Here is a 57,671-nt window from a genome sequence, read left to right on the forward strand (position 1 = left end):
TAAGGATTTCTGCGAGCCTGTCGATTTCATCGGCACTGAGGTCAGGGATTTCACCGAGGTCGGCAGCGTCAGCCATACCTGCCTGAATCTCCTCGAGAATCTTTTCTTTGGTCAGGAAGACCCTTTTTCCGTCTCCCATTCTCAATAAATATTCAGTTGCCATTTTTTCCCTCGTTTTGTTTTTTCTTGTATTGGTTTTTCTCTTCCTGTTTTTTCTCATCCAGGTGTTTCTCTTTTTGTTTTTCCTCTGTTTTTCAGAATTTGGACACGAAAGTCCTGGCCTGCCAGAGGGCGATTACCGCCAGAATCAGGATCAGGACCATCCACATTATGTCTGCTCCGGGCACGAACGAGTTTGCCCAGTAAGCGTTGTAGGCTTCCATTGCAGCTACTGTCTGTACCATAATCAGCCTCCGTTAACGGTTACACAAATCTCAGGCACGCATCCGAGCTGCGGGCTTTTCCGAAGTCGGTAATCACGTATTTGTGCAGGAGGAAACCTTTTTTGTAGATCCCGGCTTCATCGACTTTCTGTTCCACGTCTTTTAGCATTCCTCCGGACGCCAGTTCGATGATGTCGAAGTTGATGCTGTCACGGTTGTAGTTTCCCTGCATATCGTACTCTTTCTGGATCCGGGAAACGATCTCATAGTTCCAGTGTTCTTTCCCATCCAGCAGGAGTTCCAGAATCCTGAATTTTATGGGGCGGTTTCCACTCACATCAATCACCTCTCAGGGTTTCAAGTTCGCTTGTGTCTTCGGTAAACATAACGAAACTGCCAATCATGCAAAGTGCCCCACCAACAAGAATGGTCCAGTCCGGCACGTCTCCGAAGAAGAGGAATATGAAGATAATAGCAAACAGCCCGTAGAGGTTTCCTATACCCTGGCCTCTTCCGACCCCGATAAGCGGGAAGGACTTGTACCAGCATACATAACAGAAACCAAAGGTAATCCCTGCAAAGATCAGGACCAGCAGGGTCAGAGGCTCAAAGGCCTGGAGCGCAAAGGAATACATCGGGTAGCCGACGAGTGCAAGTATCGGGACAATAATGATCCACCAGATGATGTTTTCTCCGACGAACCTGAGGGTCAGCCCCACATCGGGCTCGGAAATGTCAAGACCTTTTCCTGCGATTGCACCTTCAATGCCCCAGCCTGCAGCAGCCATCAAGCCTCCGAGGTATCCGATCCACTGGACGCTTCCTGAGGAAAGCTCGGTCAGAAGCCCGCCCCCAAAGATCGTAATGCCTCCTACAATAATGACTCCGATGCCGATTGCCGCCCTTTTTGATATCTTTTCCCCGTACCAGTAGTAGGCAAGAATCGAGCCTACTACAGGGTAAAGGAGAGCCGCAACAGCTGCAAATGCCCCGCCGATAAAGCCCATGGCAATGAATGAACCGAGAATTGCCATCGGACCTCCGAAAATCGAGGCAAGGAAGAACCACTTGGAACACGGGTGGAATTCCTTCATGGTCCGGACAAGTTCTCCGAATTTACCGAGCACACCGTTCCAGAGCATTAGCGCCAGCATGACCGTAAGTGCATTAAAGGCCGTAATCAGAACAGCAGTTATAATCAGAGCTGTGCCGTCTCCGCCAGCTTCGGCAATAGCGCCGTACATCTCATCAAACGGGTTCAGCACCCACACAACGGTTCCCGGAAGGTACCAGATACCCCAGAACACAGCACAGAAAAGGGCCCACATATACCCTTTACTGATTTTTCTTTTGCTTTCCTGTTTTTTCAAAGCTTTCAAATCCACAAAACTCCCTCCAGTGGAATTTTTTATTTTGGAGAACGGGATGCTCAAATTTCCGGAAGATGCGTGAAGGCTGAGACCCGGGGTCGGTGAAGACCCTGGGTCAATGAAGACCTGAGGTCAGTGAAGACCTGAGGTATGCGAAGCATCAATATCAGGCATTTTTGCATCCCTGCTTCTCCCTGGACCCGAAACGTTTATTTTAGCTGCTGGCATTCATGAACTTGCTCAGGGTTTGCAGGGGCTGTATCTTGCGATACGTCCCTGCGAATGCCTTTTACTGCTTTTTTGGGTTTTTTCGGGTTTGGATTCGTGTTAAGGTAATAATTTCCGGATAGTTTTCCGGATAGTTTGAGGAATTCCTGCAATTTCAGGCAAGAATTGCCTTTACCTTGTTTACGGCATCAGTTGCGTTTTCCCCGTAAATGTCGGCTCCGATCTTGTCAGCCCAGTCCTGGGTTACGGGAGCACCACCTACCATTGTTTTTACCTGGTCCCGGAGGCCTGCTTCCTTCAGCTGCTCTTCGACCTGGATCTGGGAAACCATGGTACTGGTCATGAGGGCGGAAGTTGCCACAACGTCGGGTTTGAGTTCCTTTGCCTTTTCAACAAAAGTCGTTATGGACACGTCCCTTCCGAGGTCCACGACTTCAAGGCCGGCAATCCCCAGCATGGAGGCTACAATGTCCTTCCCGATGGAGTGGATGTCCCCTTCGATGGTTCCTATAATGACTTTTCCCAGGCTCTTGCTTTTTGCCTGCTGCTTTTCCAGTTCCGGCTTGAGCACTTCCATGCCTGTGTTCATTGCCTCGGAAGCTGCAAGCACGTGGGGGAGGAAAAGGGTACCCTGTTCGAACTGGTCTCCTACTTCCTGCATCGCGGCTGTAAACCCGTGCTCAATGATTTCAAGGGGGCTGACTCCTGCTGCAAGGGATTCCTTTGCAGCTTCTTCGGCAAGTTCAGCGTCAAAGTCCAGGATTGCTGCCCTTGCTTTTCCGATAATTTCTTCTTTTGTTGCCATGTTTTTCACTTCTCTGAAAATTACATGCCTCTGAAGGCTTTGTCTGCTTTGTCCACAATTGCCTGCATGTCCCTGAGGATGTCGGAATCGATCTGGGGGACTTCGTGGTTTTTGAGGACGTCTACAACCTTTTCGTGTGCGGCTGCTGCAAGGTCCTTTGAGCCTGCTGCTGCCCAGTCCCCGAACATGCGCCTGTCGATGAGCATGGGGTCGGAGGGGTAGTTCACGAGCTGCCTGGTCTGTTTGAGGGCAAGGAAGTTGTTTCCGATCCCTACCTTCTGGATGGAGTCAACAGACAGGGTCTCTTCCGAGACGGGGATTCCCTGCATTGCTTTCTTGACCATGCTGAAGATGTCGTTGTCAATAACGAGCTGTTCCATGGAGAAGGTCATCCCGAGCTCAAGCATCCCGGCACCGTAGATTGTGTTGGCACCGGCAAGGGCAGGCAGGAGGGTTGTCATGGTTTTTTCGTGCCCTGCCTGGTTGTCCGGGACCTTGGCATCGGCCTAGGAACCTGCCACGTAAGACGGGAGGCCGTAGAACTGGGCAAGCTTTGCAACTGCAGCGCTGATCAGCCCGAGTTCGGGAGAACCGACAGGAGCTGTTCCTTTCTTCAGGTCAAAGGTTGTGGTTGAGCTTCCGTACCAGACTTTGGTTCCGGGCACTGTGAGCTGGGCAAGCACGATTCCTGAGAGGACTTCGGCGTTGTGGGTCACAAGGGTCCCTGCGAGGTAGACAGGAGAAGAGCCGCCGGACATTGCCATACTCAGGACGTTTACGGGGATTCCCAGGCGGGCGCCTTTAATGATGACCTGGCAGGCGTTGACGCTTAACTCAAGCGGGCTTGTCGGGCAGAGGAGCATGGAGAAGATCGGCTTCTTCCTGGCTTCTTCTTCGTCGCCGCCGTAGTAGGCTTTTACGATGTCCCAGTAGTACTCGACATTTCCGCCCACGGGGTCGATGTGGTGGTAGTGTTTTGCAGTGTTTGAAATCGGGGTCAGGGTCTCGTGGACGTCCTGGGCTCCCTGGCCTGCAATGTCCCTTGCGGATACCGGCAGGGAGAAGTAGTCGATGTTTTCTGCCCAGTCACAGAGCTTTGCGATGTCTGCGATGTCCTGTTCCACGGAGTCGACTGTTACGTACCTGCCGTCCTGGTACCTGCAGACCTTCACACCTGTCCCGAAGCATGTCCAGTGAACCTTGCCGCCGCATTCCTGCACGGTATTGTACTTCTTTTCGCGGCCCCAGAGGACAAACCTGGAGGGGGCGAGCTGGAGGGCTCTTCTAACAAGGTATTCGGGGATTTTTACTACCTTTGTTTTTTCGTCGACCTCACAGCCGTTTTCCTTGAAGATCTGCCGGGCTTCCGGATCAGATACCTGGACTCCGGGCTCCATCAGGACTTCCATTGTGGCCTGGTGGATTGCCTTGAGTTCGTCAGTCGTAAAAAGGTTTAACTCCACACCGTTCAGGGCGTTAAAGCCTGCAAATGCATTACATTTTGCCATTTTTCAACCTCTGAATAAAATGAATTTAAAACAGCAGTTTTTACACGATCTGTTTTTACAATAGCAGTTTTTACAAGAGTGGTCCTTACAGGAGCAGTTCTTTTGCCTTTGCAACAGCCTCACTTGCGTTTTCAGCGTAGCAGTCTGCGCCGATCTTGTCTGCCCAGGCCTGGGTAGCCGGAGCGCCTCCGATCATGACCTTCACCCTGTCCCTCATGCCTTCTTCCTTGAGGAGTTCGATAACTTCCCTCTGGCCCTGGAGAGTAGTGGTCATAAGAGCGGAAAGCCCGATCATGTTGGCGTTGACTTCCTTTGCCTTTTCGATGAAGTTCCGGACCGGAACATCGCGGCCAATGTCGTGCACTTCGAACCCGGAGGACTGGAGCATTGTGGAAACGATGGACTTGCCGATGTCGTGGACATCTCCTTCAACGGTCCCGTTTACGATGATTCCAGTTTTTGAGTCCGCAGCGCCTTCGGGCATGAGACCCTTTAAGGAGCTTACACCGGCAGTCATTGCGTCTGCAGCCATCATAACGTGGGGCAGGAAAAGTTTGCCTCTCTCGAAGAGGACACCTACCTCATTCATGCCTGCCGCGAGTCCTTTTTCAATTATCTCGGAGGGATCCAGTACTCCTTTTGCCTTCTCCATGGCAGCGAGCACCACATCCTTTTTGCAGGAAATAACTGCAGCTGAAAGTTCTTGCAGTAATTCTTCTTTTTCAGCCATCTGGTTGATCACTTCTCTATTTTTTAGTTGCATTCAATCGGCAACCGGTATCTTATTACCGGTTAATTATTTAAATAGTTTATGCTCCATCATTTGCAAAAAAGAAAAGTACAATATATATTTTTTGGTTGGCTACCCGATTTCACAAACAGTTTTTCAGAAGCAGAAGAACCCCGGAATCTTAATACATCCCCATAAACCCGGTCAAAGTTCACAGGTTACCGTACTTTCGCAGTAAAGCTCCCTCCTGTGTCCTGGGGCTCTTCCGGGCGGGTAAGCCGGGGGAAGCGGAGCCTTTTGCCTTCAAAAAATCTGCCTCAGTCCCGGAGAGGTGATTTCAGGGTGCAGGTCCCAATTATTTCTGAAATTTTTTATCCTATAAAAGTGAGCAATGTGCCGGAATATCCTTTATCCATAGCAGCTTTTTGAATTTAAGTTCCAATCATGATAAAAAGGGCATCCGGATACATAAAAAAACAAGATGAAAAGAGGAAGATAAGTGAAAAAAGGTTCATCTCCCAGGTTAATTTTCATGTTTCTTTCTGATTTCTCTGGACGACGTCCCATCATCCTCATATTCGTCCATCGGAACAATCTCACAAAACTCAAGGACCTCAGGGTTGACGGACATTTCAACGGATTTCCTGCGAAACACCATGAACCGCACATTCTTTTCCTTAAATTGCCTTAAAATGGCGGGTGTATCCACTGTACCGTCATAGTATTTTGCGTCAAATAACCTATTGAAGGTATCTGCCCCGATGATGAAGACACTGTCCGGGAAAAGGTCGGCTTTTTGCAGGAAGAGCGGCGCACTGGTCAGGCAAACCCCGCCCATGAAGGCTTCGTCCTTGTATTTCCTTAACGAGTCAAGCCTCTGGCTCAGCGAGATAAAATCTATGGGGGGCTTGTCGACGTTAGTCAGGGAAATTTCAAAGTGGACGGGAGCATTGTATTTCTTCGAAGCACACTCTGCCATGAAAACATGGTTCTTGTGGCAGGGGTCAAAAGAGCCGGAGAATACGAGCTTTATTTCTTCAGTTTTTCCGGGTTTCTCGGGTTTTTCGGACTTTATTTCTTCAGGCTTTATCTCTTCGGGAGCTATTGGTTCATTAAGATTGATCCTTGCTAGCCCAGCTGTTTTGCAGGGACTCTCCGAGCTGCAGCTCTGCTGTTTCAGGAGATCACCGACGGGTCCGGAAACCGAAGCATATTTTTCAATAACTTCTTCTTCTGTCCCCTCTTCTCTCTCTTCTCTTTCCCATTCTCCGGTCCCGGTACCTGCCCCGATCCCGCCCGGCAAATCGATTTCAGGAACACCGCAGCGACGGGCGAGCACATTGAAAATCAGGAGCGCAGCAATCTTTTCTTCCTCTTCCCTTGCCCTGTCCGCGGTCAGTTCAAGGGTGCAGACCCCTGTTTCGCAGGCTGCCTGTATGGCAACGTGGACCTCGTGTTTCCTGCCTTCCCGCTCGTTTGCAGCCCGGAGCTTGCAGGTCGCTCCGATCCCGATTACGTCCGGGTCTGCGGAGTCTTCGGAGCCTTCCGAGCTTTCGGAGCTTTTTGACAGTTCCAGGGCCCGCTGGTAGGCAACCATCGCCATCAGCCTTGCGGTTTTTTCCGAGCAGTACTTCTCAGGTTTTCTTCCGAGGAAGCGGTCCATCGCCTCCATACCGTAAGGGACAACTGCATCCAGCACCGTTGCAGAGCCACTGCCGTGGCGGAGAAGTTCCCCGATAATTTCAGCCCCGCCGCCGGTTATTGCAAGAACTACTTTGCAGGGGGATTTGTGGACCTGGAAAATACGCTCAAGTGGTATACTGTTTTCATCTGCAGCCAATTGTCTACCCTCAATAGGGGGATACACTTAATGGGGTTATAAATATTATTATTCGGGCAAAGTCGCTATTATTTCGGAAACAGTTGAGTTTTATGGAAAAACAGCTCAATGTAATCCATAAAGCCTATTATTTCCAGTATAACACGAAATCAATAATAAATTGATGTTTATACAGAAGAATCATAAGTTGATATTTACATAGCAGACTCACTTTATTTTGCCATGCTTCTCATTTTCCATGCTGTCCAGGTTTTGTTTCTCTATATGCAAGTCATTTAGAAAACAGGTGCATTTGAATGAAGTTCATTTCAAGATTGAATATTAACCGGCTAAGGGGCACGACCAATAAACAAGAAAAGTCAAAAAGAGGTATTAAATGGAGAAATTAGCGGAAAATATTTGAGAAATTCCTGCGAAAAATATCATAGGTAAATCGAATTCTCTACCTCAATTTTGCTTCGTCTTCTTCGATCCACTTTTCTATTTGCTCGATAGAATTTTCAATATCCTCAATTCTACGCTCTTCTTCCGAAAGCCACCCATAAACGCGGTCTCTGTAATCATCGCTCCATGCAGAATTTATCTTATCCCTCAAGTCATCCGCATGTGCACGTGCTTTCTCTAGTGCATTGGATGCCTTGCGCAAACGTTCTTCGTTTTTTCTTATGTTATCTCTCACTTTTTCCTGAAATTCGCTGCGCTTTTGTGCACGATGTGAATTATAATTATTCCACCAACAATCATGATCATGCTGCACTTCTTGGATTAGTTCAAAACACTCTTTTTTATGCTCACCAAGCATTTCATGCTTATGTTCAGATAATAAATGTCTTGAACCGCTTAAAACTTTACCAAGGTCCTTCATTTGATTTGCGGTTGTTGGGTCAAGTCCAAACAAATCACAAGGTCTCGCTGTTCTTGCATCTCTCATGATCATATCTCTATAATGCAATGACCAGCTGCGGAAATTTTCATTTTCATTATTCTGTTTTCTTTTTAAATCGTCACAAATTTCACTGAATTTCTCCCAGAGTTCCTGTCTGGTCTCTCCAGGAAGTTTCATTTCTTTAAACATTCCAGATATTGTTTTCGCGTGTTCCCAAAATCCTCTATAATCACGTTTACCAAAGTTGTAGTGTCCATGTTCCAGATTATACAATTCGCTATTCAACTTGTTGATATTACTATCGTATTCATTCGGACTCACGCGTGGCTTTAACGAATTTTTCCTATTATCTTGCATGTTATTCCTACCTTCATCAACAAATTTATGATTGAATATAGTGTCCTAATCGTTCTAATGAAACTTACATCTGTATAAATTAATTGTTTTTGATAAGTTCATATTCATATGTTCTAACTTATGTTCTAATTGTTTAATGAGACTTTATTTGTATTCGGTTAAGGTACTAAACGCCCAAAAGTGTTATTTCAGACAAATACCTGCAGCTTGCTGCGGGGGTGGGCGCTTACCGAGAACAGTTATTTTCGGATACAGGGGCTCTCACCAGCCACGGAGCGCAGAGATGTGGACGGCTTTTTCAGGTATGCTCACAGAGCTTAATATTGTAGCAAAAAAGAAGAAATGTGACTTTGTTTTAGCTTTTCCAGTAAAATACGAATAATTTAAACATTTTCTATTTTGCTGGAAATTACCGATTGAATAATGCAGGAATACTGCAGGAAGCCCCAAAATTTATATTTTCTGGAAAAAATAAACTTAACCTGTAGATATATGGCTGATATCAAAGAAACCAAAGAATTCAAAGAAACCATCGTTCGAAGCAAAAGAAAAAACCAGATCAAAGAACTTGAGCGCTGCAAAGCGATCTACGAGGAAGAAAACACCGTCAAAATCGACCGTACAACGAAGTGGGGAAGCCCTTTTGCAATAGGCAGGGACGGGAGCAGGGAAGAAGTAATGGAAAAGTACCGGGACTACCTGAGAAAGAGACCGGACCTCTTAAGGGCAATCCCCAAAGAATTGCCAGGCAAAGTTCTCGTCTGCTGGTGCTGGCCTGATCCATGCCATGGGGACATACTGGCATACCTGGCTAACAACCCGGACAGGATTGAAGAATTCAGGCAGGGGAAAAATCCTATAAAGGGGAAAGTTCAATCTACTTTGGGGAGTTTTGAGTGAGTGGGGAGAGGCAACCTGATCCTGAAGCTTGTATGTCACATTCGACAGGCGTTTCATATTTGCGGGATAATTTCCCCTGATGCCATTTCTCTGCTATATTTAAGAAATAACATCAAACATCTGTAATTCCATATGCATATTCTTACTGCATGTTCTTACTATACATGAACCGAGATTTCGAGTATATGTAAACATTATCAAAGGTCTTCAGTTAGATATTATTGTTTCAAAAACGGTATCATGAATAATTATTTGGAATATTCGAGATACCTGACGAAAGTGGGGATGAATGCTGGTGGAAAATTTCAGATAATAATTAACTTGACTTTTCAGAATAATGTAAATTTTCAGAAAAGCTATCTCAAAGTAGATAATTTCAGGAGATCTGTTATGCGAGTTCTCAATAGAATTTCTGAGATTAAATTTGCAGGATTATTAGCCGTTATTATTTTAGTTGCTTCGGTTTCGGGGTGTATGAGTTCAGGTTCGGATAAGAACAATTCAAGCTCCAGTCCGGATGCAGAGGTGACACTGAGTCCGGATTCAGGTAAGAACAATTCAAGTTCCAGTCCGGATGCAGAGGTGACACTGAGTCCGGATTCAGGTAAGAACAATTCAAGCTCCAGTCCGGATGCAGAGGTGATCTCTTCAGCACCTGATGGAAATATTACGTTTATTACTACCGGTTCGTCATTTTCGCCAATTATCACAGTTACAGGCAATCCTGAAATTCAATGGGTATTTGAGGACGGTTCAACATCCGATTCCGCGTCTCCTACTATAGATTTTGGTTCAAGGGGGACAAGAGTAAACACTCTGGTAGTAACACCATGGAGTGCAGTAACCGGGATCAATATAGGTTATGATGGTTCGGATGGAGGAGTAACTCCAGGTCCCGATACAATCGAAAATTTAGAACAACAGAATGTAATAGCTGTTACAGGTTTAGAAAATGTTGCACCGTACCTCCAGGTATGGGCTTCGAGTTATAACCCGATAACGGCGCTGGATTTCAGTAACTTCACGGCACTGCATACGATTGAATGTTTCCATTGTACATCATTGGCTACCATCAGTCTCCGTAACGTTCCGTCTCTGACCAGGCTTTGCCTCGAAAGATGCAACATTTCTTATCTTGATCTATCAGAGGCTCCTTCCCTGGCTGATCTTCGCGGAGCAGCCCAGAGAAGTTCAACATATACAATAAATTGGGGCACTACAGGAGCTCATACATGGCATATATGTGTTGGAGCCAACCCGGATATGACCGGCACATTACCATCCGGTCAGTTTCCGATTGTGAAAGATTTCTACGTTTGGAACGGTAATCAAAGCGGGACTTTACACCTGAGTTCTACAGATTTAATAAGAGTTCGAGCAAACGATAATCGTTATAGTGTTGCTGTTCTTTCCGGTTGTTTTCCTGCTGGTAGAGAAGGTTTTGTGGAAATTTATAATAATAACCTCACAAGTTTGGATATTTCCAATGACCCCGGTTTACTTCACTTAAATGCCAGCCGTAATTCACTAAGTCAAACAGCAATAGACGGGGTACTCCAAACACTGGATTCTTATGGTACTGATGCCGGGCGTTTAGATTTAACCGGAAATGCTGCACCATCAATTACAGGAATAGCACATGCAAATAATTTAACTGCCAGGGGATGGAAGGTTCAAACTTCGTGAACTACCCCCTTTGTAAATTTTACCGGTTTTATAGGGAACCCACAAAATACGGAAACAATTCTACTCAAAAACAATTCTACTTTTTTCATTGCCATTAGTTTGCCGCATGGAATCCATATATCATTAGGAGATACTGAGCCCTTTAACTCGGCATTTGAGTGGTGAGAATATGTTGAGGGGTGACTTGCGAATCAAAGGACGTTTTCTACAATAATTGTATTCAGGTAATTGTCTCACCAGTGGTGAGATTTTTTCATCTGCCATGTCAGCGACAAGAGCTCGATTTTTTTGGCAGATAGATTGTGCAGCAAGCCGCTGCACAATTTAGGGGGGACTTTCTAGCAGATGATCTGCTTAATTTTTCAGGCTCAATTGTCTATGCAGTACGGAGACAATCTGCTCATCGAATTGTCGTATCAGTGCAGCGACAATTTTCTGCCCATATTCCCCCTTTTCCCTTCGAGTTTCTTCTGCCAATTTTCATAAGCGGCTAATAAGCAGGAGATTGTGCAAGAGGCTCTTGCACAATTCTCTCTCAACAAGACCGAAAGTTCCCATAATTTGTGGAGTCCTTTCCTGGCAGATGATCTGCTTAATTTTTCAGGCTCAATTGTCTACGCAGTGCGGAGACAATCTGCTCATTGAATTGTCGTCTCACTGATACGACATTTCCTTTTATCTGGTATATGTTCACTGCTGCTGGGAGTAAGTCAGCGCGAAAATGGTATCTGTTAGGGTTCTGCGGAAAGATTCGTTGTCGCTGAACAGTTTGAAAAGCTGGGTGTCGTCTTTCAAAAGGGCAGTCATTACCCGCGCCAGGGCTTTGTCGTGTTCTATCCTGGCATTTTGGGTGGAGTGAGCGTATGCAATTTGATTTTCAGGGTCCATTGTTAAAAATCTATTAAACTGATTTTAGTTTCAGAAACCTTCTCTGAAGTTATAATTCGTTAATTATATAATCCGTGGCATATTTGTTGTTTTGTGATTGTTGTTTTAGGATCGTTGCTTTATTCCTGATTCTACTACTTTATGGGGATTTGTGTTCTGCTTTTTCATAAGAAGTGGGGGTTGCTAATTTATGAAAATAAATGCAGGGATCATTTTTTTGTTGATGTGTATTGTTTCTCTTACGGTTATTGCACCAAATGTAACGGTAGCCGATGCTATATCTGTTGAAAAGTTAACAGCGGTGACATCTAATACCGCAGATGAATGGGACCCTGTCTGGTCTCCCGATGGAAATGAAATCCTTTTCAGAAGGAACGGAGAAATATACAGGATGTTTTCCAACGGTTCGGGAGAAATGCAATTAACCGACACAGGTGGCGGTGCAGGGTACCACTCATGGTCGCCTGACGGAAGCAAAATTTTATACAGCTTTCTTATTGATGACCTGAATTGCAATATCTGGGTCATGAATGCGGATGGTTCGGCAGAAACCAGGTTGACAGGTTTTGAAGATTCGCCTCTTCAATTCGGAAGACACGAGTACGGGACCTGGTCTCCTACGGGTTCAAAAATAGCTTACGTAGCCAGTCTTGATGACATTGAAGCTTACGTTATAACGATGAATGCTGACGGGTCCGATAAGCAGGTAATTGCAGGCCCTGTAGAGATGTGTTACATTAATTATCCGGCCTGGTCACCTGATGCCTCGAAAATTGCCTTTGCAACAGATCCACTTGTTACAGAGCGGTACATCGGAATTGTAAATTCCGACGGAAGCGGTCTTATCACAATCCCGAATGGGTTTTTGACATCCTGTACCCAATCGTGGCAGTCTCAGGTGTGGTCTCCTGACGGTTCAAAAATATTGTATTCTTCTGATGAGTCTGGAAATGAAGATATCTACATCATAAATGCCGATGGGACCGGGAAAACCCGATTGACCACAGATGCGGGAGATGAACATGACCCGCGTTTTTCCCCGGATGGGAGCCGGATTTTATTCGTATCCGGCTGGGGTGGAAACTCTGACATCTGGGTCATGGATGCAGATGGAAGCAATAAAGTGCAGTTGACTACAGATACAGCATATGATAGTGATCCCATGTGGAGTCCTGACGGCACGAAGATTGCTTTTAGTTCTGATAGAAATGGGAATTTTGATATCTGGGTGATGGAGCTTTCTGAAGATTCCGTAGAACCTCCTGCTCCTGAAATCGTAAGCGTAAGCTTTGAGCCCCAGACCGGCGTTTATGCGGGCGAAACAGCTACCATCTCCGTGACCGTAAAAAATAACGGTGGAAAGTCTGGTGAAGGTTATGTCATCGTTTCGTTTCCTAATGATGAAGAAATAATGAGCCTTGGAGGAAGCAGTGACAATGTTAAAACCTATCCGGCTGGAAGTGAAATTTGGGGCAGGGACGGAATAATTGATTCATCGGAATATACTCTTGTTGAACTTTATGAGCCTGAATGGGAAACCGGGCAGGAAGAAACTCTAACAATCGAGGTGAAACCGAATGAAGGTTCGGACGAAATAGTATTCCTGGTGAGAGCAGCGTTGAAAAATGATGCTACAGGCGATTACGAAAGAGCTCCGGAGTCTTCGGATGACCTTGACCAGCAGGGCTGGTATGCGGATAAGTATTCTATTGATGTATATCTTGAAGAAGTAAAATTCAGAGGAAAAATTCTGGAAGATAGACCAGTTATTTCTCTTTACTCCTTTGATGTTCAAATCGATGAAATTTTAGATGATTCGAAGGGAAACTTGAAGGTAGGGGATGTTATTCCCGTGACCGGTCATCGGGACGGGCCTGCTCAAGTGGATGCCGTAACAGTGGGAGAAGAAGTTGAAGTTTTTGGTGAATATAGAGGAGACAAGGTATATCTCAGCGATTTTGATGACCTTAGTTCTGAACATTATCTTATCAAAATCGAACCCGATGAACCTCCTTCTCCGGAGATCACCAGTGTCACAATCGCCCCTCCGGAAGGGGTCCCTGAAGATGGAACAGCCTCCATTAAGGTAACCGTAAAAAACAATGGTGGAAAGTCAAGTGAAGGTTACATAACTGTTTCGTTCCCCTATGATGAAGAAATCTTGAGTGTTACTGGCACGGGTAATGGACACAATGAACTTTACCCAAAAGGCAGTTCCATTTATGGAAAGGATGGTCCAATAGATCCTTCGGATCATCCGCTGGGAGAACTCCAGGAATTTGATTGGGACACCGGGCAAGAGGAGACTCTTACAATTGAGGTGAAGCCGAATGAAGGTTCGGATGAAATCGTATTTCTGGTGAGAGCAGAATTGAAAAATGATGCTACAGGGGATGATGAAAGAGATCCGATTTCTTCAGATGAAATTGATCAGCAGGGCTGCTACGCTTATAAGTACTCTTCTAATGTGTACCAAAGGTCCAATTTGATTATAGAGAATGTCTATGTTCAGGGCAGTGAAATTATATATGAAATTAAAAATGTTGGCAAAGTCACCGCTTCGTCGAGTTATACTTATCTTTACATTAATGATATGAGCAATCATGTTGCTTCTGATCGTGTTGATGATTTAGAATCGGGAGAAGATGCTACCTTAATTTTCGATTATTCGTATACTTATTCTGGAGGCACCGATGAAATTAAAGTTTGTGCTGATGGAAATGGGGAAATTAATGAAGAGAGCGATAGTGACAACTGGAAGAATATAACTTATTCGGGAGAAGAATCCAAAAACATCATCGAAACATTAGGAGCTGATGAAAGCTTTACCACTTTCGTTTCATCTCTTGAAGCCGCTAACCTCGCCGAAACCCTCAGCGGGGAAGGACCCTTCACTGTCTTTGCACCGGTAGATGATGCCTTTGCAGCCCTTCCTGAAGGAACCCTCGATGCACTAATGAGTGACACCGAAAAGCTGACTGAGATTCTACTGTACCATATAGCTGATGTGAAAATAATGGCCGCAGATGCCGGCAGCCTGGCTAGTATTTCAACTTTGCAGGGCGGAGACATCACTGTCAGTGTGGCCGGCGATGGCAGAGTGTTTATCGGGGATGCCGAAATTATCCTGAAAGATATCGAAGCTAGCAATGGCGTGATTCATGCAATCGATACGGTAATGGTCCCGCCGGAAGAGCCGGGGGAAGATGAAGGAGCTACGGTCCTCTATGATGACGAAGTAGCCCTGAAATCCGGAAATTTCACATTCGTACCTGTAAATAACGTTTCTGCAAGCTATAAGGTGGATTACTTTACCGACCTCGGAGCGCTTTATTCCTCAGGACTCGAATTTGAAGCAACAGATGAGTGGCACGATTCTACGGGTGAATTTTACCTTGAAAGTATCGGAGGAATAAAAAACAATCTTGAAACCGGGGCATGGTTCATTTTCATAAACGATGGCCTGGCTCCCTCCGGTCTGGGTCTGAACGGGGTACAGGACGGGGATAATGTCTCTTTCTATTTTGCTCCCTACGAGGAACATACCCCTATTCTTGAAAATGCCATCTATGTGGTGAATCTTGAGGTTGCTTCTGAAAGTGATAACAGTTCTTCTGTTCCCTCTTCCTCCGGTAGCGGCGGAGGTAGTGGTGGTGGTGGCAGCAGCAGTGGCGGCGGTGGCGGTGGAGCCGGCTCTCCCGAACCTTCCAGAAACATTGAAATCAAAGAACTGTCCCAGGAATTCATAACAAACGGAAACCATGCAAAATTCAAGTTCCCGCGGAATGCTACCTGCATAACGCATGTTGAATTCGACCCTAAGAGAACCTTTAGCAAGGTCACCACAATGGTTGAGATGCTCAAAGGCAAATCTGCTATTGTCCCGGACTTACCTGCCGGTGAAGTTTACAGGAACGTAAACATCTGGGTGGGAAATGAAGGGATGGCAACTCCGAAAAATATTGAAAATGCGGTTGTCGGATTTAAGGTTGAAAAGGCATGGATTGAAGCCGGTATCGATGAAGGTTCAATAACCCTGTACAGGTACAGCGATAAGGCCTGGAATGAACTAACTACTCGAAAGCTTGGAGAAGACGAAAATTACGTGTACTTCGAGGCTGAAACTCCTGGCTTCTCACCATTTGTGATCGTTGCCGGGGGAGTGGAGACCGTGGAGGAAGAAAGCAAACCATCAGCCTCTTTCGAGGACTCGGATAGGGATAAATTGGAGTCTGCCGAAAATGAATCCTTTGAAGTTGAAATGACCGGATCGGAGAGCACTGAAGGCGGGATCAAATCAAAGATATTGATGTCAATTGTTTTGTTTTCGGTCTTGATTCTGGTCGGATACATAACTTTGAAGAAGCGGGATTAATTTCTGCTTCCTTTTTCTTTTTTCAGGCTTGTTCGCTCCTGGAGGCTGGATCAGCCTTTGTGTTTTTGGTCGTATATGTTTTTAGATCAATTTCACTCCTTCTAATTCAGGAGAACTATGAAAAGTTCGATCTATGCTTTTTAATTATGCCTTTTTATGGAAAGGCTGGCTGCCTTCGGCACCCGGTGAGAGCCCGGGGTTTTGAATGGTGAAAAACAAAAAAGTGTGCCGGAAAATCAGGAAATCCAATATAAAAAAAGATTTGGGGGGTGCTTGGATTAAAATGGGGATCTTACCGGTTTCATGTCCGGAAGTTGACAAAGAATACTTGGCTGTGGTCAAGACATGAAGTATCCGGATCCTTGGACAACCTCTTTTTTAATTCGTTTCTCTGCTTTATCTATGTACTCTTTAATCTCATCTTCTGAATATCCACACAACTCTTTGTAAGCATCTTTAGTATCAATTTTCTTACGTTTTGCTAATTCTTCCGCCTCTTTTTTGCAGTCACAGATTTTTTCATGAACTTCTTTCGGATTACAGGTTGCCAAATCTTTAATTGTTTTTATATTTGCTATATAGTAAAGTTTGAACGCCAGATCCTTGCCCATTTCGAGTTCTGTGACAAAATTCGATTTGTCTATGCCCAGATACTCCTGGGCTTTATTTATATATATTTGAATTTGTTGTTCTGAATAACTGCCAAGTCTTTCTCTCTGTTCTTTGACCGGACATCCTATTCCTTCACCCAGGTTTCGAGTATCAAGGTTTATTTTCTTTCTAATTTCCTCAGCACTGCAGCTTGCCAGATCTTCTATTGTCCTTATCTTTGCACCGTATAACATATATGCCAGATCTTCATCTAATCCAAGTTTTTTGACAAATTCTGATTTTTCAACATTGTATTTTTCAGTCCTGGATTCTAACTCCTCCTTGTCATGTTCGGGAAGGAGTTTTTGAACCCACAAGTAAACCCATTTTTCTATTGTTTTCGTATAGAAACCCGCAAAAAAAGAAAAAGCGAAGATGAAAGTTTTATTCGTCGGGTCAGCCTCTGTTGGTGTTGAAAAAGGAAGTATATATACGGCTATTAACGCGATAAAGGGTGCAATAAGAATTCTTCTGACATATGACCAGGCAATGCTAATCTTTTTATATTCGGGAATTAACTGCCCAAAAGTCTCTTCAATACTTAACAGGATGTAAGAAAGAGCTCCAATAGTCGATGCAGCTATTATATAAATTGGAAACTCCAGTTTCTCTATTCCATAAAATGTAACACTTTCTATATTGTGCTTATGTAAATAAAAGAGCACCAGGGGCCATATTAAAACTGCAAAAATCACAATGAAATTCCTTACTATATCGTGAAGGTTCATTATCGGGTTGCCCTGATCCACATTTCCTTTTATAATGAACTCCTCGTATAAAATGAAACCTACTATTGGAAAAATTATCAGGCTAGTAAGAGCATAGAGAAGTTCCCTTGATATAGGGATGAATAAAAAGATCCCAAGAATCAATGCTATAAGCACAAACAACACTAAGCAGAAGTTCATTTTATCAAAAAACCGGCACAGCCAGCATAAAAACAGAAGGTAGCCAATCAAAATTGGTAGTATCAAAACCCATTGAAAAGGATCTATTTTGCTTATCGTACTGCTTATTGTTCCACTTACGGTGCCATTTACTGTTCCATTTATGGTGCCAATCACTGTTCCATTAATGGGATCATTTATCGTGCCGTTTATGGTTCCAATTATTGTTCCGTTTAGCGTATCGTTTATTGTGTAATTCAAATTCGTATTTGTTTCATTGCTTTCTTCTGCTGCATAACTCCCCTGAATTAGCAGGCTGAGAATAAAGATCATTCCCAAAAATTTACAGGCTCCGCTTCCCCTCCCCATAAATTATTATTTGCGACTATGTTATATATACTTAATTTTATATATTACACATTAAATATCATTTTAATAAATCTCTTTGCCTTACCTTATCAGCAGCATCCCGGTCCTTTTGCATTTTTGCATTCAATACTCAGACCAGCATAATATTTAAACCAGCATAATCCTTAAATCAGCACGTCCTCAATCCCCGCCCCTCTGACAATATCTATCGCATCCGTCTGCTCTTCCAGGGTCAGGTGCCTTCCGAGGTCAGGGTACTCCATTGCCCGGTAGCAGGGCCTGTACTGGAACATCAGGTTGAACCTGATTTGCGGGATATTTTTTGCGACCCATTCGGCAATGGGCTTAGTGCAGCAGTCCAGGTGTCCGGGGAGGACGAGATGGCGGAGGAGGATTTCTGCGGTCTCGTAGGCGAATTCGAAGTTGGGCTGGACGACTTCCATGTAGTTTTTGACTTTTGAGTACTTGAGGGCGCAGGCGTTATTGCCGTACTTGAAGTCCCCGAGGTAGACGTCTACCACGCCTTCCAGGATTTCGGCGATTTCTTTTGAGTGGTACATGTTCGAGTTCCAGACGACCGGGGTGTTTGCCGACATTTCCCGGACGATTTTCAGGACAGTGTGGGGGTGGGGGGTAGGGGTTACGAAGTTTACGTTCCTGGCCCCGTGGAGCCTCCTGATGTCGATGAGTTTTGCAAGTTTCCGGGGGTCGACTTCGGTCCCGGATTCCGGGCAGGTGGAGATGTCCCAGTTCTGGCAGTAGACGCAGGCAAAGACGCAGCCGGTAAAAAAGATCGTGTGGGAGGGGACGAGTTCGGGCTCTTCTCCCATGTGCAGGAACTCCGAGGCGTAGCGGGAAACGTCGGTCAGCCGGCAGAAGCCTTTTTCGCCCTCTTTCCTGTTAATCCCGCAGCGGCGCTCGCAGCAGTGGCAGCTTTCAAGCATCCTGTCCAAGATTGCGATTTTCAGGTCAAGGAGGGAAGGGGTAGCTTTCGGGAGTTCAAAAAAGGATTCGGTAAACTGTTTCAGCCTGTCCGAAGCATCCGGGTAAGCAAGGGCTTCCATGGCTTCGGTCTCAAGGGCTGCCCTGAGCTTCCGGTACTCTTTGATCCCCCCGGCATGGACCTCCCGGAGCTCCTCAAGCTGCATCCCGGGGTTGAATTCTACAGGGATCCGTTCTGTTAACTTGAAAAAGGCAGGCATTTCATTTCGCTGCACCCTCATGTAGCGCGCCAGGTACTTCGGGGCTGCCATAAAGAAATATTCGCGGGCATGGGTTGAAAGGTTTACGGTGCCCTTCCTGATTTTTACAGAACTCTTTTAAGGAGCCCGGAAAGGAGCTAAAAATTAATAGCTGGCAGGACAATATTAATATGGGATAAAGCCAGCGGGGGAATTAAGCTATATCCGGCTGCTTTCAGCTGCTTCCGGATGCATTCGGATTTATCTTTTCCAGTTAGCTTTGCAAGTACTCTGTAAGTACTCTGTAAGTACTCTGTAAGTACTCTGCCAGTACCCGCGGGCAGGTTTCATGGGGGGATTTTCCTGGTGACAGTTGACAGCACGACCATCAGTTTATGGGACATACTTATCCTTTTCTTCATCCTTTTCTTTCTTTACACCGTCATCTACCCGCAGTCGCAGCTCAAAAAGATCCGGCTGCAGCGCCTTTCCCGGCTCCGGGCAATGGAGAAGCGCTGGGGCAGCCGGGTGCTTACCATGATCCACAGGCGGGAAGCCATTTCTATGTTCGGGCTGCCCGCTTACCAGTTCATCGACGAGGAGGACGCCGAGCAGATCCTGCGCTGGATCCGGAAGTACAGGGACTATCCCCTTGACCTGATCCTGCACACGCCCGGAGGCCAGCTTAATGCAAGCATCCAGATTGCCCGCGCCCTGAAGAACCACCCGAAAAAGACCCGTGTGATCATCCCCCACTATTCGATGTCAGGGGGCACCATAATCGGCCTTGCAGCAGACGAAATCGTAATGGACAAAGATGCCGTAATCGGGCCAATCGACCCCCAGATCGGGGATTTCGTGCGTGGGCTCTATCCTGCAGCTTCCTGGGTCTACGCCGCAGAAAAGAAAAAGGGAGATGCCGGGGACATCACCCTCGTCATGAGTGACATCTCCAGAAAAGCCCTGAACCTCACCCGGAAGGTTGCAAAAGAGCTTCTTGACGGTAAAATCGAACCCGGACCAGGCGGGGAAAACCGCCTGGACGAAGTGGTCGAAAGGCTGGTCAGCGGAGAACTGGTCCACATAACCCCTCTCTCGGCTGAGGAAGCGAAGCAGCTCGGGCTCAACGTGAGCACGGATTTCCCGGAAGAGGTGCACGAGTTCATGCGGCTCTTCCGACCCGTGAAAGCTAGCGTGGAATACGTGGAATAAATATCGCAAAATGAATGCCGTAAAATGAATTCCATTGAGATGAATATCAGTAAAATGAATGTCAGTAAAATGAATGTCAGTAAAATGAATGTCAGTAGAGTTCCCCGGTCAAAAAGTGCTGCAAGAGCCAGTTATGACAGGATGGGAAAATGGTATGATTTATTTGCCAGCCCATTTGAAAAGAAGTTCGTAAATACCGGGTTGCAGAAGCTGCATGCTGTGCCCGGGGAAATTATCCTGGAAATCGGGTTCGGTACAGGCCAGGGTATCTTTGAACTTGCAGGGTCGGTAGGAAATTCCGGCAGAGTATGTGGAATTGACATCTCTGAAAAAATGTGTGCCATTACCCGGTCAAAAGTAGAAAAAGCAGGTTTTTCCGAAAGAGTGCAGCTTGTATGCGGAGATGCTGCAAAGCTCCCTTTCCCCTCTGAGTCTTTTGACGCAATTTTCATGAGTTTCACCCTTGAACTTTTTGACACTCCCGAGATCCCCATAGTATTGCAGGAATGCCGGAGGGTGCTTAAAAAAGATGGGAGGCTCTGTGTAGTAGCCATGAAACAGAAGCATGACCCCACCCTGATGATAAAGCTGTACGAATGGGCTCACGGAAAATTCCCGAATTATGTTGACTGCAGGCCGATTTTTGTCAGGGAAATGCTGGAAGACGCTGGCTTTTGTATAAGGGATACAACCGAAATTAGTAGCTGGGGGCTGCCGGTTGAAGTCGTCGTTTCCGGAAAAGTTTGAGGCAAATCTCCCCTTGAAAAGTTAAATTACATGGCATGTCTAATACATGGCATGTATAATGATCTGTTAGTAATGATCTGTTAGTAACGCCGAAATGTGGTGTTCCGATCTATAACTTTTTCACCTGAAAACAAAAACGTTCGACGCTGTTTTCCCTTTATTCCGTAAACCGTTTTTCAATCCCGGAAATACAGGAAACCCCGCCAGCTTGCCTGGCGGCGCCTTCCCAAAAAGAAATGAAAAAGGAATGAAAAAGAGATGTGGCTAAGAATATTTTCAAGCTGTAAGTGAGAGACACAATTCAAAATGTTTGCTATCCGGACATTTTTTTCTTTCTAACCTAAATTTGACAGTTTCAACTATTTCTTATTTAATATTGGTAGTTAAATAAAAATAGATGCTCTTTGTTTTGTTTTATTCGGTCCAATGAATAAAATCATAAAAATCGGAACATTTCCTACAATACCTAACTTGATTCTCCTTCAGATGAACCGATGTAACTTGATATAAGGCAAGTTCAATAGTAAAAGTTAGAGAGTAATAACAATTTCTGTAACTTTAAAAATTAAAACAGATGCGAGGGGTGGGATTCGAACCCACGAAATCCTTCGATATCGGATCTTAAGTCCGACGCCTTTGGCCTGGCTGGGCAACCCTCGCTCTTTGAAAAAAGCTGGATGTTTTTTAGCCGCAAAAAATCCTTAATGCGGACATGCTTTAAATAAAGTTAAATTATTTAAAGCTTATTCTTTAAGCTATGGAAATTACATTTCTTGGCACAGGAGTTGCGATCCCCCAGAAGGGTCGGGTACAGTCCGGCGTACTTGTGGAGCTTGAGGAAAAGCCCCTGCTGATCGACTGCGGAAGCGGTGTTCTGAACAGGATTCTTGAGACGGGGGTACCGCATACGAAAATAGATACGGTACTGCTCTCGCACCTCCACCTTGATCACGTGGCAGACCTGCTCTGCCTTATCAAGGCAAACTGGCTTCAGGGAAAAACCGATATGAGGATATACGGGCCGGAGGGGACCGACGACTGGTTCACGGGCCTGCTGGGGCTTTACGAGTACATTGAAGAGGAGGTTGATGTGAAAGTCCTTGAATACGCTTCGGGAGACGAATTCGTGCCCGAGGGATTTGACTGCGAAATCAGTTGCGCAGCTGCCGCACACAGCGTGCCCACTCTGGCTTACCGCGTGACCTCGGGAGAAGGGGATTTCGTCTACTCCGGGGACACCGAGCCCTGCCGGGACGTACTGGACCTGGCAGCCGGGGCCGATCTCCTGATCCACGAATGCTCCTTTCCCACAGGCATGAAAGTCACGAACCACACGACCCCGGCTACGCTTGCCGAGATGCTGGAGGAGTACAGGGACGAGATCGGAAGCCTCTGCCTGACCCACTTCTACCCTGAAATGCGGGGACACGAAAAAGAAACCGTATACCGGCTAAAAGGTTATTCCGATGGGGAAGTAATCCTTGCAGAGGACCTCATGGGACTTGAACTGTAAACGTTAACTGAAAAATTTACTCGAAAAAATAACCAGAAAAAATTTACTTGAAAAATTAGCATGGTTAAATGATATCGGAAATCCCCCGCCAGTTCGCCTGGCGGCGCCTCCCAATAAGAAATAAAAAAGAGGCTCCTCGTCCTTTTAAGTGGGTAATTTGTAAGTTTTGCTTTATATATCCCCAAACTCGATTTATAGAGTAACTTCTGAAAACCCGGAGCCGATCTATTCAAATTTGATCATATAATTTCGCTGCTGAGAGGCAGGCAAGTGAGAATATATGAGTTTTTCCGGCGGTGGTTTTAGTAATTGCTGATTTGATCTTTTCCGAAATGACCGGAATGGCATCTTCCAGCCGTTATTGTTCCGAGCGAAGCGAGGTCTTTTCCGGTTCAATTAACATGATAAATTGGATTTGAAATGGTTAAGTGACTGGAAAAAATAATGTTGCTTAATTTCTTGGAATCAGTTTATTGAATAGCTAATATGCATCATTTATTGTTTTCTGATATGAACTCATGCATTTTTTTAGAAATCTCTTTTGCTTCTTCTGAAAGATCATCCCATTGCTGGATATGTTCTAAAGCCTTTTTGCAGAAATTAATTTTATCGTGAATAGTTCCTGAATCAGCTTGGTATTTTCTTTTCCTTTTTCGATTATCACCTAGCTTTTCATCAATAAACTTTCCGAGGAGTTCATTTTTGTAGTCATCTTCTTCAAATTCAACTTCCAGAGTCTCTACCTTTTCATAATCTTTGATAACTTTTAAAAGAATGTCTTTTGCTAGTAAATTTTCAACTTCCCTGCAATTTAGTAAATAATACCTTTCTCCTAGTATTTCGCCGAGCTTCTCATGGCGTGACTCTTTACCTTCATCTCTATCGGATATTAGAAATAATCTGCCGCACAATCTTTCAACATTTATAGTTTCATCACCGTATTCTTCATCTAAAAAAGACCAGTGAGTTATGTTTCCTCCCCCATATTCAACAAAAGAATAATGAAAATCTTCTTTAAACTCTGTGAACTCATTTCCATTTTCCTTTAGATCCATATATCGCTGCAAATAACGTCTAAAGTATAGCCTATCTGTAATCCCTTCTACCCATATTGTGCAATTGGACAAAAATACCGATGAATTCCTTACTCCAAGAAGTTCTAGAGCACTCACATCGCCTTGTGATAAATTTTCAATAGAAAATTTTGGGTCTTTTTCTAGGTTATCCTGATCATCAAGTTCTTTTTTGAGGGTGTATATCGATATCTCCGAAAAATCCAAAGTTATGTCCAAGAAGTGATTTGAATGAGTTGTTATGAAATATTGATAGTTTTCAAATCCTTCTTGTTTTAAAAAAGTTCCAATTAGTTTTCTTTGAAATCCCGGATGCAATAATTTTTCGGGTTCTTCGATGAATATAAGTAAGTTATCTCCTTTATTGAGAAAAAGAGGGAGGGTAAGAATAATTATTGATTGAATTCCATCACCCAACTCATGAATTGGTCTTTCCTTTTCATCACCAATTTTTACCGTAACCACACCGCTTGATTCTGAAGGGATTAACGTGACATCTTTACCTTCATAGAAATTTTTAGATAAATATTCTTCATACTCTGACATTAGTTTTCTTTGATGGAGGTTTCCTAGCAAAAAGCTTCTAATTTTAGCATATGATTCTATCCCTGTAAAGATTTCAAACTCTTCTGGGATTTTTGAATCCTTAAAGTAATCCTCTTTTATCCTATTTTGATAAATATCATCGTACTGAAACTTATTATCAATCTGATTAATAGGTCTTAGACCTCTAAGAATAGGAATATATATTTTTTTAAATTTAGGGAAAGTTAAAGCCTTTTCAAGGTTCTCATCAAAAATTGAGATGTTTTTTTCAAATATTTCCCTTAAATCTTTCCCAATTCTAGAGTTTTGAACCCCATTTGTTGAAGTGCTTGTATTTTCTTCAAAAGATTCAATTGTTTTATTCAAATTGAGGACTTTTTCATGTAATTTAAGAGAATCATTGAAATATATCAAAGGCTCTAGATCTGTTATATTGTTATATATATTTTTAAAATGTTGGATATTAATGTCAATTCTTTTAAAGTATTTTTTGAATTCTTCATCTATACTTTTACAGAATATGTTATAATTACCGAGGATAGATGAGTTTGGTATATATTCTACCCGGTTTGATAAAATATTTCTTATCAATCTGCTTTTACCAGAGTTATTTTCCCCTACAAAAATATTTATTTTCGATAAAAATTTAATTCTGTCTTCTCGAGAACCAATTTCATTTAGAAAAAAATAATTTTCATCAAAGAGTTTAATTTCATTTATCAAATGTGACATGAGTTAAAAGTTGTTCTAACAGATATATAAAAATTGTTAATAAGTAATGTCCATCCTTAAACCAATCCCTTTGGCTGCTTTTCCCCCGGCACAACCGGCAGCTCCATCGTATTGATCAAAATCGGCCTCTCAATATCCTTCGCCCTCTCAAGCACAAGCTCCTTCCCTTTCTGAGTGAGAGCGAAAAGCGGGATCGCAACCGCCACCTGGACAAGCGGCTTTGCAAGCTCCCTTATATGCCTGGAAGCGCAGCTGATTACGATATCCGAATTTTCCAGAAGACACTGAGCTTCTTTCCGGCTAACCCCTGTTACATGGACTGCAATCACGATCAGGTCAAGCCCGAGTTCGGCTTCTATTTCCCTGCACTTTCTTGCGGTTTTGCCGTCTGCAATGGTTACTGCGATCCTTTTGTAGTCGAGTTCAGCGGCTTTCCTGACCCCTCCTGCAGGGTCGATGGCTGCTGTAGAGGGATCGAGTACGGTCCCGCCGTTTTCCCGGATCCCTTTGATGGTTTCGGCGATGGGCTCGGTTTCGATCAAACCTGACATCCTGCCTCCGATTCCCTGGACAAGGGCGGGATTGCTTGAGATCACGGTCCCAGCGCCGTCGCAGGCGGTCACGGTTGTTTCAAGGAAACCTCTGCGGAGGCCGCTCATCATTACTTCGGAGGCGCCGAAAGCCACGTAGGTATCAAGTCCGAGGAGCCGGCGTTTGCCGGTGAACATCCCTAAGTCGCTGATCCGGAATTCGATGTTTTTCCTGATCTCTTCGGGGGTCATCTTCCGGACTCCACGCAGCTTGTCAAAGAGGGGGCACCATTCTACTTCGGGTTCTCCTACTTCCACGACTTTTCCGTCTTTTATGACTACCCTGGCTTTTCCCATTAATTCCATTATGTGAGGCATAATCGACACACCTGTAAGTAATTGAGTAAGTTCAATTCATTCAAAATTTATATTTACATGGATATATATAGTTTTTATTCAGCATGTTGATCTATATAGATCATTGCAAGACATGTATATATAGTATGAGGTCCATATATATTACAAGCAAAGAGTATAAGATTTTTAGTGTTTTCTGGTTTTTTGATTGATTGCAGCTACGACTACTGAAAAATTAATTTATAATATTAGGAGTGTTTTATGGAGTTCATGGATTCTTCAATGACTTTCAGGCAAAAAAATTTAGTAATAAAGTCTCTCAGGTATATGGACAGACATAAAAAAATAACTCAGTATTGCGATGAATGCGGAAAGAGCTGGACTGATTTATCCTTTGATGAGGCAAATAACTTAACCAAAATACTTGATAAGATGGCATGGAAGTAACTGTCCTAACCTCTTATTGAGAAGAAAAAAGGCAGGACTTAAAGCCCTGCTCTCCCGACTATTGTGTCTGCCACCTGTTTTGCATCTTTGAACGGGAAATCCGCTTCAGTAAGCAATTTGCCAGCTTCTCCCGCAGTAACTTCAAGGTCTCCTGCTTTGCATGTGGTGTCTGCACCCGCAGGGAAGGCAGCGAGCAATTCTCCGGGGGTGTTTATGGGAAACTTTGCATCTTTAAGACCTGCAACGATCTGTCCGTGGATTTCATCTTTTACAGCCATTTTCTTTTCCTCAGGTTTTGTCTCTTTTGTCAGTTTGTGGACCTTTTACTTCTTTGCAGTTTGATTTCCTCCGGAGAATTCATCCTACAATCTCCTATTGGTTGGTTATTAATATATACTTAATCGGCATTGGAATGTACTTACTCTATTCCAGTGCACTACAATAACTATTAAGGTTATCTCACTGCCTTTCCAGGGTTTGCATGATTGGCCGCTTGATGTCGAAAATAAATTATTGCTGACAAAATGAAGTGGAACAAGAAGAAATGAGAACAAGAAGAAGAATGGATAAAGTGAATGGATAAAAGAAGCTGTTACTTATTTTCATTTTTCATGGAGTCTCGTTTTCATTCAAATTTTGGAAAAAGCCGGCCGCTGCGGCGGCCGGTGAGAGCCTGGGGTTTGATAGGCAAAAGTAAAACCCCTTCCCTGTTTTCCGGAAAAATTGCATTTTCCTTATTCCTATTCCTTATTCATATCACGAACCCTGAGGTATCTTCAACCATGCCAAGCCCACTGCCGGTTTCCTTCAGGGTTATGACCCGGCCGTCGGTCTCGATCTGGAAATCAACGACATCGACGAGGTTTTCTACATACTTGAAATTGAAGTTTTTCATGAAGCTGAAGGACTCCTTGCAATAGCTCCTCGTGACCATGAACACCCTACCCTCTTCAGCGGTGAGGACCCACCTTTTATCCCCTTTTTCCGAAGGGTACTCGTGGACTTTTGCCTTCTTGAAACGGTGCAGATTTCTGGTCTCTGCATCGTAGAATTCTATGGAATTGTGTATATTGTATTCTACTCCGACAATCTCGATATTCGGGATATAGTAGGTCAGGACCGACCCGTTTTTGAAAATGATTCTTGACCACTTCCAGGGAATTAACGGCCCCACAACAATTACTTTCTGCGCATAGCACTTCCCGGAGAATTCCTTATCAAACAGCACACCCTTGAAATCGAAATACAGGTTAGCGAACCTGTACCCGAATAGGCCTCTGAAATATTCAGACAATTCCGAATTATAATTCTCATCTGCCGGCTCTCCTATATCCAGGCAACAGACCTTCCTGTCACCGTTTGAAATATCGAGCATGTATTTCGGAAAGGACCCGTAGAAATCCGCCTTAATGTCTTTGCTGGAGCAGGTCACCCTATCAGCTTTCACTTCGATGACCCCGAGGTCGTCTGTGATGCTTTTCTGCATCTCATCGTATGCCCAGGAGACACAGTACCCGTCTGTTTTGTCATCTGTTATCCTGCTGTTCTCCACATACCTGCCGTTGACCTCGATATCGCCCGCACTCCTGCCGAACATGAGGAAAAACTGGCGCCTGGACCCGTCATCGGCTGTGAATTTCATGAACCAGTATTCTTTCCCGAAAAGAGGAAGGTCCTCAAAAGAGAATAGAAGGTCGTCGATGCCTCTTTTGGTCTCCTTCTTCACCAGCAGCCTTTCAATTTTACCTTTACTTTCCTTTATACTCTGTATTGACGCGATGAATGCTTTCTTTTCAATTTCAGGCAGGCTTCTGATGTAATCGTTTCTTTCTTTTATGAAACGTAGAAGCCTGTTTTTTTCGGTTATAATTCTCTCTTCAAGCATTCTGTTTTTAGACTCTTTGTCATTTGATATGGCAATCTTGTCATCTGGTATGGCGGTCATTTCATCGCCCCGGGACCCATAAGTAAACCAGGGTCCTTAAGTAATGCTTTTTCGGAAACAGGACATCCATAAGTTCCAAAAAATATAATCTTATCGTAGAAAATCCTTCCTATGAATTCATTGCTGAAAAAAAGATGAGGAAAAAAGATAAGGAACGAAAAGAAAAATGTAAAAGATAAGGAACGAAAAGAAAAATGTAAAAGATAAGGAACGAAAAGAAAAAAGTAATAAAAAATATAAAAGCGGCTGAAAAGCCGTCTTTATAACCCGTTACTATAAGCCGTTTATTTCAGGTCCCTGGGCTGCTTATGCTCAGGCAGAACAGGCAGGGCCATGGTATTGATCAGGATAGGGCTTTTGATGTCCTTTGCCCTTTCGATCACAAGTTCCTTTCCTTTCTGGGTGAGGGCAAAAAGCGGCACGGCAGTCCCGACCTGTGCGAGGGGCTTTACGAGGTCCCTGATGGGCTTTGAAGCGCAGCTGGTCACGATATCCGAGTTTTCAACAAGGGCCTGGGCTTCTTCCCTGTCCAAACCTGTAACATGGACTCCGATTACTATCAAATCAAGCCCGAGTTCGGCTTCGAGTTCCCTGCATTTCTTAGCGGTATCGGCAAAGGCAGCTGTTACTGCGATCTTTTTGTAACCGAGTTCGGCTGCCTTTTTCACTCCGGCAACCGGGTCCATTACGGCAGTTGAGGGGTCGAGCACGATTCCGCCGCGTTCTGTGATTCCGTTTATGATGCCATCGATTGGCTCGGTTTCGACCAGGCCGGACATCCTGCCCCCCATGCCCTGGACAAGGGTAGGGTTGTTGGAAATGACGGTCCCTGCGCCCTCACAGGCAGTTACGGTTGTGTCAAGCAAGCCTCTGCTCAGGCCTGTCATCATAACTTCGGAGGCTCCGAACCCTACAAAGTCCTCGAGTTCAAGGCGGCGCTTATCCGTAAACATCCCGAAATCGCTGATCCGGAATTCCATGTTCTTCTTTGCTTCCTCGCCGGTGATCTTCTGGATCCCGCGAATCTTGGCAAAAAGGGGGCACCATTCGACTTCAGGCTCTCCGACTTCCACGACTTTCCCATCTTTTACGACGACTCTGGTTTTTCCAAGTAATTCCATTACATGAGGCATAGTTACACCTTTACGGGCTGAGCAAAAATATGATTGTTAAGAAATTCAAATCCGGTAAAAATTGCAGGTAAAGTTTAGGGTTGATTGCTTAATAGTTTATTGGTTTTAGGCTTTTGATTCTACTTCTGGCTTTTTGCAGAAATTTTTGTTGCTTTCTCATCTCAGATCAAACTCAAAGACAGTGGTTCTCCATGAGAAAAAATCCTGTGCTTCGTCAAGGATTAAATCGAGTGTTGCGCTGTCTATCCAGATAATTATCGGGTGCCTGATCTTCAGGAATTTATCCCGCATCATATTTAGGAGGAAGAGAGCTTCGGATTTTCCACGGGTGTTTTTCTTTTTTGCGGCATTGTCGAGCCCGAAAACAAAAAATGCAATTTTTTTATTTTCCTCAAGCTTTGAACTGAATGAATCCGATCCGGTGCTTTCCTCCAGAATCCGGAAAAGATCGGTAGATTCCTCACTCATTTCCAGACTGTATATGTGAATTCTACTGCGCACCCTCTCAAGAATTTCCCTGTAGATCGCATCGCATAAGACTGGCTCGTCACAGCGGACAAATGCGATTGTACAGTCATCGGAGAGATCAAGAAGCGTAACTATCTCTTCGATTTTCATTAAATGAGACGGGTCCGGTTCCATATTTTTGCCTTTTTTGTTTTATGCCTGTCTTCCCTTTCGGAAATCGCATTTTTAAGATAAATGGCGGTAAGAACATATAACCTTCCGAGCGACCCCCCACCCCCACAAGCTTCCGAAAATCCCCCGCTCCGTGAAAAAGAAATCAGCCGAAAGACCTGCAAGTGATGATAGAAGAGTGAAGAGAAAAAAAGAAGAGGGACGAACTGAAGCAATAATGAACTGAAACCGGAACCCCTTTATTTATTTCCCATCAATACGCCCGTTCAATTGACGCTTTTTCTGCCTGCTTAACTCATAGCCGGGTTCCCCACCTGCCCTTTCCCCCGTCAGCAGCCCCGTTTGCGAAGCAAACGGTCTTTTCCTTGTTGAAAAACAATATGGAATAGATCAGCCTTCTGCCCCCTCAAGTTCCTTCAATTTCTGCTCGCAAAAGCTAATTATCCTCAGGTCTTCAATCGCCTTTCCTATAGCCAGAGATTCCTTCAAAAACTCAATTGCTTTACTGGGCTCGCCCAGATCACTGTACAGGTTACCCAGATTTCCAAGGGCATTTCCTTCTCCGCACCTGTCCCCTATATCTTTAAAAATTTTGAGTGCCTTTTCGTAATATTCAATTGCTTTTCTGGGCTTGCCCAGATCACTGTACAGGTTACCCAGATTTCCAAGGTGATTTCCTTCTCCGCGCCTGTCGTTCATTTCTCTTGAAATTTTGAGTGCCTTTTCGTAATATTCATTTGCTTTTCTTGGATCGCCCATATGACTGTATGCTGACCCTAGGTTTCCAAGCCAATTACCTTCATTTCGCCTGTCACCTATTTCTCTTGAAATTTTGAGTGCCTTTTCGTAATATTCAATTGCTTTTCTTGGATCGCCCATATGACTGTATGCTGACCCTAGGCTTCCAAGCCAATTACCTTCATTTCGCCTGTCGCCTATTTCTCTTGAAATTTTGAGTGCCTGTTCATGATATTCAATCGCTTTTCTGTGTTCACTTAGATAACTGTATGCGCTTCCCAAATTTCCAAGGTCTGAACCTTCTGCGCGCTTGTCGCCTATTTCTCTTGAAATTTTGAGTGCCTGTTCATGATATTCAATTGCTTTTCTTAGATCGCCCATATGACGGTATGCTAACCCCATATTTCCAAGGGTATTTCCTTCAGTTTGCATGTCACCTATTTCTCTTGAAATTTTGAGTGCCTGTTCGTAATATTCAATCGCTTTTCTGTGTTCACTCAGATTACTGTATGCACTCCCCAGATTTCCAAGCCAATTACCTTCATTTCGCCTGTCGCCTATTTCTCTAAAAATTTTCAGTGCCTTTTCGTAATATTCAATTGCTTTTCCCACAAATCCTAATTGCTGGTATGTGAGTCCAAGCTCACCAAAAACAAAAGACTTCATTTCAATGCTTAAAAGGACTTTTTCTTTGAGAGGATCGGCTGGTAGTAACCGCCTGTACAATGTTATAAGGGTAGTGTACTCTCCCCATATCTCAAAATAAACGTGTAGCTTTGAATGAAGAATAATCTGTGAAGCCAGATCATACATTCCCGCTTCGCATGCATGATGGTGGGCTTCAATTGCTGACTGGAGTCCTTCTTTCGTTCTGGGGTTTTTGGGGAGGGGGATGTAGAGATAATACTTACAGGCTACTGCATGGGCTTCAGTCTTTTTTTCCAAGTCATCGTAGGCGAATTCCCGGACAAGGGGATGGAGCCAGTAACTGCTACCGTGGTTGGTTTCGAGGAGGGACTTGTCAGTTAATTTTTTGACAGCGTTTGCGGGAGTCTTTTCGGTAAACATTATCTTTAGAGCCTTCAATTCTACAGGTTCCCTATAAACGGAGATCCTTTCGAGAAGTTCTTTCTCGTCTCCTGCCAGTTTATAAAACAACTTTCTTGCTTTTTTTATAGTGTCCTCCGTAGATTTTCGGTACATGCTTAGGTCTTCAAGAATGTCAGTTGCTCCAAATTCCTTTACTAGCTCCACAAGCAGCTTCAGGGCAAGGGGGTGGCCGTCCACGCCTGCCGCCAGTTCTTCCAGCTTTCGGGGTTCCACTTTGTCAAGCCCGTTTCTCACAAGGTAGTCAACCGCAAAGTCCTTTTCCAAGCCGTTCAGGTGCTGTTTTTCTTCGTCTTCCACAACGTCGATCAGGCTTTCCCCGTTTTCGAGTACGGGCAGAATCCGGCTTGTTACGATTACTTTTGCGTTATGGGTGCTGTATCGCAGGGAAGAAAAGAGGAGTTCGATTCCCTTATCCTTGAATTGCCTGTCTTCAAGCATGGTGCTCAGGTCATCGAAGATGAGCCAGACCTGGCTTCTTCTTTGCAGTTCGTCTGTGAGTTTGTCCACGTCGGTTTTTCCGGGCTCCCGCCTTTCGGCTTTGAAGGCTGCAATTTCAGGGGCGTTCATGTAGGCGGCGAGTTTTTCAAGGATGTCGCCGAGTTTTGCGCTCTGGTTCTGGTTGAAGTTGAAATAGAAAGGTTCGGGGACGTTTACGGGCCTCAGGTCTACGAGGGCTCTTGCGAGGGTGGACTTTCCCACGCCGCCAACTCCGCTAATAAGTAAAATCCGGTGGTTTTCAAGGTACATGAGGTCTTTTTTTAGCTCATCGGCCCGGTTCCGGGTAACAAATTGCTTCAGTTTATCAGGGTAATGGGGGAGGGTTGAAGGGTTGTAGCGGCTCAGGATTTCCTGGTTTGCGGCTTCTTTTCTCTGCTGATTCAGGTATTCGATGATCTTGATGAATTCGTCGCCTGAAGGGCTTTCAAAGTTGAAAAAATTGTTGTAATTTCCGACTGCAAGTTGACCATAATTTTCAAGATTTTCGATATTGAGATTTATGGTAAATTCTATTTCTCTGGCAAGATCCGGGTTTTCCACCAGCAGTTTGAGGATTTCCTGCTGCAATTCTTCCTTTGCTTTAGGGTCTTCGGAGTTTTTGGACACCTTTGTGAGTGCTTTTCCAAGGGATTCAGTCATTTTTGGGCTTATCTTACTTAGGAGAGCCTTTACTCTTCTCCCGCTTTCGGAACCAAGCTTTTCAATAACTTTCTCGTAGGCCATGTCTTCAAGAACTTCTTTGCCCTTATCTGCTACGGATTTTCCTGCAAGAGTCAGGAAAGGCAGGGCTGGAAGAAGAATATTAGTTGCCTGCTGGGCAATGGTTTCGAGGGTTACCGGATCCATAAACTCCTCCAATTTCTTTTTTAATATTGGTAGCAGGTAAAATAAGTTTTGTCATTTGGGATGTCAAAAAGTGGGAGATTCGGGTTTTTTCGCGATAAAGTTCAAAGGCTGGTGGAAATTTCTAAGCTGCTGCTTCTTTTCAGTCTTCAGGGAAAAGCCGTTCGCCTTCGGCGAACGTGAGTGGGCATGGTGAACGAAATGGACCGCGTACTGCCTAGGCGCAATTCGGCTGGCACGGGCGTTAAAACTGGATGGTTGCCCTGTTTTTGAAAATGAGCAGATTCAATTGGAGCCTTGTTTAAAGAAAATGAAAATTCGAGGCAGGTTAATTTGTAGATGGGAAGAATTCAAGAAAAGGTAAGGCAAGGAAAAAGTTTCCTGAAATTTTTTAAGGACTATTGATTACTACGAAATAATTATTCTTTTTGTTTTATATAACTAGTAATTATATTACTCCTTACACTTACTGGTTGGCTAATTTAGATACGTTACGTTCAAAACTGATAGATTTGATGCTAAATTAGCTACTGGAGGATATGGTATATGAAAAAGTATGTACAGGTCATATTGCTTGGCGTTTTGTTCACGGTATTAACGGGAACTGGCCTTTCACAGAATGAAACAGAGGAAACGAAGGCTTTTCAAGAGGCTCTGGAGCAGGACGGATTCACAGTACAGGAAGGTGAACTGGCTTACTTTGATCTTCTCAGGTTATTGGAGGAAGGAGCATTACCTTCTGCGTACGGAAACAATCCCACCACAAAGTATCTGATATATTTTGTTCCACCGGCGCCTGGTTATGAAGTAGAGGAACGAATTAAGCAAATAACCAGTACACTGGGTGTAAGCGAGAATACAACTCCATTCTGGGACCTTGGTCCTGATGAAGCTGTCGTTTTTGTGGGAAGGACGCCACCGGAATGCAGGTATTTCAGCTACGACCATTACATAATACACAGGACAATTGATGATGAGAGGAGATGGATCTTTGCCAATGTAGAAGATACGGTGAACAACCTGGTTATCAATACCGAAGGGACTCCAAACGGGTCTTCCGGAGATCCTTTCAACCAGACCACGGTAATAATCATCACTGCTGACAAAGGCATTGATCAGCGCATCCGGGCTGCTGCCCAATCTGCAGGATACTCGGATAATATAACCAACACCCAGGTTCTCCCTCCAGCCATTTTGAACCTGGGCCTGGAGAATGATTCCGATACATTTGCCGCATTTATCCGCCCGGCCCTGTTCAATGACACGGAGGCTGGAGATGATTACATAAATAATACACCTGCAACGGTTTTCCGGATTACTCCCAACAACACTACTGAACTTGACCCGTATGATTATCCGGAGCTGAGGGTCCGCGGAACCGGGCAAACAGAATTCGACCTTATGGATGATCTCGAAGAGCTAAGGATTGCGATTCTTGATAGATATAACCAATCCAATGCCACAGAGCTTCCGACCAGTCAGGGAGTCCCTATAGGGAGTGATGCTATCCAGAGAGGAATTAACGCCGTAGGTCCTGATAACGACGCTGCCTATCTCTGGTCAGCAAACCAGACTATCTCTTCGCCTACGCCTCCTTTCTTTGACACCTCGCAGTACTATCCTTTCCTGCGAGACCCGGCAATTACTCTGGGCAACAATACAGATGAGTTCATAATTGTCTATGGGGTCAACCATGTAGCCACAGGAAAGGCAACATACTCGAACTTCTGCATATACGGGGCCGATGTGTGGAATGGTGTTAGAGCAATCACAGACGAAGATTTCAGTGGATCTGCCGAGGAATACCTCCCTGACAATCCGAATGCGAAATACCTGTACGTCTACAAGCTCGCCAGGAACTGCACTGAAGAATACCCATACTGCTATGAGGTTCCCTACGGTGTGGGAGTTCATGGCATAGAGCTTGACCAGCCGCTTTTCATTGGCTGGAGAGCCTATTTGGAGAACTCTACAAAAACCGGACCATCCTATTCAGAGATCGTGTACGACCGGGCTATAAAGTTCGACCCGAAAAATTAAGGCAATAGGTAAAAGGAATCGGGGTATTAAGGTAAATTCAGGCTCTGGCTAATATACGCAACCTTACCCCATCCCTTAATTTTTTTCTATGTACAACGCCAGAGCCGTATTTTGTGACCTGTATAAAAATAATTTCAGGTTTTAGCTGTTTTCAGAGTTCCATCTATAAAATTCCGGAACTTTAGCTTCTTCGTATACCTTACGGAAAAGCCTCTCTCCTTCTTCGAGCGTGGAGTTACCCAGGGTTTTAAAAAGCAACATCTTCAACGTGTCTGCTGTTTGAATATAAGAAATTGAAATCAGGTTTAACGGACGCAAAAAAAGAGTTAAAGGAGAATCAGAGAATAAAAATTCCCTGATCATTTAAGTTACTAAACAGTAATTCTACTAAAGATTGCTTGAAGGCTCAGATCTCCGGCCGCCTGTCGATGATCCTCTTTGCTTTTCCTGCGGTCCTCTCTATGCTGCCCTTTTCGAGCAGTTCGACGTTCGTCCGGATGTTCAGGACGGCTTTGAGTTCGTGCTGAACGTGGTTCTGGACGGCTTTGAGGTCTTTGAGGTCGCCGGTAAAGGCGTTATCTTCGAGTTCGACTTCGACGGTCAGCTCGTCGAGCATGTGTTTGTTGCGGTCGAGGATGAGCTGGAAGTATTCGCCTACCTGTGGGATCCGGGAGATGACATCCTGGATCTGGGAGGGGAAAACGTTGATTCCTCTTACTATGAGCATGTCGTCGGCTCTGCCAAGGAGGCGTGAAATCTTGGTTGTGGTCCTGCCGCACTCACATTCGGACTCGAGGAGCTTTGTCATGTCGCCGGTGCGGTACCTGATGTTGCAGAAGCCTTCCTTGTTGAGGGAGGTCAGGACAAGTTCTCCTTTTTCGCCTTCTGAGACCTGTTCGTCGTTTTCGTCAAGGACTTCTACGAGGAACTGGTCGCTCCAGATGTGCAGGCCATTTTGTTCCTGGCATTCGAAGCCGACGCCGGGGCCGATCATTTCGGAGAGGCCGTAACAGTCGTAGGCTTTGAGGTTCAGGCGCTTTTCAAGCTGTTTGCGGGTGTTTTCGGACCAGGGTTCACCGCCGAAGATGGCTGCTTTTAAGGAGAGTTTGTCTACGAGGTCGAGCTCTTCTGCAGTTTCGGCGAGGTAGAAGGCGTAGGAGGGGGTGCAGTGGACTGCGGTTACTCCGAAGTCGATCATCATCTCGAGCTGGCGGGCAGTGTTGCCTGTGGCTGCGGGGACGACCATGGCTCCCATTCTCTCTACGCCGTAGTGGAAGCCCATGCCTCCGGTAAAGAGCCCGTAGTTCATGGAGTTCTGGATTACGTCGCTTTTCGTAAGCCCGATCATTGTGAGGCTGCGCGCGATCATGTCCGACCAGGCTTCAATGTCATGTGCAGTGTATCCTACAACAGTGGGTTTCCCGCTGGTCCCGGAAGAGGCGTGGATGCGCACGATCTCTTCTTTTTTTGCGGCAAAGAGGCCGAAAGGATAGTTTTCCCGAAGATAGGCTTTGCGCGTGAAAGGCAGTTTCCGGACATCATCAAGGGTCTTGATGTCTTCGGGGGTGACTCCTGCTTCCTTGAATTTCTGCCTGTAGAAGGGAACGTTGTCATAGACCAGCTTTGCGCTGTGTTGCAGGCGCTTTAACTGCAGTCTCTTCATTTCTTCGGGATCCATTGTTTCGTATTTCGGCTGCCAGTAGTTCATTAAAAGGACCTTCTTTTAAGTTATGAAACCTTTATTCAGGTTCTGAATTTTACTCTAGTTTTAAAGTTATTTTTTTCTATTTAAGGTTCTGAATTTTATGCAGATCTATGCCATGCCTCTACATGTCATGATGCATTAAGTGGTTTCTTTTTAGTAGATAACGATTTGTGAAAAATCAATCTGTAGTGTAATTTCCTTCCCACATATAAATATTATTGAATGGGGACCGGGATAAAACAGGACGGGGATAAAACAGGACGGGGATAAAACAGAACGGGGATAAAACAGGACGGGGATTGAATTAAAAGGGTTAAAAGGAAAAGGGGTCTGAGTTTCATTTCCCTGTTTCATTTTCCTTTTTCATTTCCTCTGCAAATAAGCCGCAAGTGGGAACCCTATAAAGGTCGGAATCCAGAACGAAAACATCCGGTAGCTGAGGATGGCCACAACCGCTATCGGACCCGGTACCCCGAGGCCTGTGTACAGTGCCGCCATCGTACTTTCCACGATCCCCACCCCGCCGGGGAGGAGAAAAGCCAGTCTCCCGAAGAGCAGGGGAAGGCCGTATCCCACAAGCAGGATGCTCGGGCTTACCGGATTCCCGGCAGCTATGAAGAAAAAGTAAAGGGTCAGCATATCAAAGCTGGCGGTAAGTGTTGCCCCCAGGGCCGGGCGCTTCCAGCCCCCTTTTTCGAGCAGGTCAAAGGCTGCAAACATACGGGAGACTGCGGTTTCCGTGGAATTGGGGGTATAAGGCATGTGAAAAGCCCTGTAAAAAAGGGCAGCTTTCCTGACAGCTGCAGATGTGAACACCTCACGGTGGCGTTTTCCCCAGCTTACTGCTGCAAGGCCCAGACTTAGCCCGATAAGGATCAGGAGAAAGGCAAGGGCCTGTATGGGGGAAAGCTCCTTTTCTGTCAGCAGGTGGAGCATCCCGGCAACTCCCAGTATTATTAAAATAGTGTTGTTGAAAAGGGTGGGCAGGGTGCCTGCAAGCCCCGAACCTTCGGCACTGACACCCTGTTTCCGCACCCAGCGGTATGTAGCTGCCCCGTTCCCAAGCGGCCCTCCTGCAAGCAGCCCGACGCTTGCTGCAGCAAGGGTTATCAGTATTCCCCTGGGCACCGAGAGTTTCTGGTTCACGGTTGCTGCAATCGAATGCAGGAGATAGCCGCTTCCCATGTAACTTATAGTCTGGGCAAGGGCAGCCAGCAGCACGGCCCACAGGGCCATGGCTTTGATGACCTGCAGGGACTCTTCAACCGAGGCGAGCTGGGGGAGGACCAGATGAACTGCAAGCCCCAGAAAGATGAGGGTGGGAAGGTAGCGGCCTGCCCGCAGCACAAGCGGGGGAGGAGATGCCAGGCTCCTGTGATTTTGGTTTTCATCTCCACCGTTTGCTCCCACTAATTGTTGACCCCGGTTAATCATTAACTCCCCCTGACTCCGGTTAATCGTTTATCGGTCAATCGTTTATTTCCGTTAAGCCTGAGCCTTATTCCCACTAAATGTTGACCCCGGTTAATCCTTTATTACCCTTCATTTTCAGACTCCCCTTCATTTTTATCCCCACTGCCTTCATTTCCAATATTCATTAGTTCCCCTACAGCTTCTTTTTTTGTCTGCTTATATTGGCTTTCGGGTTACTTTTCCCTTTCCTTCAAAATATCCCCCGGAGATGCCCGGTTGATACTCAGCCGATTAAAACCCAAACGGCTTCAGAAGCCATGAATTTTCCGGATAATATCACAGCCTTTAATTATTATTAAAATGAATTCTTTTTCATGACAGATAATGTGTACCTTTTATTTCCCATCTTTTATGCTGTCCTGAATGCAGCTTCCTTTACCCTTTACGGGCTTGACAAGTTCAAGGCAAAAAGGCAAAAGTGGCGGATCTCCGAGCAGACCCTCCTGATAGTATCTTTCTTCGGACCTATGGGAGCCTGGCTTGGCATGCAGCGCTTCAGGCACAAGACCCAGAAACCCCTCTTTAAGTCCCTGGTACCTCTATTTGTAGGGATTCATATCGTTTTTGTGATCTGGATCAACCTCTGAAAGTCCGGAAAAGGTCCTGAAAAAGCGGAACATTGCCACAGTAATTATATATTATGTAAAATGTTTTTTATAGTATTTTCTGCATAAGATAAGGTGAGTCACAGTTTTCATTACTTATCTCTGGTGGGGTTTGGGTTAGTAAAATAATGTTCGGATCCGGGTTACTTAAAACGGCAATGGGCCCGGATTAGTTTAAATAGTGATGGACCGGGGTCAGTTATAGCAACGGGTCAGCTATGGCAATAATGGACCCGCTTAGTCCTGATACAGTCCTGATACATTTTAATTAATTCTACTGGTCTTCGGAACGGGGGAAGTTGGCGCTCAGGGGGCCAGAATAAGGGGGAATACCAGCGGCTGGGAAAGAAAGGATAAAGATTGCAATTGCTGGAGTTGGGAACTGCTCAAGTTCGCTTTTGCAGGGGATCGAGTACTACAGGAAAAAAGAGAGTAAAGACGCCATCGGCCTGATGCACTGGGACCTTGGGGGATACCGTCCTCATGATATTGAGGTTGTGGCAGCTTTTGACATCGACAGGAGGAAGGTGGGAAAAGATGTTTCTGAGGCCATATTTTCGCTTCCCAACTGCACCACCGTTTTCTGTCCCGAGGTACCGAAATGCGGCGTGGAAGTGAAAATGGGAAGAATCCTGGACGGCTGTTCCGAACACCTTGCGGATTACCCCGAGGAGTGCAGGTTCATGCTTTCGGAAGCCGTAGAAGCCACAAAAGAAGACGTTGTGCGCACCCTGCAGGAATCGGGGGCTGAAGTCCTCCTGAACTACATGCCCGTAGGCTCCGAGCTGGCTGCCCGTTTCTATGCCGAATGCGCCCTTGAAGCCGGCTGTGCCTTCGTCAACAACATGCCGGTGTTTATTGCCAGCAACCCGGAATGGGCAAAACGCTTTGAAGAGAAGGGGCTTCCCATAATAGGAGACGACATCAAGTCCCAGCTGGGAGCCACCATCGTCCACCGGACCCTTGCCGACCTTTTCATGAAACGCGGGGTAAAACTGGAGCGGACCTACCAGCTCAACACCGGAGGAAATACCGATTTCCTGAACATGCTGAACCGGAGCCGCCTGAAGTCCAAGAAGACCTCCAAGACCGAGGCCGTGCAGTCCGTGCTAACCGAAAGGCTGGAAAAAGAAAACATCCATGTGGGCCCGAGCGACTACGTGGCCTGGCAGAAGGATAACAAGGTCTGCTTCCTGCGGATAGAAGGCAGGCTCTTTGGGGACGTGCCCATGAACCTGGAACTCCGGCTCTCGGTGGAAGATTCCCCCAACTCCGCAGGGGTTGTTATCGATGCCGTGCGCTGCTGCAAGCTGGCCCTGGACCGCGGGGTTGGCGGGGTGCTCTATTCCCCTTCGTCTTACTTCATGAAACACCCGCCCAGGCAGTATCCGGACGACGAAGCATACCTCCTGACCGAATTGTTTATCGCAGGAGATGAGTAGATTTCGCAGGAGATGAGTGGAGCTTAAAAACAGTTCCAGTAAAAAGCAGTTCCAGTAAAAAGCATTCCCGGTAAAAAGCATTCCTGGTAAAAAATAAGAAAGGGGGTTTGAAATAAAGAACTTGACCTTTAACCAGGTTGCTCCTGGTAATCGAGTCCCTCTCTATGCTTTATTTGGAGAGTTCTTCTTCTACTTCTTCGGCTCCGGCCTCCAGTTCCAGCCCCTGCTGCGGGTCAAAGCGCAGTAACAGTGCCTGGAACTCCCCAACGTGTGTCTTTTCTTCCTTTGCGATGTCCAGAAGAATCGCCCTGATATCAGCGTTTTTGGTCATGTCAGCCATCTGTTCATAAAGGCTGACAGCATCAAGCTCGGCGATAATTCCTGCTCTGAGGATCTGCTTGTCGATGTCTTCTTCCGGTACGTTCTTAAGGTTGATAGGAATCTGTGATAACATACTAATCACCCCTATGCTATAATATGGGTTTTCGATCATAAATAAGTTTATTCCAGTCCTTGAATCCGCTTATCAGGCGTAAATTGGCTTAATTTGCAGCAGACCCGTTTGCAGTGGACCCGTTTAATGCGTAACTTATCCTGTAGATCGCGTTGTTCCTGTCATCCGAGACCAGCAGTGCCCCGTCCGGCATTACCAGCACGTCCACCGGCCTTCCCCAGGCTGAGAGGCCCTGGAGCCAGCCTTCGGCAAAAACCTCATAGCTTACAGGGGTCCCGTTTTCCAGCCTGACCAGGGTTACCCTGTACCCGATCGGAATTTTCCTGTTCCAGGACCCGTGCTCGGCGATGAAAGTCTGGTTCCTGTATTCTTCCGGGAACATCGAACCCGTGTAAAACGTCATCCCCAGAGCTGCTACATGTGGGCCCAGTTTAACTTCGGGAGGCGTGAATTCCGAGCAGTCCCGAAGTTTCCCGTAATCCGGATCCGGGATGTCTCCCCCGTGGCAGAAGGGAAAGCCGAAATGCAGCCCGGGTTCAGGAGCCCGGTTCAGCTCGTCCGGGGGCAGGTCGTCTCCCAGCCAGTCCCGCCCGTTGTCCGTAAACCAGAGCTCACCGGTCTCGGGGTGCCAGGCAAAACCCACGGTATTTCTTATGCCGCGGGCAAAGATCTCAAGCTGGCTCCCATCCGGCTCCATCCGCATGAGGGTGGCGTACCTCTCATCTTTTTCCTCCATGTTGCAGACGTTGCAGGGCGCACCCACAGGCACGTAAAGTTTTCCGTCAGGCCCGAATTTTATGTATTTCCAGCCGTGGGAACTGTCAGATGGAAAACTATCGTTTACGACCACCGGCTCGGGAGGGTCTTCCAGCCTGGCTTCGATATCGTCGTAGCGGATTACCCTGGAAACCTCGGCCACGTAAAGGGAGCCGTTCCTGAAGGCTACCCCGTTTGGCATGGTCAGCCCCTCGGCAAGCACCAGCACCTCGTCGGCCTTATTGTCTTTATCCCGGTCCGGGATCGCATAAACCTTGCCTGCCCCGCGGCTGCCCACAAAAAGCGTGCCGTTCGGGCTCAAGGTCATTGACCGGGCATTTTCAACATTTTCGGCGTAGTAGTCTATGGAAAAGCCCGGAGGAAGCTCGATACAGCCAATTCCGGTCCCGTTTTCATCACAGTTACTCAGGGGCACGGATCTCAGGGCCGCATAAGCTGAAAACACAAGAATTATCAGGGCCATGAAGGTGATCAGGCCGAAAATTATATTTTTGCTCTTCATTTCTTCTCCCCCCTCATCCGAATCAGACTTACCTTAAATTCCCTTCCTCAGAATTCCCTTCCTCAGAATTCCCTTCCTCAGAATTCCCTTCCTCAGAATTCCCTTCCTCAGAATTCTTTTTCTTCCAGAAGAGCTCTTGCGGTTTCGATTAGTTTTTTTCCGGATTCGGGCCCTGCATACCCCTGCCCCTTCCAGCGGATGACCCCTCCGGGGTCCAGCAAAAAGACATAGGCAAAACTCGTGTCCGGCATCCCGAGGGCTTCCTGGTAGCCCGAGTAGTCCCCGTAAAAGGTAACAACGTTTCCGTGCTTTTCTATGGGGATCCCTCCCCGCATCCCGGAGTCGATCATCCAGGAGAGCACCTTCCAGCCCGAACTGATCATGGGGACCTCGTAGACCGCAACCCTGCTGTCCTTCCCGAACTCCCTCTCAAAAGGCACTGCCCAGGAATCGATCATGCTCTGGGCGCTGCGCACGAAAGCCACACAGACCAGGGCCACCTTTCCTTTCACCTCTTCCGGCAGGGTCAGGAGCCTGCCTGCAAGGGACTTTGACGTAATCTCAGGAAAAGGCTTCCCGACAACCTTCTTTTCAGCAGCCTTGTTTTCGGGATTTCCGGCACTCCTGAGATTTGCAGCCAGCCTGTCCACCGAATCGTCAACCGAATAGGCGGCTTCCCGGAAGGCTTCCCTTTTTGAAATGTCCTGCTCTGCTTTCATGAAATTCCCCCCATTTTTGGAATTTGAATCATGAATTATCCTGCCAATTATATATTGTCCGGCTTTGTAGAAAGGTTTTTTCAAGCCCCGATCACTATTTAAATTTAGGGTAAGTTAATATTTTCACACTGATCTGTTAATACTTTCACACAGCTTTCTCAAGCCTTTTCTACGGGCAGCGGTTATTTTAAGGTAATGCCTGCCCCCAATCAGAAAACGAGCGACTTTAAAAAGCGGATAACCCTCCATGTGGACATGGACAGCTTCTTTGCCTCAGTTGAGGTCAGGGAGCGCCCTGAACTGAAAGGGCTGCCTGTGGTGGTGGGCTCCGACCCGAAGGGAGGCTCGGGCAGGGGGGTTGTCAGCACCTGCTCGTACGAGGCCCGCAGGTACGGAATCCATTCGGCCCTGCCTATTTCAAAGGCATATAAGCTCTGCCCTGAAGCGGTCTTTTTGCCTGTCAACATGAAGCTTTATGCGGGGGTCTCGGTAGGGGTCATGGAAGTTCTCAGGGGGTTTGCGGAAAAGTTCCAGCAGGTCAGCGTGGACGAGGCTTACCTGGTGCCCGGGCCCGAGGTAGAAAATTTTGAGGAGGCTGCCCTCCTTGCCCTGCGGATCAAGGACGAAATCCAGAAGCAGCAGGGGATCACCTGTTCCGTGGGGGTCGGGCCGAACAAGCTAATTGCAAAGATTGCTTCGGGTTTCCAGAAACCTGACGGCTTGACCGTTGTCCGACCCGAAGATGTCCGGGAATTCCTTTTTCCCCTGCAGGTCTCAAAAATCCCCGGGATCGGGGAAAAGACCACGGAATCCCTGAAGGAAATGGGGATCTCCACGGTGGAAGAACTTGCAAACTGCGATATCCAGCTCCTCAAGTCCAGGTTCGGGAAAATGGGGCTCCAGATGAAGCAGATGGCAAACGGGCTCGATTTCGGGGAGGTCAGGGAAAAGGAAGACGTAAAGTCCATCAGCCGGCACGGGACTTTTGAGGAAGACACAAATGACCCTGTAAAGGTCTTCGGCTCCCTGGACACACTCAGCGAAAGCGTTCACGGCTCCCTCCTGAAGCACAATTTCCTTTTCAAAACAGTGACCCTGGTAGTGCGCTTTGAGGACTTTTCCACATACACGCGCTCAAGAACGGTTCCTATCTGGACCTCGGACCTCTTTGTTATAAAAAGGACGGTCCGCCAGCTCCTCTCCGAGTTTTTGGGGGGCAGAAAGTTCAGGCTGGTGGGCGTTGGGGTTGCAAAACTCAGGGAACGGGACGAGAGGCAGGCCCTGATTACGGATTTCCTTTAAGAGGCTGTGGATTAGATAGCCTTTGATTAGATAGCTTGTGTATCAGGGTGCTTTAAGGGGATTTTTTCATGGAAAGACTGCCTGCAGGAATGGCCTGCAAGGAAATTAAGGTGAATTTTAAGGCAAATTGTATCGAAATCGAGGCCAAAAGCGCCCTTCACCGGCTTTCCCCGCTTGAAAAGCGCCTGCCCTATTCCTGGGACCTGAACGTCTACAGGGGCTGCGGGCATGGGTGCAGGTACTGTTATGCCGTCTATTCCCATGGGTATATTTGTCAGAGGGAGGGGCAGAGGAGGGCCGAGAAAAGAGATTTTCCGGGGCCGCAAAAGCAGATAAGTGATTTTTTCCCGCAGTCCTCCCCTGAGATTTCCCCGCAAGTTTCCAGCAGCCAAAAGTGCGGCCCTGTCCCTGTTTCAGGCAGCTTTTTCCGTGATATCTATGTGAAAAAGAACATTGCAGGGCTCCTGGAAAGGGAACTTTCCTCCCCTGCATGGAAAAAGGAGCTCATCAACCTGGGGGGCGTTACGGACAGCTATCAGTCGGCTGAGAGGAAGTGCCGCCTGATGCCCGAGGTGCTGGAAGTCCTGCTGAGGCACAAGAACCCGGTGACCATTTCCACAAAATCCGACCTGGTCCTGCGGGACTTTGATCTTATTGCCGAACTGGCCGAGCGGACCCGGGTAAATGTGGCGGTAACCGTTACCACGCTGGACGAGCAGGTCCGGAAAAAGCTCGAGCCCGGGGCTCCGGACAGTGAGAGGAGGTTTTCTGTCCTCGAAGCTTTTTCAGAAACAAAAGCTACAGTCGGGCTGCACATGATGCCGGTCCTTCCGGGAATTACCGACAGTCCCGAAAACCTTGAAGGAATCCTTGCCAGGGCAGGGGAAATTGGGGTGGATTATGCCCTTTCGGGGCTGCTCTTCCTAAAAGGAGAAACAAGAACTGAGTTCATGAGCATTATCGGGGAAGAGTTCCCTGGACTCCTTGCTTCCTATAAAAAAATGTACATGGGTGGGCGGGATGATGAACAGTACAGGGCCAGCCTTTATTCCGAAATCTGCAGGCTTAAAGCAAAGCATGGGCTGGCTGAACACAGGCTGGCTGAACACAGACTGGTTGAACATAGGCAGGCTGAATACAGGTTGGCTGGAGACGCGGATTTTTAATTCAAAACCCGGAAAAAGGATTTTAGCCGGGAGCCCCAATAGAAACACATGCAGATTGAGATCCTGGGGAGCGAGTCTTTCGGGGCAAGGTCCCTTGCCTGCGTCGTAAAAACGGGGGAGCAAAACATCGTGATCGATCCGGGAGTTGCCCTTGCCCGTTTCCGTTCAGGCCTGCTGCCCCACCCCAGGGAGGTTGCAGCGGCTGCCCGGATCAAGGAAAAAATCCTTTTTGCCCTTGAGGGAGCCACCGACATCGTGCTCAGCCACTACCACGGGGACCACATGCCCATGCGGGCCGAAGACCCCTACCAGCTCCCTGTAGAAGCCCTCCCACCCCTGGAAGGTGCCAGTTTCTGGTGCAAGGGCCCGGAGAACATTTCCCAGCTCTCTGCCAGGAGAAGAAAAGAACTCTCAGAATTCTTGGGCTTTCCCCTCCCGAATTCCGAAGGCGGGAATTCCGGAGGCATGTGTTTTTCCTCCCCTGTCCCCCACGGGGCCCGGGGTTCGGGGTTTGGCTCGGTGATGATGACCTGCGTCAGGGAGGGACACGAGGTCTTTGTCCACTGTTCCGACATCCAGCTCCTTGACAGGGAAGCGGTCCTTGCCGTGCTGGCCTGGAAACCCACAACGGTTTTTTCCTCCGGCCCTCCCGTTTACCTCTCTCACAGGGTCCCGGCAGCCGGAAAAGAAGCTTTTGAAAATGCTCTCCTCCTGGCCGAAAGCGTGGACACGCTGGTCCTGGACCACCACCTGCTGAGGTCTTTCGGAGGCTACCGCTGGTTAAAAGAGCTTGCCGGGAAGACAGAAAACAGAGTGCTCTGTGCGGCGGAATTCATGGGAAGGGAGCCGGAACTGCTTGAAGCACAGCGAGCCGCCCTTTATGAAAAGGTACCTGTTCCCCCGGGCTGGCACGAAGCCTATGCAAGGGGAGAGACAGGGTTTGGAGGGTACCTTTGACAGGAATTAACGGGATTTTTCCAAAGCAAAAGGAAATACGGGCCCTGCCCGGGAATGGTCAGAAAAATGCCTTTAAGTCGGAAATATAACCTTTAATTTTTTATGCTTTAGTCATAATAATTCGGGTATGCCCATCCAAACAGGAAAAACAATTAATTCTCTTTTACCGGGTTTTTGCCCTTCTAATTCAGACAAGGAAGCGGGGGAAAAACCGTGATCCAGGTCGCCCTCTACGGGAAGGGAGGTATAGGCAAGTCCACGGTTTCTGCCAACCTCTCGGCTGCCCTTGCCAGTTCGAAAAAGCGGGTCCTGCAGGTAGGCTGCGACCCGAAACACGATTCCACTCGTCTGCTCCTTGGAGGAGCGGGCATCCCCACAGTGCTGGACTATGTGCGCGAAACTCCCCGGGAAGCGCAGCAGCTTGAAGCCCTGGTCTTTGAAGGCTACGGGGGCACTGCCTGCGTGGAAGCCGGGGGGCCGAAACCCGGGGTTGGCTGTGCGGGCCGTGGGATCCTGAGCAGTTTTGAGGTCTTAAAACGCCTGGGGCTCAGGGCTTCTTCCTTTGACGTCGTCCTTTATGATGTGCTCGGGGATGTGGTCTGCGGCGGGTTTGCAGTCCCTCTCAGGAAAGAATATGCAGATGCGGTTTTTCTGGTGACTTCCGGGGAATACATGGCCCTGTACGCAGCCAACAACATCCTCCGGGGTATCCGGAATTTCGAGGACGCAGCCCCAAGGGTTGCAGGCATCATCTTCAACGGGCGGGGAATTTTTGCCGAGGAGGAAAGGGTCTTTGCCTTTGCCCGGGCAGTGGGGCTGCCTGTGCTGGCGTCCATCCCAAGGGACGAAGTCTTTTCCCGGGCTGAAAAAGCCGGAAAGACCCTGATAGAAGCTTTCCCTGCCTCTGCTCCTGCAGGTCTTTTCAGGGAGCTGGCAGGGTATGTGGAAACCCTGGAAAAGGACCGGAACCTGCTCCATCCCGCCAACCCCCTCGGTGACCTTGAGCTTGAAGCCCTGGTGCTGGGAAGGCGGGAACGGCCCTTTATAAAGCCTTTCGGCACAGGTCCTGCACCCGGAAAAAAACCTGGTGCTAAGCCTGGTTCCCTCAGCCTGGAAAACAGGTATTCCGCAGAAATCTGCACTGAGATACCTGAAGTTCAGTCTGCAGAACTATCTTCAGGAATTTCCGAAAAGAAGTCCGTAGAAATCCCCTCCGGAATTCCCGAAGCGCAGTCTGTAGAAATCCCCTCCGGAATTCCCGAAGCGCAGTCTGTAGAAATCCCCTCCGTAACTCCCGAAGAAGTGTCCGCATCATCCCCGGCGTCACCTCCCACCAGGCCCCCCCTTTACGGCTGTGCCTTTTCAGGGGCTGTGACTGCGACTTTTCAGGTTGACGATGCCGCCACGGTCCTGCACGGGCCGGGGAGCTGCACCCATATCACGGCCGATGCCCTTGCCTGCTCTTATTTAAGGGGCAGGGGAAGAGCTGTCCCCACAGGTGCGGAAAAGCAGACCCCTGGCCTCCTGCCGACAGATATGGAGGAAGAGGACGTCATCTTCGGAGGGCTCGAAAAGCTTGAGAGGAGAATCGAAGAAGCCCTTTTGACCGGCTGGCAAACGGTCTTTGTGGTGAACACCTGCCCCGGAGGGATCATAGGAGACGACATAAGAGAGGCAGCCTCAAGAGCCGAAGTCCGTTTTCCAGGAGCCAGGGTCATCCCCGTCCCTGTGGAAGGGGTCCTTACGGGAGACTTTTCGACCGGGCTGCTTGAGGGCTGCAAACGGGTTGCCGACCTGATTGACCCTTCCGTCAGGCCCGAAAAAGGCCTGGTCAACGTGATCGGGGAAAGGAGCTTTTTCCTGCGGGGGGAGGAAGACTTCCGTACGGTCGAGAGGCTGCTCAAAAGGCTGGGGTACGGGGTCAACTGCAGGTTTTTAAAAGGGACAGATACCCTTTCCCTTCGCTCCTTAAAAAAAGCGGAAATCAACCTGCTTGCCTGCGACGACCCCGAGACCCGGGCCCTGCAGGCATACCTTTCCGGGCGTTTCGGGCTTGAGTTTTTTGAGCTTCCTTTTCCTGTGGGTTTCCGGGAAAGTTCCCTCTGGGTAAAAGCCCTGGCAGCACGCCTGCTTCCCGGAAAGGACCCCTCCCCCCTGCTGCAGGAGCAGGAAAATGCGTACAAAGCAGGAATAGGGAAATATGCCCCCCATCTCTCGGGAAAGAGCGTGCTCCTGGTGAGCTACAGCGAGGACATTGGCTGGGTCCTGGACACGATCCGGGACCTGGGAATGGAAATCCTCAAGGTCGGGATTCCGGTCTCGTGTTTCGGGAGGGAAAGTCCGGGCCTCCTGTCCCGTGAAGGCTTTCCGGTAGAGAGAAACTATACGGATGCAAAGAGGGCAAAGGATGTCAGGGGCCTCAGGCCGGACCTGGTCCTTTCGAGTTATGTCCCTTCGGCCCCTGAGGAAGGAGTGCACTACGATACTATCCCCTTCTCCCCTCAGGTGGGGTTCCTGAGCGGGCTTGAACTTGCAAAACGCTGGAGTACGCTTCTGCGGCTGCCGGTTACGGAGGGATGGAAGTATGACGGAGGTGATGAAAGTTGATTTTTTCCCCGGACGCTTTTACGGGTTCTATCCTGGCGGTGGAAGGCATCAGGGATGCGGCTGTGATCCTGAACGGGCCTACAGGGTGCAAGTTATACCACAGTTTTTTCTCGGACAGGCAGTTTCCCCGGGAAAGTTCACATGACCCCATGGCATTCCAGGACGAGTTCTATTTCGGGCAGCCCAGGGTCCCCTGCACCTGCCTGGAAGGGGAGGACTTCATCCTGGGCTCCCTTGAAAAGTTTGAAAGGGCACTTGCAGCAGTGGCAGCAAAAGAAACAGGCTTGCTTGTGGTGATTAACTCTCCGGGAGCAAGCCTTGTGGGCGACGACCTGGAGAGTGTAATTAAAAAGGCAGGGCTGCAGGACCGCTGTTTTGTGATGGAAAAACCGGGTTTTTCCCTTCCCGCAGCCCGGGGCTTTGAAAATACCGCCCTTGCCCTGCTCGAACACATGAAACTCCGGCCCCTCCCCCACCCCCAGCCTCTCCATCACTTTGCCTCCCCTAAAAAGGTGAACCTGATAGGGCTTTCCCTGCTCCACAAACACTGGGAAGGCTCGGTTGCAGAAATGAAGCGGCTCCTGGCTTTCCTGGGCCTGGAAGTGGGAGCTGTTTTCCTTGCCGGAACTTCCCTCGACGAAATCCGGGAATCGAGTGATGCAGCCTGCAATATCGTCCTTTTCCCCGAATACGGCAGAAGGGTTGCGGAGTGGTACCGGGAACGTTTCGGGACCCCTGCCGTGTTTTCGCCCCTGGGGGCTCCCCTGGGGTTTGATGCGAGTGAATGCCTGCTGAGGGAAGTTGCAGCTGTCCTGAATATCGACCCTGCCCCTGCCCTTGCGGAAGTCAGGAAAGCCAGGCAGGCCAGTTACCGGCAGATTTCACGTTTCCATTCGTTCTCAGGGCTCCCCAAAGGAGCCAGCTTTTCAATCAGGGCCGAAAGCTCCCTTGCCTTCCCCCTTACACACTGGCTTTACTCCTACCTGGGCATGGCCCCCCTTGCAGTAAGACTGCTTCCCGGAAGCGACCCTGAAGCATCATCATCTCTCAAGGCGTTTCTGGAGGAAAAGGGCTTTTGCGAAGCCTGGGAAAGGGACCCTGCCCTGGAATCGGCTGATATTGCCTTTGCTGACGCCCATACCCTGCAGCTTTTAAAAGCAAAGGGGTGCTGCAAAGCCGGAATCGAAATCGCCCTTCCGGATGGAGGGTACATCCACTTTATCCCAAAAACGTATCTGGGTGTTTCGGGAGCCCTCCTCCTCCTCGAAGAAATCATAAACGGGCTGCGCTCCACCTGAATAGCTGCCGGTTGAAGAGAAGAGAGGAAAGAGAAGAGAGGAAAGAGAAGAGAGGAAAGAGAAGAGAGGAAAGAGAAGAGGAAAAATACCTGCAGTAGCCTTTTCAGCTGTCTGGAATCAGGAGTTTTCCCCGGGGTTATTTGGGAGTTTCACATACACCTGTTCCGACAGCGTTTTCGAGGTTGTTAATTTCAGTGACCTGTTCGGAAAGGTTTTTGTAATACTCGAAGAGTTCTTCGCCCCAGGCCAGGGCTCTGGGGTCAAAGCTTCTTACGTATTTCCGGTCAAAGACCGCTTTTTTCGGGAAGAGGGCTATACCCATGAAAATATCCGTAACCGTAAGGTTTGGGGTCCTTTCGCAGTCCCTGCATACAAGGAGTTCGGTATTTTCCAGATTTATGAACTGCTCGGTTATTTCCCTGTAGTCTTCAATCCACCTTTTCAGAATTGATTCAGGGAGGATGATGGAAACCTGGGCCCCATTTCTGGCAACCTCAATGTAAAAGGAAGGGAAAAGTGGATGAAAATATGAAATTATTGCCTTTATTTTCTTTGCTTTTCTCATATTTTTGGCAAATTCGGGGATCAGTTCGAACATGTGGTCTATTTCAGGTTCGACTGTGGTGCAGTGCCCTAACTCACTGAGTCTTCGCATGAGGGAAGGAGGAATCGATCCCATATCCCTGTCTGCCCAGTAGTCCGCGTTTTCCTCAAGCACGGCAAGGGTTTCCACCAGAGGCTGCATCTTTTCGACCACTATTTTCCCGATATCCGTAAGTTTGTAGAGGTCTTTATCCTGAGCCACAAGGTGCTGTTCCTTGAGCTTTTTTATCTGGGGCTGAACCGCTGTTGGACTGGCTTTAAGCCGCTCTCTCAGTGTTTCAAGGTTTTTTGGGCCTTCCATCAGGAGGAGGAGCACATTCTTTCTTTTATCAGATAAAAATATCAGGTCCAGTAAAGGGGTTTCCATATCCATGCACCGGGCTTTGGCTTATCCTGCATTTTTCCATCTGCACGTAGATATTTAATGATCAATAGGTATATAACATTATAACAAACGGGAATTATAAAGTCTTATAGAGTATTATAAAGTCTTGCAGATGGAATTAGATTATATTTTTTCCTATATTATAAAAATATGTGTGTTTATGTTCCGTTCTTTCTTTTCTGCCTGATACTCCCGGGAAAAAACCGGGTTGATACAAAAAAGCTGCATCCGGGATTTTGATTTCACCCGGATTTGGATAGGACACATGGGGAGATTGCTGGCTTGATCCGTTTGTTAGTTCAATCAAATTGCGTGCCAGCATAGTGAACTACCCCTCCATGCCATTTCCGGCAAAGCCGGAAATGGCGAGGAAAGGGGTCCTCTCGCCTTAAGAGATAAATTCGCCTTGTCAATCTTCTCGCGCGTTTACAGGCTTTAAGGAAAAAGTGTGAATCTGTTAGCTGCCCTATCTCCCTCCTTTTTGTTAACCTATAGATTAATTACCTGGAACATGAGCTATAGTATAAAGTTTGTAAATATAATAATGGTAATATAATGATGTAATAACGGACTTGTGCGGTTGAACCGCCAGATCTCCCTGTATGCCTGATATACTCTGAATCTTTCCGTAAAGAGTCCATGAAAGGATGGGCTCTATTCGAAGTAACGGAGCCGGAGTCGAATAATTGAATCGGATTCATTGGCAGGACTGTTCAATGACAGGGCTGATTCGAAATCATAGAACCGGATTCGAATGACCTGGTTCAAAATAACGGACCGGAATATCAGGTTTCATCAGGGGAGATTTCTACTTTAAAAAAAGAGTGAGGGGAATACATGAAATCCACGCAAGTTGACCATGCCCGTGCCGGAAAGCTCACCCCTGAGATGCAGAGGGTAATTGAAAATGAAAATATTGATGAAGAAACACTGCTCTCGCGTGTGGCTGAAGGAAGCCTCGTTATAATGACAAGGGAGGGCTGCCCTCCGGTAGCCATAGGCAGGGGTGCCAGCACCAAGGTGAATGTCAACCTGGGCACTTCGGCTGTCAGGATCGATCCGGATGCCGAGCTAGAAAAGGTGAGGATCGCAGAAAAATACGGGGCTGATACCATTACCGACCTTTCCATGGGCGGGGACATCCGCGCCATACGTGCAGGCGTGTTTGAGAACAGCAGGCTTCCCATCACCACGGTCCCCATCTACCAGACGGTTGTGGAGTGCGGGATGAAGGACCTTACGGAGGGCGACATCCTCTCATACCTCAAAGCCCATGTGGACGAGGGTGTGAGCTCCGTGGTGCTGCACTGTGTGGAAAAGGCAACCCTTGAGAAGCTGAAGGGCGTGGGGAGGGTGATGGGGATGGTCTCCAAGGGAGGTTCCCTGACCAGTGTCTATATGCTTACAAATAGCTGCGAAAACCCCTTCATAGAGCACTTTGACGAGGTCATCGAGGCCCTCAGGAAAAAAGATGTCGTCCTTTCCCTGGGAAACACCATGCGAAGCGGCTGCATCCATGACCTCAGGGACGGAGCCCAGCTGATGGAGATAGAAGCCAATGTCCGCCTTGCGAAAAGGGCAAACGAGGAAGGTGTGCAGGTAATAATAGAGGGCATGGGCGGGCATATCCAGGCAGCCGAGATCCCGGAACACGTGAATTTATACAAATCAAGGTCAGCTTTCCCCCTCTTCGTTGCAGGTCCCCTGCCCACGGACGTAGCCCTTGGCTATGACCATATCGCAGGTGCGGTAGGGGCAAGCATGGCAAGCGGGGCAGGGGCGGACTACCTGTGCTACATAACCCCTGCAGAACACCTCTCCCTCCCGAACCCGGAGCAGGTAAGGGAAGGGCTGGTCGCTTTCAGGATAGCTGCCCACATAGGGGATTCCATGAAATACGGGATTAGCAAAAAGGACCTGCTGCTTGCGCAGAAGCGTGCCCATTTTGACTGGGAAGGGCAGATCAAGCTTGCCCTTGACCCCGACAGGCCGGGGGACATGTGCCCCAGGACAGGCCCCTGTTCCATGTGCGGCGAATACTGCGCCATAAAAATAATGGGAGATTACCTCGCAGGCGGCAAATGAAACCTGATAATTTCTCGAATAAATGATCCTGAATAAGGACTCTGAATAAGTGATGCCTGATAACGGATACCTGATAACGGATACCTGATAACGGATACCTGATAACGGATACCTGATAACGGATACCTGATAACGGATACCTGATAACGGATACCTGATAACGGATACCTGATAACGGATACCTTATAAAGGTTACATTTATTTTCTTTATTTTTTATACAGAACCGGGAATATTTATTCAGAGCATTTACTCATCCCCAAAGCGGTGGCGAATCGAATCGATTGATTCGATTTCAAATTTCTCCGCACCAACAAGACAGGATCCTTCAAAATCACATGTCCAGATAGGGTATGCTGAATGTTTCTCCACAGTTTCTTTGTGGAACTCCCTTACTGGAAGTGATCGAAGGTTAACATATTTGTCCAGTTTTAGGTCCAGGGTATCATAAAGAATTTCAGTTAATTCGTTCAGTAAATTTAACAGTACTATGGTTCGCTGGAATTCTGGATTCCACAACCCGATTCTTTCTACAATTTCTTTTACCTTGATATACTGCTCATACTCCCACACATCAAGTATATCATTATTGAAATGCCTGGATACTATCTCATAAACGCCTGGAATATTAACTATTGATTGAGGAGGTTCCTCGTTAAGAAGTGTATCTTTATTGAAATTTTTGGATACTATTTCGGAAACGCCCGGAATATTAACTATTGATTGAAGAGTTTCCTCATTAAGACGTGTGTAAAGAATTCTGTCAAAATCGTCCTTTGTCATTTTGCTATAGTTCATGTATATCGCCAGTATTGCGTAAAAATCCTGAAGGAGAGAAGAATGTTGATCTCTAATGAAGTTTCCTTTTTTGAACGGTCACAACATAATATAACAGCTTAGCCTTATGACCTTCAGGAGCCTTTCAGGTTTCCTGTTGATCTGGAAGTTATTATTTTCCTTAATTTTTCCAACCGCATACGTCCGGATCAAACCATTTAAGGGACTTATATCTCTCGTATATGAAGAAATTCTTCCGAAACTTTGTTTCCCAATGCATATGAACTCAGGCAGACAGAAATAAAAGCATAGTTACAGGATCAAAAACAGAGTATCAGGATCAGATTTCGGAAAAGGGCCGTTGAAAAACCAGGAATGGTTACGGAAGACGGCGGCAGTTTTTCTGGAAAAAGTGGACTCAGGAGCTCCCGGATGAAAGGGCCGTACCGGTAAAATGTACCAGGAGCCCTCCGGGCTTTTCAGAGTATTTCAGAGTATTTCAGAGTATTTCAGAGTATTTCAGAGTAATTCCAGGTTATTAGTGGCTTTCAAGGACTTTAAATAACTTTTAACGGCTATTCATGGCTTTTTTACCCTTTCGGTTATGTCCTGGATGATGCCCTGGAAATGGGTCACTTCCCCGTCCTCGTTGCGCTGGATAAAGGTCTTTTCTTCTACCCAGCGGACTTCTCCGGACTTTGTGAGGATCCGGTATTCGCGGGAAAACTCTTTTCCGCCTTCTTCGCAGTTCTCCTCAAGTTCGAGTTCGACAAGGAGGAGGTCTTCGGGGTGGACGATCTTTCCGTAGAGGACCCTGCCGGAGATGAAATCTTCCGGGGTGTACCCGAACTGCCGGACGTTTTCGGACACGTAAAGCGTGGGCCAGTACTTCTCGGCTTTCCAGAGGAAAACGACCATGGGGCTGTTGTTGATCACGGTCTCAAGCGCTTTCTGCCGCTCAAGCAGGGCTTTTTGCTTTTCCATGAGGGCTTTCTGGCTCTCAAGGGCATCTCTCAGAGCTCTTTCGTTCCTGATCTCGGACGTGACGTCCCGGACTATCCCCTGGAAATGGGTCACTGACCCCATTTCATCGCGCTGGATAAAGGTCTTTTCTTCCACCCAGCGCACCTCTCCTTCGCCCGTAAGGACCCTGTAGCGCTGGACGAAATCGTCCTTTCCGAGCTGGCAGCACCTGGTAAGTTCGGTCCGGACCCGGTCAATGTCTTCGGAATGTACGATCCCGGCGTAGTTGATCCTGCCAGTCAGGAAATCTTCCGCACTGTACCCCAGCAGGCTCACATTTTCAGAAACGTATTCAGCAGGCCAGTCCTCTTCCGTCGTCCACAGGAAGACCATGACCGGGCTGTTGTTGATCACGGTTTCCAGGATCTTCTGCTTTTCCAGTGCCCTCTCCAGTACCTGTTCGTCACTTTCAGCTAAATGATTGAAACCCATCGTATTCCCTCATTCTCCAGATCCCTTTTGGATTCAAAAAACCCTTAATTGCCTCAGGCAAAAATGTACTTTTAAAACCTTCAACCTATATGTAATATATTTTGACCTCTTATAAAATGATGTCCTTTCGCACACATCGCACACAGGAAATCTGGAAAAACCTGGAAAAATCTGGAGGAATATTCTGGACTCTGAAAGCACAGCCGGAAAAAAAGAGAATTCCGTAATGACAGAAACAAAGGAATTCCCGGGGGAGACACCCGATATTATCCGGGAAGCCAGGGAAAGGTATGGAAGGTATTTCGGGATCTGTAGCTCGTACCACCACCTGAAAGCCTGCCTCTGCAAAAGTTGCCCATCTTATCCCGGGGGCGCAGGGATGTTCTGTGCCAGGGATAAAATCCCGGGACAGGGAAAAAAAGTGGGATGCCTCTGTGAAACTTGCGAGCTTTTAAAAAAATTCCGGCTTGAAGGCGACTATTTTTGCCGGAAGGAAGAAAAAGCAGGATTTTCCGAAGAAGGACAATGGACTTCCCTGAACCGCTGCATAGAGTCTCAAGAATGTAATGGAGAAACCAGGATGTGTGTATTGAAATAACTTAAATGGTCATCCGAATAACTTAAATGGTCATCCGAATAACTAAAGTGTTTAGTCTTTTTGGCATGTAAGTAAATTTTTCAGTTACTTTTCAGTCATCTGGATGACTTTTTTAGTTAGTCCAATGTACTTCCCGGTCATCTGGCTGCTCGTTTTGCCGTCCGTAAACATTTGGAAAAGCCGGCCAACTTCGCGGCCGGTGAGAGCTTCGGTACCTGAAAAGCAAATCGAAAATGGTTTTTAGGGCACTGAAATATAGATTTTTTTGCCGCACTGCAAGCGGTTGTAGCCAGCTTGCAAGCCTACCTGCCTGCCTTCCAGGAAAGAAAAAAACCGGTTGCTACCTGAATATGTGGAAAGGGCCTGAAAACTATGGAAAGATACCCGTGCCTGGTTGAGAAATACTTATCTTGACCCCGAAAACCATTTTTGGTCCCGGCGGTGCAGGATACCTCCGCCAGCTTGCTTGGAGGCGTCTCCCCTGAAGAAATAAAAAAGAGATATGAAAAAAGAGCAATTAAAAAAGAGATATGAAAAAAGAGCAATTTTCAGGCTGTAGAGTTAATATCTATATAAAATATTTTCCAAACTAGATTCTCTCTTTTTTGTTTACGTCCTTACCAATTTCCCCGGCAGTTTTTACTTTTTACCCTCTCTTCTTTTTGCTTCTTCAGGACTTCGAGTTTTTACTTTTTACCCCAGCCGGGGTATCAATTAATGTGACTGAAAATTTCAACGCCTTTAAAAAAACTCATGTCTTGAGCCCTGCGCATTTGTCCTGCCTTCTCTAGCTGGTCTTTCAGATACTCCTGGTGCGTTCAAATTCCAGGCTTTTTTGAAGAAACAATATGGGCTGGGCTATATAATTAAACCCATATAATATGTATAATCAGAAATTGGATTCAGCGTTGATTTCCCAGATGCCGAATCGGTTTTCTGAAGTAATGGAGGTTTAAAAATGGCAACTAAGGAAGAACTTATTCAGGAACTTTCTAATGCGATTATTTCCTGTAAAAAGGACACAGTGCTTGCTGCTGTAGAGAAAGCAAAGCAGGTTATGGAACCCGCTGAAATCATTGACAAAGGGCTTGCTGCCGGTATGAACCAGGTAGGAATTCTTTTTGAGAGAGGGAAACTTTTCCTGCCCCATGTGATGATGGCAGCCGATGCAATGACTGCAGGTGTCAAGGCCCTTGAAGCCGATATGCCGGCAGGCAGCGGGAGCAAAAAGCTTGGGGTCATCGTGAACGGGACTGTTGAAGGAGATGTCCACGACATCGGCAAGTCCATTGTTTCCACCATGCTCCAGTCTGCTGGTTTTGAAGTCCACGACGTTGGAAGGGACGTGCCTCTTAGGGATTTTATCGAGAAGGCAAAAGAGGTTGGTGCAAACATGATAGGCTTATCAGCTCTCATGACAACAACCCTTCCCGGGCAGAGGGGAGTTATCGAACTCCTCAAGGAAGAGGGGCTCAGGGACAAAGTGAAGGTCATGGTCGGAGGCGCACCTGCAACCCAGGCCTGGGCCGACAAGATCGGGGCAGACTGCTATGCCGAAAACGCTAGTGAAGCCGTAGCAAAGGCAAAGGAACTGCTCCTTTAAACCTTCTTTTTCT

Annotated in this window: 44 protein-coding genes, 1 tRNA gene and 2 pseudogenes; 19 read left to right on the forward strand and 28 right to left on the reverse strand. The window is 46.9% G+C overall.

The features are described from left to right. The 9 genes and pseudogenes from FTO70_RS13905 to FTO70_RS13945 all read right to left on the reverse strand — a co-directional run. Positions 1-220 (reverse strand): annotated as a pseudogene (locus tag FTO70_RS13905) (hypothetical protein); the annotation flags it as partial. Between the two features lie 34 nt (positions 221-254). After that, positions 255-404 carry a hypothetical protein gene (locus FTO70_RS13910; RefSeq protein WP_255336362.1) on the reverse strand — a complete coding sequence of 50 codons (150 nt, stop codon included), beginning with the start codon at positions 402-404 and terminating at the stop codon, positions 255-257. 19 nt (positions 405-423) lie between these two features. Next, positions 424-720: a hypothetical protein gene (locus FTO70_RS13915; protein ID WP_255336363.1), complete on the reverse strand. Its 297-nt coding sequence runs from the start codon at positions 718-720 to the stop codon at positions 424-426. A 1-nt stretch (position 721) separates the two neighbouring features. Further along, entirely contained in the window at positions 722-1,768 is a 1,047-nt protein-coding gene (locus FTO70_RS13920; protein WP_255336364.1) for a DMT family transporter, read from the reverse strand. A 367-nt stretch (positions 1,769-2,135) separates the two neighbouring features. Continuing rightward, entirely contained in the window at positions 2,136-2,786 is a 651-nt protein-coding gene (locus FTO70_RS13925) for a B12-binding domain-containing protein (protein WP_255336365.1), read from the reverse strand. A gap of 20 nt (positions 2,787-2,806) precedes the next feature. Next, a pseudogene (mttB, locus tag FTO70_RS13930) lies at positions 2,807-4,294 on the reverse strand ([trimethylamine--corrinoid protein] Co-methyltransferase). 85 nt (positions 4,295-4,379) lie between these two features. Continuing rightward, positions 4,380-5,024 carry a dimethylamine corrinoid protein MtbC gene (mtbC, locus tag FTO70_RS13935; RefSeq protein ID WP_255336404.1) on the reverse strand — a complete coding sequence of 215 codons (645 nt, stop codon included), beginning with the start codon at positions 5,022-5,024 and terminating at the stop codon, positions 4,380-4,382. A gap of 523 nt (positions 5,025-5,547) precedes the next feature. Then, on the reverse strand, positions 5,548-6,864 hold the full coding sequence (locus FTO70_RS13940; protein WP_255336366.1) for a hypothetical protein: 1,317 nt from the start codon (positions 6,862-6,864) through the stop codon (positions 5,548-5,550). Between the two features lie 442 nt (positions 6,865-7,306). Next, positions 7,307-8,107 (reverse strand): hypothetical protein, encoded by an 801-nt coding sequence (locus FTO70_RS13945; protein WP_255336367.1) that lies wholly within the window; start codon positions 8,105-8,107, stop codon positions 7,307-7,309. 492 nt (positions 8,108-8,599) lie between these two features. Here FTO70_RS13945 and FTO70_RS13950 point away from each other — a divergent pair, with 492 nt between their 5' ends. Further along, entirely contained in the window at positions 8,600-9,007 is a 408-nt protein-coding gene (locus FTO70_RS13950; protein WP_255336368.1) for a DUF4326 domain-containing protein, read from the forward strand. Positions 9,008-9,292: 285 nt separating this feature from the next. Next, positions 9,293-10,693 (forward strand): hypothetical protein, encoded by a 1,401-nt coding sequence (locus FTO70_RS13955; protein ID WP_255336405.1) that lies wholly within the window; start codon positions 9,293-9,295, stop codon positions 10,691-10,693. Positions 10,694-11,383: 690 nt separating this feature from the next. Here FTO70_RS13955 and FTO70_RS13960 read toward each other — a convergent pair. Further along, on the reverse strand, positions 11,384-11,581 hold the full coding sequence (locus tag FTO70_RS13960; protein ID WP_255336369.1) for a hypothetical protein: 198 nt from the start codon (positions 11,579-11,581) through the stop codon (positions 11,384-11,386). A 190-nt stretch (positions 11,582-11,771) separates the two neighbouring features. Here FTO70_RS13960 and FTO70_RS13965 point away from each other — a divergent pair, with 190 nt between their 5' ends. Further along, positions 11,772-15,956 (forward strand): PGF-pre-PGF domain-containing protein, encoded by a 4,185-nt coding sequence (locus FTO70_RS13965; RefSeq protein ID WP_255336370.1) that lies wholly within the window; start codon positions 11,772-11,774, stop codon positions 15,954-15,956. Positions 15,957-16,161: 205 nt separating this feature from the next. Next, complete coding sequence (locus tag FTO70_RS13970; protein ID WP_255336371.1) at positions 16,162-16,305, forward strand: hypothetical protein; 144 nt, start codon at positions 16,162-16,164, stop codon at positions 16,303-16,305. Here FTO70_RS13970 and FTO70_RS13975 read toward each other — a convergent pair. Beyond that, the gene (locus FTO70_RS13975; protein ID WP_255336372.1) at positions 16,295-17,863 is read right to left on the reverse strand and encodes a hypothetical protein; all 1,569 of its coding nucleotides are present in this window, start codon (positions 17,861-17,863) and stop codon (positions 16,295-16,297) included. The genes FTO70_RS13970 and FTO70_RS13975 overlap by 11 nt on opposite strands. 164 nt (positions 17,864-18,027) lie before the next feature. Beyond that, a complete protein-coding gene (locus tag FTO70_RS13980) occupies positions 18,028-19,116 on the reverse strand; it encodes a radical SAM protein (protein WP_255336373.1) in 1,089 nt (362 codons plus the stop codon). A 294-nt stretch (positions 19,117-19,410) separates the two neighbouring features. Between FTO70_RS13980 and FTO70_RS13985 the strand changes: the two genes are divergently transcribed. Then, entirely contained in the window at positions 19,411-20,256 is an 846-nt protein-coding gene (locus tag FTO70_RS13985; RefSeq protein WP_255336374.1) for a hypothetical protein, read from the forward strand. Positions 20,257-20,340: 84 nt separating this feature from the next. Next, positions 20,341-21,003: a class I SAM-dependent methyltransferase gene (locus tag FTO70_RS13990; protein WP_255336375.1), complete on the forward strand. Its 663-nt coding sequence runs from the start codon at positions 20,341-20,343 to the stop codon at positions 21,001-21,003. A gap of 575 nt (positions 21,004-21,578) precedes the next feature. Here FTO70_RS13990 and FTO70_RS13995 read toward each other — a convergent pair. After that, positions 21,579-21,663, reverse strand: a tRNA-Leu gene (locus tag FTO70_RS13995). Between the two features lie 97 nt (positions 21,664-21,760). Between FTO70_RS13995 and FTO70_RS14000 the strand changes: the two genes are divergently transcribed. Next, the gene (locus FTO70_RS14000) at positions 21,761-22,516 is read left to right on the forward strand and encodes an MBL fold metallo-hydrolase (protein WP_255336376.1); all 756 of its coding nucleotides are present in this window, start codon (positions 21,761-21,763) and stop codon (positions 22,514-22,516) included. A gap of 491 nt (positions 22,517-23,007) precedes the next feature. Here FTO70_RS14000 and FTO70_RS14005 read toward each other — a convergent pair whose 3' ends face one another. Beyond that, complete coding sequence (locus FTO70_RS14005; protein WP_255336377.1) at positions 23,008-24,867, reverse strand: AAA family ATPase; 1,860 nt, start codon at positions 24,865-24,867, stop codon at positions 23,008-23,010. A 56-nt stretch (positions 24,868-24,923) separates the two neighbouring features. Further along, on the reverse strand, positions 24,924-25,775 hold the full coding sequence (locus FTO70_RS14010; protein WP_255336378.1) for a methanogenesis marker 8 protein: 852 nt from the start codon (positions 25,773-25,775) through the stop codon (positions 24,924-24,926). A gap of 240 nt (positions 25,776-26,015) precedes the next feature. Here FTO70_RS14010 and FTO70_RS14015 point away from each other — a divergent pair, with 240 nt between their 5' ends. Next, positions 26,016-26,201: a hypothetical protein gene (locus FTO70_RS14015; protein WP_255336379.1), complete on the forward strand. Its 186-nt coding sequence runs from the start codon at positions 26,016-26,018 to the stop codon at positions 26,199-26,201. 38 nt (positions 26,202-26,239) lie between these two features. On the opposite strand, the gene FTO70_RS14020 is transcribed toward FTO70_RS14015, so the two are convergent. The 5 genes from FTO70_RS14020 to FTO70_RS14040 form a co-directional block, all read right to left on the reverse strand. Continuing rightward, positions 26,240-26,479, reverse strand: a complete 240-nt coding sequence (locus tag FTO70_RS14020) for an MTH865 family protein (protein ID WP_255336380.1) — start codon at positions 26,477-26,479, stop codon at positions 26,240-26,242. A 473-nt stretch (positions 26,480-26,952) separates the two neighbouring features. Continuing rightward, the gene (locus FTO70_RS14025) at positions 26,953-28,146 is read right to left on the reverse strand and encodes a hypothetical protein (RefSeq protein WP_255336381.1); all 1,194 of its coding nucleotides are present in this window, start codon (positions 28,144-28,146) and stop codon (positions 26,953-26,955) included. Between the two features lie 284 nt (positions 28,147-28,430). Beyond that, positions 28,431-29,279, reverse strand: coding sequence for a methanogenesis marker 8 protein (locus FTO70_RS14030; protein ID WP_255336382.1), 849 nt, complete (start codon positions 29,277-29,279; stop codon positions 28,431-28,433). Between the two features lie 156 nt (positions 29,280-29,435). Further along, entirely contained in the window at positions 29,436-29,897 is a 462-nt protein-coding gene (locus tag FTO70_RS14035) for a hypothetical protein (protein WP_255336383.1), read from the reverse strand. Between the two features lie 411 nt (positions 29,898-30,308). Continuing rightward, positions 30,309-33,110 (reverse strand): tetratricopeptide repeat protein, encoded by a 2,802-nt coding sequence (locus FTO70_RS14040; RefSeq protein ID WP_255336384.1) that lies wholly within the window; start codon positions 33,108-33,110, stop codon positions 30,309-30,311. 543 nt (positions 33,111-33,653) lie between these two features. Between FTO70_RS14040 and FTO70_RS14045 the strand changes: the two genes are divergently transcribed. After that, the gene (locus tag FTO70_RS14045) at positions 33,654-35,147 is read left to right on the forward strand and encodes a hypothetical protein (RefSeq protein ID WP_255336385.1); all 1,494 of its coding nucleotides are present in this window, start codon (positions 33,654-33,656) and stop codon (positions 35,145-35,147) included. 406 nt (positions 35,148-35,553) lie between these two features. On the opposite strand, the gene FTO70_RS14050 is transcribed toward FTO70_RS14045, so the two are convergent. Next, positions 35,554-36,855 (reverse strand): phenylacetate--CoA ligase family protein, encoded by a 1,302-nt coding sequence (locus FTO70_RS14050; protein ID WP_255336386.1) that lies wholly within the window; start codon positions 36,853-36,855, stop codon positions 35,554-35,556. A gap of 360 nt (positions 36,856-37,215) precedes the next feature. Beyond that, complete coding sequence (locus FTO70_RS14055) at positions 37,216-38,286, reverse strand: YbhN family protein (protein ID WP_255336387.1); 1,071 nt, start codon at positions 38,284-38,286, stop codon at positions 37,216-37,218. 353 nt (positions 38,287-38,639) lie between these two features. Here FTO70_RS14055 and FTO70_RS14060 point away from each other — a divergent pair, with 353 nt between their 5' ends. Together FTO70_RS14060 and FTO70_RS14065 are read left to right on the forward strand one after the other, a co-directional pair. After that, positions 38,640-38,912 (forward strand): DUF1294 domain-containing protein, encoded by a 273-nt coding sequence (locus FTO70_RS14060; protein WP_255336388.1) that lies wholly within the window; start codon positions 38,640-38,642, stop codon positions 38,910-38,912. A 416-nt stretch (positions 38,913-39,328) separates the two neighbouring features. After that, a complete protein-coding gene (locus FTO70_RS14065; RefSeq protein WP_255336389.1) occupies positions 39,329-40,372 on the forward strand; it encodes an inositol-3-phosphate synthase in 1,044 nt (347 codons plus the stop codon). Between the two features lie 169 nt (positions 40,373-40,541). Here the strand turns inward: FTO70_RS14065 and FTO70_RS14070 are convergent, their stop codons facing one another. From FTO70_RS14070 to FTO70_RS14080, 3 genes are all read right to left on the reverse strand, one after another. Then, positions 40,542-40,826, reverse strand: coding sequence for a ferritin family protein (locus FTO70_RS14070; protein ID WP_255336390.1), 285 nt, complete (start codon positions 40,824-40,826; stop codon positions 40,542-40,544). Positions 40,827-40,914: 88 nt separating this feature from the next. After that, positions 40,915-42,105 (reverse strand): sorbosone dehydrogenase family protein, encoded by a 1,191-nt coding sequence (locus tag FTO70_RS14075; RefSeq protein ID WP_255336391.1) that lies wholly within the window; start codon positions 42,103-42,105, stop codon positions 40,915-40,917. A 107-nt stretch (positions 42,106-42,212) separates the two neighbouring features. Then, complete coding sequence (locus FTO70_RS14080; RefSeq protein WP_255336392.1) at positions 42,213-42,824, reverse strand: mitochondrial ATPase complex subunit ATP10; 612 nt, start codon at positions 42,822-42,824, stop codon at positions 42,213-42,215. 195 nt (positions 42,825-43,019) lie between these two features. Between FTO70_RS14080 and dinB the strand changes: the two genes are divergently transcribed. From dinB to FTO70_RS14105, 5 genes are all read left to right on the forward strand, one after another. Beyond that, positions 43,020-44,126, forward strand: a complete 1,107-nt coding sequence (gene dinB / locus FTO70_RS14085) for a DNA polymerase IV (RefSeq protein ID WP_255336393.1) — start codon at positions 43,020-43,022, stop codon at positions 44,124-44,126. A 68-nt stretch (positions 44,127-44,194) separates the two neighbouring features. After that, on the forward strand, positions 44,195-45,292 hold the full coding sequence (locus FTO70_RS14090; protein WP_255336394.1) for a radical SAM protein: 1,098 nt from the start codon (positions 44,195-44,197) through the stop codon (positions 45,290-45,292). 48 nt (positions 45,293-45,340) lie between these two features. After that, positions 45,341-46,249, forward strand: a complete 909-nt coding sequence (locus tag FTO70_RS14095; RefSeq protein ID WP_255336395.1) for an MBL fold metallo-hydrolase — start codon at positions 45,341-45,343, stop codon at positions 46,247-46,249. Positions 46,250-46,462: 213 nt separating this feature from the next. Continuing rightward, positions 46,463-48,856: a nitrogenase component 1 gene (locus FTO70_RS18070; protein ID WP_255336396.1), complete on the forward strand. Its 2,394-nt coding sequence runs from the start codon at positions 46,463-46,465 to the stop codon at positions 48,854-48,856. After that, positions 48,853-50,154: a nitrogenase component 1 gene (locus tag FTO70_RS14105; RefSeq protein ID WP_255336397.1), complete on the forward strand. Its 1,302-nt coding sequence runs from the start codon at positions 48,853-48,855 to the stop codon at positions 50,152-50,154. The genes FTO70_RS18070 and FTO70_RS14105 overlap by 4 nt, the downstream gene beginning before the upstream one ends. Positions 50,155-50,290: 136 nt before the next feature. On the opposite strand, the gene FTO70_RS14110 is transcribed toward FTO70_RS14105, so the two are convergent. Next, the gene (locus FTO70_RS14110; RefSeq protein ID WP_255336398.1) at positions 50,291-51,124 is read right to left on the reverse strand and encodes a winged helix-turn-helix domain-containing protein; all 834 of its coding nucleotides are present in this window, start codon (positions 51,122-51,124) and stop codon (positions 50,291-50,293) included. An 855-nt stretch (positions 51,125-51,979) separates the two neighbouring features. Between FTO70_RS14110 and thiC the strand changes: the two genes are divergently transcribed. Beyond that, a complete protein-coding gene (gene thiC, locus FTO70_RS14115) occupies positions 51,980-53,227 on the forward strand; it encodes a phosphomethylpyrimidine synthase ThiC (RefSeq protein ID WP_255336399.1) in 1,248 nt (415 codons plus the stop codon). 247 nt (positions 53,228-53,474) lie between these two features. Here the strand turns inward: thiC and FTO70_RS14120 are convergent, their stop codons facing one another. Together FTO70_RS14120 and FTO70_RS14125 are read right to left on the reverse strand one after the other, a co-directional pair. Then, positions 53,475-54,008, reverse strand: a complete 534-nt coding sequence (locus FTO70_RS14120; protein ID WP_255336400.1) for a hypothetical protein — start codon at positions 54,006-54,008, stop codon at positions 53,475-53,477. A gap of 573 nt (positions 54,009-54,581) precedes the next feature. Next, complete coding sequence (locus FTO70_RS14125; protein ID WP_255336401.1) at positions 54,582-55,457, reverse strand: PAS domain-containing protein; 876 nt, start codon at positions 55,455-55,457, stop codon at positions 54,582-54,584. Between the two features lie 226 nt (positions 55,458-55,683). Between FTO70_RS14125 and FTO70_RS14130 the strand changes: the two genes are divergently transcribed. Next, positions 55,684-56,055: a DUF2769 domain-containing protein gene (locus FTO70_RS14130; protein WP_255336402.1), complete on the forward strand. Its 372-nt coding sequence runs from the start codon at positions 55,684-55,686 to the stop codon at positions 56,053-56,055. Positions 56,056-57,013: 958 nt separating this feature from the next. Further along, positions 57,014-57,658 carry a dimethylamine corrinoid protein MtbC gene (gene mtbC / locus FTO70_RS14135; protein WP_255336403.1) on the forward strand — a complete coding sequence of 215 codons (645 nt, stop codon included), beginning with the start codon at positions 57,014-57,016 and terminating at the stop codon, positions 57,656-57,658. The last annotated feature ends 13 nt before the right edge of the window (positions 57,659-57,671 follow it).

The organism is Methanosarcina sp. KYL-1 (assembly GCF_024372725.1).
GTDB lineage: Archaea > Halobacteriota > Methanosarcinia > Methanosarcinales > Methanosarcinaceae > Methanosarcina.

Bases quoted from the DNA above. Each gene is read 5' to 3' on its own strand.
- FTO70_RS14075 (WP_255336391.1), bottom strand. From the start codon at position 42,105: ATGAAGAGCAAAAATATAATTTTCGGCCTGATCACCTTCATGGCCCTG.
- mtbC (WP_255336404.1), bottom strand. From the start codon at position 5,024: ATGGCTGAAAAAGAAGAATTACTGCAAGAACTTTCAGCTGCAGTTATT.
- FTO70_RS13970 (WP_255336371.1), top strand. From the start codon at position 16,162: ATGGTGAAAAACAAAAAAGTGTGCCGGAAAATCAGGAAATCCAATATA.
- FTO70_RS13965 (WP_255336370.1), top strand. From the start codon at position 11,772: ATGAAAATAAATGCAGGGATCATTTTTTTGTTGATGTGTATTGTTTCT.
- dinB (WP_255336393.1), top strand. From the start codon at position 43,020: ATGCCTGCCCCCAATCAGAAAACGAGCGACTTTAAAAAGCGGATAACC.
- FTO70_RS13980 (WP_255336373.1), bottom strand. From the start codon at position 19,116: ATGGCAGCCCCGAAGTACCTGGCGCGCTACATGAGGGTGCAGCGAAAT.
- FTO70_RS14005 (WP_255336377.1), bottom strand. From the start codon at position 24,867: ATGTCACATTTGATAAATGAAATTAAACTCTTTGATGAAAATTATTTT.
- FTO70_RS13990 (WP_255336375.1), top strand. From the start codon at position 20,341: ATGAATGTCAGTAGAGTTCCCCGGTCAAAAAGTGCTGCAAGAGCCAGT.
- FTO70_RS13910 (WP_255336362.1), bottom strand. From the start codon at position 404: ATGGTACAGACAGTAGCTGCAATGGAAGCCTACAACGCTTACTGGGCA.
- FTO70_RS14050 (WP_255336386.1), bottom strand. From the start codon at position 36,855: ATGAACTACTGGCAGCCGAAATACGAAACAATGGATCCCGAAGAAATG.
- FTO70_RS14040 (WP_255336384.1), bottom strand. From the start codon at position 33,110: ATGGATCCGGTAACCCTCGAAACCATTGCCCAGCAGGCAACTAATATT.
- FTO70_RS14035 (WP_255336383.1), bottom strand. From the start codon at position 29,897: ATGAAAATCGAAGAGATAGTTACGCTTCTTGATCTCTCCGATGACTGT.
- FTO70_RS14020 (WP_255336380.1), bottom strand. From the start codon at position 26,479: ATGGCTGTAAAAGATGAAATCCACGGACAGATCGTTGCAGGTCTTAAA.
- FTO70_RS14090 (WP_255336394.1), top strand. From the start codon at position 44,195: ATGGAAAGACTGCCTGCAGGAATGGCCTGCAAGGAAATTAAGGTGAAT.
- FTO70_RS13950 (WP_255336368.1), top strand. From the start codon at position 8,600: ATGGCTGATATCAAAGAAACCAAAGAATTCAAAGAAACCATCGTTCGA.
- FTO70_RS14015 (WP_255336379.1), top strand. From the start codon at position 26,016: ATGGAGTTCATGGATTCTTCAATGACTTTCAGGCAAAAAAATTTAGTA.
- FTO70_RS14125 (WP_255336401.1), bottom strand. From the start codon at position 55,457: ATGGGTTTCAATCATTTAGCTGAAAGTGACGAACAGGTACTGGAGAGG.
- FTO70_RS13955 (WP_255336405.1), top strand. From the start codon at position 9,293: ATGAATGCTGGTGGAAAATTTCAGATAATAATTAACTTGACTTTTCAG.
- FTO70_RS14000 (WP_255336376.1), top strand. From the start codon at position 21,761: ATGGAAATTACATTTCTTGGCACAGGAGTTGCGATCCCCCAGAAGGGT.
- FTO70_RS14055 (WP_255336387.1), bottom strand. From the start codon at position 38,286: ATGATTAACCGGGGTCAACAATTAGTGGGAGCAAACGGTGGAGATGAA.
- FTO70_RS13960 (WP_255336369.1), bottom strand. From the start codon at position 11,581: ATGGACCCTGAAAATCAAATTGCATACGCTCACTCCACCCAAAATGCC.
- FTO70_RS14045 (WP_255336385.1), top strand. From the start codon at position 33,654: ATGAAAAAGTATGTACAGGTCATATTGCTTGGCGTTTTGTTCACGGTA.
- FTO70_RS13945 (WP_255336367.1), bottom strand. From the start codon at position 8,107: ATGCAAGATAATAGGAAAAATTCGTTAAAGCCACGCGTGAGTCCGAAT.
- FTO70_RS14025 (WP_255336381.1), bottom strand. From the start codon at position 28,146: ATGACCGCCATACCAGATGACAAGATTGCCATATCAAATGACAAAGAG.
- FTO70_RS14080 (WP_255336392.1), bottom strand. From the start codon at position 42,824: ATGAAAGCAGAGCAGGACATTTCAAAAAGGGAAGCCTTCCGGGAAGCC.
- FTO70_RS14070 (WP_255336390.1), bottom strand. From the start codon at position 40,826: ATGTTATCACAGATTCCTATCAACCTTAAGAACGTACCGGAAGAAGAC.
- FTO70_RS14095 (WP_255336395.1), top strand. From the start codon at position 45,341: ATGCAGATTGAGATCCTGGGGAGCGAGTCTTTCGGGGCAAGGTCCCTT.
- FTO70_RS14060 (WP_255336388.1), top strand. From the start codon at position 38,640: ATGACAGATAATGTGTACCTTTTATTTCCCATCTTTTATGCTGTCCTG.
- FTO70_RS14120 (WP_255336400.1), bottom strand. From the start codon at position 54,008: ATGACAAAGGACGATTTTGACAGAATTCTTTACACACGTCTTAATGAG.
- FTO70_RS14130 (WP_255336402.1), top strand. From the start codon at position 55,684: ATGACAGAAACAAAGGAATTCCCGGGGGAGACACCCGATATTATCCGG.
- FTO70_RS14030 (WP_255336382.1), bottom strand. From the start codon at position 29,279: ATGCCTCATGTAATGGAATTACTTGGAAAAACCAGAGTCGTCGTAAAA.
- mtbC (WP_255336403.1), top strand. From the start codon at position 57,014: ATGGCAACTAAGGAAGAACTTATTCAGGAACTTTCTAATGCGATTATT.
- FTO70_RS14010 (WP_255336378.1), bottom strand. From the start codon at position 25,775: ATGCCTCACATAATGGAATTAATGGGAAAAGCCAGGGTAGTCATAAAA.
- thiC (WP_255336399.1), top strand. From the start codon at position 51,980: ATGAAATCCACGCAAGTTGACCATGCCCGTGCCGGAAAGCTCACCCCT.
- FTO70_RS13975 (WP_255336372.1), bottom strand. From the start codon at position 17,863: ATGGGGAGGGGAAGCGGAGCCTGTAAATTTTTGGGAATGATCTTTATT.
- FTO70_RS13925 (WP_255336365.1), bottom strand. From the start codon at position 2,786: ATGGCAACAAAAGAAGAAATTATCGGAAAAGCAAGGGCAGCAATCCTG.
- FTO70_RS14110 (WP_255336398.1), bottom strand. From the start codon at position 51,124: ATGGAAACCCCTTTACTGGACCTGATATTTTTATCTGATAAAAGAAAG.